Annotated in this window: 54 protein-coding genes and 3 pseudogenes (1 of these 57 only partly in view); 34 read left to right on the forward strand and 23 right to left on the reverse strand. The window is 62.9% G+C overall.

Going from position 1 to position 56,232, the window contains the following annotated elements; all coding sequences use genetic code 11:
• Positions 1-459 precede the first annotated feature (459 nt).
• The 4 genes from mrdA to DM373_RS16485 all read left to right on the forward strand — a co-directional run bounded on the left by mrdA (position 460) and on the right by DM373_RS16485 (position 4,842).
• On the forward strand, positions 460-2,352 hold the full coding sequence (gene mrdA, locus DM373_RS16470) for a penicillin-binding protein 2 (protein ID WP_110994595.1): 1,893 nt from the start codon (positions 460-462) through the stop codon (positions 2,350-2,352).
• A 102-nt stretch (positions 2,353-2,454) separates the two neighbouring features.
• Positions 2,455-3,408, forward strand: coding sequence for an endonuclease (locus DM373_RS16475; protein WP_110994596.1), 954 nt, complete (start codon positions 2,455-2,457; stop codon positions 3,406-3,408).
• A gap of 112 nt (positions 3,409-3,520) precedes the next feature.
• Positions 3,521-3,922 (forward strand): MerR family transcriptional regulator, encoded by a 402-nt coding sequence (locus DM373_RS16480; RefSeq protein WP_110994597.1) that lies wholly within the window; start codon positions 3,521-3,523, stop codon positions 3,920-3,922.
• A 20-nt stretch (positions 3,923-3,942) separates the two neighbouring features.
• Positions 3,943-4,842 (forward strand): hydroxymethylglutaryl-CoA lyase, encoded by a 900-nt coding sequence (locus DM373_RS16485; protein ID WP_110994598.1) that lies wholly within the window; start codon positions 3,943-3,945, stop codon positions 4,840-4,842.
• Between the two features lie 551 nt (positions 4,843-5,393).
• Here the strand turns inward: DM373_RS16485 and DM373_RS16490 are convergent.
• Positions 5,394-5,909, reverse strand: a complete 516-nt coding sequence (locus DM373_RS16490; protein WP_110994599.1) for an MgtC/SapB family protein — start codon at positions 5,907-5,909, stop codon at positions 5,394-5,396.
• Between the two features lie 190 nt (positions 5,910-6,099).
• Here DM373_RS16490 and DM373_RS16495 point away from each other — a divergent pair, with 190 nt between their 5' ends.
• The 4 genes from DM373_RS16495 (at position 6,100) to DM373_RS16510 (ending at position 11,436) form a co-directional block, all read left to right on the forward strand.
• Entirely contained in the window at positions 6,100-6,339 is a 240-nt protein-coding gene (locus DM373_RS16495) for a DUF3203 family protein (protein WP_110994600.1), read from the forward strand.
• A 120-nt stretch (positions 6,340-6,459) separates the two neighbouring features.
• Positions 6,460-7,869 (forward strand): cytochrome c oxidase accessory protein CcoG, encoded by a 1,410-nt coding sequence (gene ccoG, locus DM373_RS16500; RefSeq protein WP_110994601.1) that lies wholly within the window; start codon positions 6,460-6,462, stop codon positions 7,867-7,869.
• A 39-nt stretch (positions 7,870-7,908) separates the two neighbouring features.
• Positions 7,909-9,318 (forward strand): GntR family transcriptional regulator MpaR, encoded by a 1,410-nt coding sequence (gene mapR, locus DM373_RS16505; protein ID WP_110994650.1) that lies wholly within the window; start codon positions 7,909-7,911, stop codon positions 9,316-9,318.
• A gap of 54 nt (positions 9,319-9,372) precedes the next feature.
• Entirely contained in the window at positions 9,373-11,436 is a 2,064-nt protein-coding gene (locus tag DM373_RS16510) for a PAS domain-containing protein (RefSeq protein ID WP_110994602.1), read from the forward strand.
• A 1-nt stretch (position 11,437) separates the two neighbouring features.
• On the opposite strand, the gene DM373_RS16515 is transcribed toward DM373_RS16510, so the two are convergent.
• Positions 11,438-12,184 carry an SDR family oxidoreductase gene (locus DM373_RS16515; RefSeq protein ID WP_110994603.1) on the reverse strand — a complete coding sequence of 249 codons (747 nt, stop codon included), beginning with the start codon at positions 12,182-12,184 and terminating at the stop codon, positions 11,438-11,440.
• Between the two features lie 229 nt (positions 12,185-12,413).
• Between DM373_RS16515 and ppnN the strand changes: the two genes are divergently transcribed.
• The 3 genes from ppnN to DM373_RS16530 all read left to right on the forward strand — a co-directional run bounded on the left by ppnN (position 12,414) and on the right by DM373_RS16530 (position 15,970).
• Positions 12,414-13,787: a nucleotide 5'-monophosphate nucleosidase PpnN gene (ppnN, locus tag DM373_RS16520; RefSeq protein ID WP_110994604.1), complete on the forward strand. Its 1,374-nt coding sequence runs from the start codon at positions 12,414-12,416 to the stop codon at positions 13,785-13,787.
• A 133-nt stretch (positions 13,788-13,920) separates the two neighbouring features.
• Positions 13,921-14,601, forward strand: coding sequence for a response regulator transcription factor (locus DM373_RS16525; RefSeq protein ID WP_110994605.1), 681 nt, complete (start codon positions 13,921-13,923; stop codon positions 14,599-14,601).
• Complete coding sequence (locus tag DM373_RS16530; RefSeq protein WP_110994606.1) at positions 14,579-15,970, forward strand: sensor histidine kinase; 1,392 nt, start codon at positions 14,579-14,581, stop codon at positions 15,968-15,970. Before DM373_RS16525 ends, DM373_RS16530 begins: the two co-directional genes overlap by 23 nt.
• An 81-nt stretch (positions 15,971-16,051) precedes the next feature.
• On the opposite strand, the gene arfB is transcribed toward DM373_RS16530, so the two are convergent.
• The 5 genes and pseudogenes from arfB to DM373_RS16550 all read right to left on the reverse strand — a co-directional run bounded on the left by arfB (position 16,052) and on the right by DM373_RS16550 (position 24,459).
• Positions 16,052-16,465 carry an alternative ribosome rescue aminoacyl-tRNA hydrolase ArfB gene (arfB, locus tag DM373_RS16535; RefSeq protein WP_110994651.1) on the reverse strand — a complete coding sequence of 138 codons (414 nt, stop codon included), beginning with the start codon at positions 16,463-16,465 and terminating at the stop codon, positions 16,052-16,054.
• 174 nt (positions 16,466-16,639) lie between these two features.
• A complete protein-coding gene (locus DM373_RS16540; RefSeq protein ID WP_279630475.1) occupies positions 16,640-17,812 on the reverse strand; it encodes an MFS transporter in 1,173 nt (390 codons plus the stop codon).
• Positions 17,813-17,930: 118 nt separating this feature from the next.
• A pseudogene (locus tag DM373_RS29720) lies at positions 17,931-18,318 on the reverse strand (hypothetical protein); the annotation flags it as partial.
• Positions 18,319-19,334: 1,016 nt separating this feature from the next.
• On the reverse strand, positions 19,335-19,808 hold the full coding sequence (locus DM373_RS16545; RefSeq protein ID WP_110994608.1) for a hypothetical protein: 474 nt from the start codon (positions 19,806-19,808) through the stop codon (positions 19,335-19,337).
• Positions 19,801-24,459, reverse strand: a complete 4,659-nt coding sequence (locus DM373_RS16550) for an RHS repeat-associated core domain-containing protein (RefSeq protein WP_110994609.1) — start codon at positions 24,457-24,459, stop codon at positions 19,801-19,803. The genes DM373_RS16545 and DM373_RS16550 overlap by 8 nt, the downstream gene beginning before the upstream one ends.
• A gap of 356 nt (positions 24,460-24,815) precedes the next feature.
• Between DM373_RS16550 and mexE the strand changes: the two genes are divergently transcribed.
• From mexE to DM373_RS16565, 3 genes are read left to right on the forward strand one after another with little or no spacing between them, the layout of a single operon-like run.
• Positions 24,816-26,057 carry a multidrug efflux RND transporter periplasmic adaptor subunit MexE gene (mexE, locus tag DM373_RS16555; protein WP_110994610.1) on the forward strand — a complete coding sequence of 414 codons (1,242 nt, stop codon included), beginning with the start codon at positions 24,816-24,818 and terminating at the stop codon, positions 26,055-26,057.
• Between the two features lie 12 nt (positions 26,058-26,069).
• On the forward strand, positions 26,070-29,249 hold the full coding sequence (locus DM373_RS16560) for an efflux RND transporter permease subunit (protein ID WP_110994611.1): 3,180 nt from the start codon (positions 26,070-26,072) through the stop codon (positions 29,247-29,249).
• Positions 29,246-30,661, forward strand: coding sequence for an efflux transporter outer membrane subunit (locus DM373_RS16565; RefSeq protein ID WP_110994612.1), 1,416 nt, complete (start codon positions 29,246-29,248; stop codon positions 30,659-30,661). The genes DM373_RS16560 and DM373_RS16565 overlap by 4 nt, the downstream gene beginning before the upstream one ends.
• Positions 30,662-30,826: 165 nt before the next feature.
• Here the strand turns inward: DM373_RS16565 and DM373_RS16570 are convergent, their stop codons facing one another.
• The 5 genes from DM373_RS16570 to DM373_RS16590 are packed head-to-tail and all read right to left on the reverse strand — an operon-like array spanning position 30,827 to position 37,335.
• Positions 30,827-31,204 carry a response regulator gene (locus DM373_RS16570; protein ID WP_110994613.1) on the reverse strand — a complete coding sequence of 126 codons (378 nt, stop codon included), beginning with the start codon at positions 31,202-31,204 and terminating at the stop codon, positions 30,827-30,829.
• A gap of 45 nt (positions 31,205-31,249) precedes the next feature.
• Entirely contained in the window at positions 31,250-32,476 is a 1,227-nt protein-coding gene (locus DM373_RS16575) for a hybrid sensor histidine kinase/response regulator (protein WP_110994614.1), read from the reverse strand.
• On the reverse strand, positions 32,470-33,045 hold the full coding sequence (locus DM373_RS16580; RefSeq protein WP_110994615.1) for a chemotaxis protein CheB: 576 nt from the start codon (positions 33,043-33,045) through the stop codon (positions 32,470-32,472). The genes DM373_RS16575 and DM373_RS16580 overlap by 7 nt, the downstream gene beginning before the upstream one ends.
• Positions 33,042-33,863: a CheR family methyltransferase gene (locus DM373_RS16585; RefSeq protein WP_110994616.1), complete on the reverse strand. Its 822-nt coding sequence runs from the start codon at positions 33,861-33,863 to the stop codon at positions 33,042-33,044. Before DM373_RS16585 ends, DM373_RS16580 begins: the two co-directional genes overlap by 4 nt.
• Before the next feature lie 4 nt (positions 33,864-33,867).
• Positions 33,868-37,335 carry a response regulator gene (locus tag DM373_RS16590; RefSeq protein WP_110994617.1) on the reverse strand — a complete coding sequence of 1,156 codons (3,468 nt, stop codon included), beginning with the start codon at positions 37,333-37,335 and terminating at the stop codon, positions 33,868-33,870.
• A 257-nt stretch (positions 37,336-37,592) separates the two neighbouring features.
• Between DM373_RS16590 and DM373_RS16595 the strand changes: the two genes are divergently transcribed.
• Positions 37,593-37,943, forward strand: a complete 351-nt coding sequence (locus DM373_RS16595) for a response regulator (RefSeq protein WP_110994618.1) — start codon at positions 37,593-37,595, stop codon at positions 37,941-37,943.
• Between the two features lie 94 nt (positions 37,944-38,037).
• On the forward strand, positions 38,038-39,252 hold the full coding sequence (locus tag DM373_RS16600) for a glycosyltransferase (RefSeq protein WP_110994619.1): 1,215 nt from the start codon (positions 38,038-38,040) through the stop codon (positions 39,250-39,252).
• 30 nt (positions 39,253-39,282) lie between these two features.
• On the opposite strand, the gene cobF is transcribed toward DM373_RS16600, so the two are convergent.
• Both cobF and DM373_RS16610 read right to left on the reverse strand, forming a co-directional pair.
• Complete coding sequence (gene cobF, locus DM373_RS16605) at positions 39,283-40,032, reverse strand: precorrin-6A synthase (deacetylating) (protein WP_110994652.1); 750 nt, start codon at positions 40,030-40,032, stop codon at positions 39,283-39,285.
• Between the two features lie 71 nt (positions 40,033-40,103).
• The gene (locus tag DM373_RS16610) at positions 40,104-41,393 is read right to left on the reverse strand and encodes an OprD family porin (protein ID WP_110994620.1); all 1,290 of its coding nucleotides are present in this window, start codon (positions 41,391-41,393) and stop codon (positions 40,104-40,106) included.
• Here DM373_RS16610 and DM373_RS29430 point away from each other — a divergent pair.
• From DM373_RS29430 to DM373_RS16625, 4 genes are all read left to right on the forward strand, one after another.
• On the forward strand, positions 41,392-41,514 hold the full coding sequence (locus DM373_RS29430) for a hypothetical protein (protein WP_267285395.1): 123 nt from the start codon (positions 41,392-41,394) through the stop codon (positions 41,512-41,514). The genes DM373_RS16610 and DM373_RS29430 overlap by 2 nt on opposite strands.
• Before the next feature lie 235 nt (positions 41,515-41,749).
• Complete coding sequence (locus DM373_RS16615; RefSeq protein WP_110994653.1) at positions 41,750-42,109, forward strand: histone-like nucleoid-structuring protein, MvaT/MvaU family; 360 nt, start codon at positions 41,750-41,752, stop codon at positions 42,107-42,109.
• Positions 42,110-42,314: 205 nt separating this feature from the next.
• Positions 42,315-42,842, forward strand: coding sequence for a lactoylglutathione lyase (gene gloA, locus DM373_RS16620; protein ID WP_110994621.1), 528 nt, complete (start codon positions 42,315-42,317; stop codon positions 42,840-42,842).
• A gap of 94 nt (positions 42,843-42,936) precedes the next feature.
• Positions 42,937-43,179, forward strand: coding sequence for a hypothetical protein (locus DM373_RS16625; RefSeq protein ID WP_110994622.1), 243 nt, complete (start codon positions 42,937-42,939; stop codon positions 43,177-43,179).
• A gap of 134 nt (positions 43,180-43,313) precedes the next feature.
• Here DM373_RS16625 and DM373_RS16630 read toward each other — a convergent pair whose 3' ends face one another.
• Positions 43,314-44,135, reverse strand: coding sequence for a shikimate 5-dehydrogenase (locus DM373_RS16630; RefSeq protein WP_110994623.1), 822 nt, complete (start codon positions 44,133-44,135; stop codon positions 43,314-43,316).
• 162 nt (positions 44,136-44,297) lie between these two features.
• Here DM373_RS16630 and DM373_RS16635 point away from each other — a divergent pair, with 162 nt between their 5' ends.
• From DM373_RS16635 to DM373_RS16645, 3 genes are all read left to right on the forward strand, one after another.
• Positions 44,298-44,642: a hypothetical protein gene (locus DM373_RS16635; protein ID WP_110994624.1), complete on the forward strand. Its 345-nt coding sequence runs from the start codon at positions 44,298-44,300 to the stop codon at positions 44,640-44,642.
• A 101-nt stretch (positions 44,643-44,743) separates the two neighbouring features.
• Entirely contained in the window at positions 44,744-44,926 is a 183-nt protein-coding gene (locus tag DM373_RS16640; RefSeq protein WP_110994625.1) for a hypothetical protein, read from the forward strand.
• Between the two features lie 201 nt (positions 44,927-45,127).
• A complete protein-coding gene (locus tag DM373_RS16645) occupies positions 45,128-45,397 on the forward strand; it encodes a DUF2388 domain-containing protein (protein WP_244215085.1) in 270 nt (89 codons plus the stop codon).
• Positions 45,398-45,892: 495 nt separating this feature from the next.
• On the opposite strand, the gene DM373_RS16655 is transcribed toward DM373_RS16645, so the two are convergent.
• The 5 genes from DM373_RS16655 to DM373_RS16675 all read right to left on the reverse strand — a co-directional run bounded on the left by DM373_RS16655 (position 45,893) and on the right by DM373_RS16675 (position 47,919).
• The gene (locus DM373_RS16655; protein WP_244215086.1) at positions 45,893-46,207 is read right to left on the reverse strand and encodes a hypothetical protein; all 315 of its coding nucleotides are present in this window, start codon (positions 46,205-46,207) and stop codon (positions 45,893-45,895) included.
• Entirely contained in the window at positions 46,200-46,493 is a 294-nt protein-coding gene (locus tag DM373_RS16660; RefSeq protein WP_110994627.1) for a hypothetical protein, read from the reverse strand. Before DM373_RS16660 ends, DM373_RS16655 begins: the two co-directional genes overlap by 8 nt.
• 79 nt (positions 46,494-46,572) lie before the next feature.
• Positions 46,573-46,782 (reverse strand): hypothetical protein, encoded by a 210-nt coding sequence (locus DM373_RS16665; RefSeq protein WP_244215087.1) that lies wholly within the window; start codon positions 46,780-46,782, stop codon positions 46,573-46,575.
• A gap of 13 nt (positions 46,783-46,795) precedes the next feature.
• Positions 46,796-47,293, reverse strand: a complete 498-nt coding sequence (locus tag DM373_RS16670) for a DUF2514 domain-containing protein (protein WP_110994628.1) — start codon at positions 47,291-47,293, stop codon at positions 46,796-46,798.
• Positions 47,290-47,919 carry a glycoside hydrolase family 19 protein gene (locus DM373_RS16675; RefSeq protein WP_110994629.1) on the reverse strand — a complete coding sequence of 210 codons (630 nt, stop codon included), beginning with the start codon at positions 47,917-47,919 and terminating at the stop codon, positions 47,290-47,292. The genes DM373_RS16670 and DM373_RS16675 overlap by 4 nt, the downstream gene beginning before the upstream one ends.
• A gap of 164 nt (positions 47,920-48,083) precedes the next feature.
• Here DM373_RS16675 and DM373_RS16680 point away from each other — a divergent pair, with 164 nt between their 5' ends.
• The gene (locus DM373_RS16680; RefSeq protein ID WP_110994630.1) at positions 48,084-50,471 is read left to right on the forward strand and encodes a spermine/spermidine synthase domain-containing protein; all 2,388 of its coding nucleotides are present in this window, start codon (positions 48,084-48,086) and stop codon (positions 50,469-50,471) included.
• A gap of 126 nt (positions 50,472-50,597) precedes the next feature.
• Here DM373_RS16680 and DM373_RS28750 read toward each other — a convergent pair whose 3' ends face one another.
• The 3 genes from DM373_RS28750 to DM373_RS28760 all read right to left on the reverse strand — a co-directional run bounded on the left by DM373_RS28750 (position 50,598) and on the right by DM373_RS28760 (position 52,028).
• The gene (locus tag DM373_RS28750; protein WP_157966847.1) at positions 50,598-50,762 is read right to left on the reverse strand and encodes a hypothetical protein; all 165 of its coding nucleotides are present in this window, start codon (positions 50,760-50,762) and stop codon (positions 50,598-50,600) included.
• Between the two features lie 76 nt (positions 50,763-50,838).
• Entirely contained in the window at positions 50,839-51,180 is a 342-nt protein-coding gene (locus DM373_RS28755; protein WP_157966848.1) for a hypothetical protein, read from the reverse strand.
• Complete coding sequence (locus DM373_RS28760; RefSeq protein WP_157966849.1) at positions 51,177-52,028, reverse strand: hypothetical protein; 852 nt, start codon at positions 52,026-52,028, stop codon at positions 51,177-51,179. The genes DM373_RS28755 and DM373_RS28760 overlap by 4 nt, the downstream gene beginning before the upstream one ends.
• A gap of 43 nt (positions 52,029-52,071) precedes the next feature.
• Between DM373_RS28760 and DM373_RS16690 the strand changes: the two genes are divergently transcribed.
• From DM373_RS16690 to DM373_RS16730, 10 genes and pseudogenes are all read left to right on the forward strand, one after another.
• Entirely contained in the window at positions 52,072-52,707 is a 636-nt protein-coding gene (locus DM373_RS16690; protein ID WP_157966850.1) for a Lar family restriction alleviation protein, read from the forward strand.
• Positions 52,704-52,928, forward strand: coding sequence for a hypothetical protein (locus DM373_RS16695; protein ID WP_110994633.1), 225 nt, complete (start codon positions 52,704-52,706; stop codon positions 52,926-52,928). Before DM373_RS16690 ends, DM373_RS16695 begins: the two co-directional genes overlap by 4 nt.
• 87 nt (positions 52,929-53,015) lie before the next feature.
• Positions 53,016-53,484, forward strand: a pseudogene (locus tag DM373_RS29725) (hypothetical protein); the annotation flags it as partial.
• Between the two features lie 358 nt (positions 53,485-53,842).
• Complete coding sequence (locus DM373_RS16705; RefSeq protein WP_110994635.1) at positions 53,843-54,106, forward strand: hypothetical protein; 264 nt, start codon at positions 53,843-53,845, stop codon at positions 54,104-54,106.
• The gene (locus DM373_RS16710) at positions 54,103-54,426 is read left to right on the forward strand and encodes a hypothetical protein (protein WP_110994636.1); all 324 of its coding nucleotides are present in this window, start codon (positions 54,103-54,105) and stop codon (positions 54,424-54,426) included. The genes DM373_RS16705 and DM373_RS16710 overlap by 4 nt, the downstream gene beginning before the upstream one ends.
• Positions 54,423-54,815, forward strand: a complete 393-nt coding sequence (locus DM373_RS16715) for a phage protein NinX family protein (protein WP_110994637.1) — start codon at positions 54,423-54,425, stop codon at positions 54,813-54,815. Before DM373_RS16710 ends, DM373_RS16715 begins: the two co-directional genes overlap by 4 nt.
• Before the next feature lie 52 nt (positions 54,816-54,867).
• Entirely contained in the window at positions 54,868-55,059 is a 192-nt protein-coding gene (locus DM373_RS16720) for a hypothetical protein (RefSeq protein WP_110994638.1), read from the forward strand.
• Positions 55,060-55,107: 48 nt separating this feature from the next.
• Positions 55,108-55,464: a hypothetical protein gene (locus tag DM373_RS16725; protein ID WP_110994639.1), complete on the forward strand. Its 357-nt coding sequence runs from the start codon at positions 55,108-55,110 to the stop codon at positions 55,462-55,464.
• Between the two features lie 222 nt (positions 55,465-55,686).
• Positions 55,687-55,851 (forward strand): annotated as a pseudogene (locus tag DM373_RS29500) (Arm DNA-binding domain-containing protein); the annotation flags it as partial.
• 84 nt (positions 55,852-55,935) lie between these two features.
• Positions 55,936-56,232: the start of a tyrosine-type recombinase/integrase gene (locus DM373_RS16730; protein ID WP_425272594.1), read on the forward strand. The gene runs 648 nt beyond the window's last position; only the first 297 of its 945 coding nucleotides appear in the window; it begins with the start codon at positions 55,936-55,938; its stop codon lies beyond the right edge, outside the window.

The raw sequence follows: 56,232 nt of genomic DNA on the forward strand, positions 1-56,232 counted from the left end.
GTTACTTTGGCCAAGACCAAAGTAACCCGCCGTAAGGGCGGAAAGGTGACTACGCGTCGACATCGCAAATGAATGCACATACAACTACATATACCCACTCACCCCAAACAACTAGCAACTAGCAACAACATTACGCAATCGCAACTTAAGCCCATTGCCCCACACGCCCCACAATGCGAAGCCCAACAACCCGTGGCGAAGTGCTTGAAGCCCCACGGCCGCAGCAACCGAACAGCATGCACCGCGCCCCCAAGCATCCCCGATTGTGCGAGCGCAGTCCCAACGGCTTAACCCCCAGCCCAAGACATGAACGAATCTTCATCTTCGCTGTGCGCCCCTGCCAGCAGGGCTCCACGCCCCTCCCCGGCGCTGCGCGCCAGCCCCCGCCTTGAGCCCCGCCGCACGCCCGCGTAGCATCGCCGCCCCGCACGTATCGCCCTGACCGACCCGCCACTGCCCATGCCACAACCCATCCCCCTCAAGGACCACGAAACCGAAAAGCACCTGGTCAACCGCCGGTTGCTGGCCTGTGCCCTGCTGGTGTTCAGCCTGGTGGCGGTGCTGGTGGGCCGGCTCTACGTGCTGCAGGTGGTGCAGCATGACCAGCAGACCGCGGTGTCGGAAAACAACCGCGTGCACGTGCTGCCGATCCCGCCCGAGCGCGGGCTTATCTATGACCGCAATGGCGTGGTACTGGCCGACAACAAACCCAGCTTCAACCTGACCATGACCCGCGAGCGGGCCGGTGATTCGGCCAAGGTGCTCGACGCCCTGGCACAGGTTCTGAGCCTCGGCGAAGACGACCGCCACCAGTTCGACAAGGACCTGCGCCGTGGCCGCAAGCCTTTCGAGCCGGTCACGCTGATGGTCGGCCTGAGCGAGGAACAGATTGCCCTGATCGCCGTCAACCAGTTCCGCCTGCCAGGGCTGGAGGTAGAACCGCAGTTCATCCGTGAATACCCGCTGGCCGAGCACTTCGCCCATTCGGTGGGCTATGTCGGGCGGATCAACGAGAAAGAAGCCAAGGCCCTCGATAGCAGCGAATACCGGGGCACCCAGTCGATCGGCAAGACCGGCGTCGAGCGCTTCTACGAACACGAACTGCACGGCCAGGTGGGTTACGAAGAGGTCGAGACCAACGCCCAGGGCCGGGTGATGCGCGTGCTGCGCCACCACGACCCGGTGCCGGGCAAGTCCATCGTGCTGAGCTTGGACGCCCACCTGCAGCAGGCCGCGGAAAAGGCCCTGGGCGACCGACGTGGCGCGGTGGTGGTGCTGGACCCGGCCAACGGCGACGTGCTGGCGATGGTCAGCAACCCCAGCTTCGACCCCAACCTGTTCGTCAAGGGCATCAGCTCCAAGCAGTATTCGGCACTGCGCGACTCGATCGATCGGCCGTTGTTCAACCGCGTGCTGCGTGGCCTGTATGCCCCCGGCTCGACGGTCAAGCCGGAAGTGGCCATCGCCGGCCTCGACAGCGGCGTGATCACCCCCGGTAGCCGCGTGTTCGACCCCGGTTACTACGAGCTGCCCAACTACGACCACAAGTACCGCAACTGGAACCACAGCGGCGATGGCTGGGTAGACATGTACACCGCGATCATGCGCTCCAACGACACCTACTTCTACGACCTGGCGCACAAGCTGGGCATCGACCGGCTGCATGACTACATGGCCGAATTCGGCCTGGGCCAGAAGGTCTCGCTGGACATGTTCGAGGAAGCCCCCGGGCTGATGCCGTCGCAAGCCTGGAAGCGCGCCACCCGCCGCCAGGCCTGGTTCCCCGGCGAAACGCTGATCCTTGGCATCGGCCAAGGTTACATGCAGGTCACCCCGCTGCAACTGGCCCAGGCCACCAGCCTGCTGGCCAGCAAGGGCGCCTGGCACCGCCCGCACCTGGCGATGACCGTCGGCGGCCAGGCCCCCATCGACCCCAACCCGATGCCGGACATCGTGCTGCACGACAAGCGTGCCTGGGACCAGGTCAACCAGGGCATGCAAATGGTCATGCACGATGCCCGCGGCATCGCCCGCGCCGCCGCCGCCGGGGCCCAGTACCGCATCGCCGGCAAGAGCGGCACCGCGCAGGTGGTGGCGATCAAGCAGGGCGAACGCTACAACCGCAACAAGACCCTGGAACGCCACCGTGACAACGCTCTGTTCGTCGGCTTCGCCCCGGCCGACCACCCGGCCGTGGTGGTGGCGGTGATGATCGAGAACGGCGAGGCCGGTGGACGAGTGGCGGGCCCGGTGGTGCGCGAGGTGATGGATGCCTACCTGCTGGATGAGCAGGGGCATCTGAAGGCGCAGTACGCGGGCAGTACCGGGCAAGCGGTTGTGCCTCATACCTAGGCCTTCAGGCTTACCCCGTGTAGGAGCGCCCCGGCAAGGCCGCTCCTACAGGGATACCTTCCTGCGTATAATCGGCGCTTTTTCCGACATCGATCTACCTCCATGAAAAGACTGTTGTACGCAGCATCCCTGTGCCTCGCCCTCATTCCCCCCGTCTTCGCCACCCCACCGGCAACCTTCACCGAAGCCAAGGTCATCGCCAAGCAGAAGATCTACCTCGACCAGGCCAACAGCGCCCAGGGCGACCTGTACTGTGGCTGCAAATGGACCTGGGTCGGCAAGTCCGGCGGGCGCGTCGACCCGGCCTCCTGCGGTTATGAAACCCGCAAGCAGCAGAGCCGCGCCGAGCGCACCGAGTGGGAACACATCGTGCCGGCCTGGACCTTCGGCCACCAGCGCCAGTGCTGGCAGAACGGCGGCCGCGAAGCCTGCGTCGACAAGGACCCGGTGTTCCGCGCCATGGAGGCCGACCTGTTCAACCTCTACCCGGCCGTGGGCGAAGTGAACGGTGACCGCAGCAATTTCAACTACGGCATGGCCACAGGCGTTGCCCCGCAGTACGGCCAGTGCACGACGAAAATCGACTTCCAGCAGAAAGCCGCCGAACCGCGTAACGAAGTCAAAGGCCTGGTGGCGCGCACCACCTTCTACATGTTCGATCGCTACCAACTGAGCATGTCGCGCCAACAACAGCAGTTGCTGATGGCGTGGGACAAGCAGTACCCGGTGACCCCGTGGGAGAAGGAACGCGACCGCCGCATCGCCGCGGTAATGGGGCATTCCAATCCGTTCGTGACCGGTGAGCGCAGCTGGACGCCGGGTTACAAGCCAGCGGGCGCCGCCCCGGTGGTGACCGCCGCCGCGCAACCTGCCAAGCCCGGCCCGGCCAGCACGGCGGCGCACGGTGCCGTGCTGGGCAACCGCAACAGCCAGGTCTACCACCTGGCCAGCGGCTGCCCGGGTTATGCGCAGGTGGCAGCGAAGAACCAGGTGGCATTCGACTCCGAAGCCGCGGCGCAGGCGGCCGGCTACCGCAAAGCCGGTAACTGCAAGTAGCACCTGCACGGGCTCCCGGCACATCGACTGCCGGGAGCCCGCAGCGGTTTCAGCTTGACGTTTACGTCAAGCTCACTTTAGGTTAACGCTGATCCCACCCCCGAGCATCAGCATGACCAGCCAGACCTACAGCATCTCCGACCTGTCCCGCGAGCTGGACATCACCACCCGCGCCATCCGCTTCTACGAGGAGCAGGGCCTGCTCAGCCCCGAGCGCCGCGGCCTGGAGCGCATCTATTCGGCCCGCGACAAAGTCACCCTCAAGCTGATCCTGCGCGGCAAACGCATCGGCTTCTCGCTGGCCGAGTGCCGCGAGCTGATCGAGCTGTACGACCCCACGGGCGGCAACCTCAAGCAGCTCAACAGCATGCTCGGCAAGATCGCCGAACGCCGTGCCCAGCTGGAGCAGCAGATGCTCGACATCCAGCAGATGCACCTGGAGCTGGACACCGCCCAGGAACGCTGCGAGCAGGCCCTGGCCGCCACCTTGAACCAGCAGCCCCACAACCGTTGACCTGCCACAGGAAGCCCGCCATGTCATTGCCCAAGAACGTCCGCCTGGTCGAAGTCGGCCCCCGCGACGGCCTGCAGAACGAAGCCCAGCCCATCAGTGTCGCCGACAAGGTGCGGTTGGTGGACGACCTTACCGACGCTGGCCTCGCCTACATCGAGGTGGGCAGCTTCGTCTCGCCCAAGTGGGTACCGCAGATGGCCGGCTCCGCCGAGGTGTTCGCCGGTATCCGGCAACGTGACGGCGTGACCTACGCCGCGCTGGCGCCCAACCTGCGTGGTTTCGAGGACGCGGTAGCGGCGGGGGTCAAGGAGGTGGCGGTGTTCGCCGCGGCGTCCGAGGCGTTCTCCCAGCGCAACATCAACTGCTCGATCAGCGACAGCCTCAAGCGCTTCGAGCCGATCATGGACGCAGCGCGCAGCCATGGCGTGCGGGTGCGCGGCTATGTCTCGTGCGTGCTGGGCTGCCCGTACGAAGGTTTCGTGCAGGCCGAGCAGGTTGCCCCAGTGGCCCGCGCCTTGCACCAGATGGGCTGCTATGAAGTGTCGCTGGGCGACACCATCGGCACCGGTACGGCGGGCGACACCCGCAGGTTGTTCGAGGTAGTGGGCAAGGATGTGCCGCGCGCGCAACTGGCCGGGCACTTCCACGACACCTACGGCCAGGCGCTGGCCAACGTCTATGCCAGCCTGCTCGAAGGCATCGCGGTGTTCGACAGCTCGGTCGCAGGCCTGGGTGGCTGCCCCTACGCAAAGGGCGCCACGGGCAACGTCGCCAGCGAAGACGTGCTGTACCTGCTGCAGGGCCTGGGCATTGAAACCGGCATAGACCTCGATCGCCTGATCGCCGCTGGCCTGCGTATCAGTGAGGTACTGGGCCGCGCTACCGGTTCGCGGGTGGCACGGGCACGTAGCGCAGGCTGAGTCACACCGGTGTCACATAAGTGTGGGTGGAGTGTTACCGCCCACACCGCAGGCAGCAAAAAATCGGGTAACAGGGAAACAAATCGACAAAATTTCAGGTGTCAGGTTTTTCTGAAAATCGCCAAGTCATTGATTTTAAAGGGTTTTAAAAAGTTGGCACGGCACCTGCTATATCTCAGGCACAACAAGAACAAAAAAAAGCGACATCTAATAAAAACAACATGAAACGGTTCTGACATAACAAGAACAACACGGCAGAAGCGTAGCAAGCAGATTTTTTTGGAGTCGACGTGCTTTCCAGGGAAGCTTTCGCAGAAAAGCCCCGCAGCCTGACACAGAACAATAAAACTACCTGAAGGTAGCGACAGTCACGGTTGGATCACACACGTTGCATGAACGCAGGTCAGCGCTCAAAAAAATAAGTTTGCTCTTGGCCCCGGGTAGGGGCCCCGCAGTACCGAGACAAAAGCCGACAAAAACAACAACAGGCCAGTCTCCAATAATAAAAAAAGAGCAGGCAACAACGCTTATGAGGGGAGCTTCGGCTCCCCTCAGTGCTTCCTGCCCTCCTCCTCGCTTTTCTCCTCGCTCCCGCCCTCCACCTTGTCCACCAGCAACGGCATCGTGCCCAGCACCAACAGCGCCAGCACCGTGCTGAGCAGCGCCGTGGCCTCGCGCCCCATGCCGGCGGCCGTGCCGATGGCAGCGGTCATCCACAGCCCGGCGGCGGTGGTCAGGCCCTTCACATGGCTGGTGTCCTGGCCATGGCCCTTGAGGATGGTGCCGGCACCGAGAAAGCCGATACCCGCGACAATGCCCTGGATCACCCGGCTCAACGCCTGTTGGTCGGCCCCGGCCATGCTCGGGGCCAGCACGAACAGCGCCGCGCCCAGGGATACCAGCATGTGCGTGCGCACCCCGGCCGCCTTGCCTTTGCTTTCGCGTTCGAAGCCCAGCACCGCGCCCAGCAGCGCCGCCATCAGCAGGCGTACGAGGATGCGGGTGATCTCCTGTTCGTCTGTGATGTCGGCGAATTCAGACTGGATGGTCGAGAGGATCGTTTCCATCGGAGGTTCTCCTGCACTTGCCTCATCGCGGGGCAAGCCCGCTCCCACGTGTATTGCGCGACCTGCCCCGCAATGAGGCCCTTACTGAAGCTGACCGCACCCTCCCCCAGGAGTGCCACCGGGCAGAAAGGTGCAGCATCCACGCCCGGCCTGTGGTCACACCCTGTAACCGCCCCAGGAGGACCCCACCATGCCCATCGAAGTCGACGAAACCACCCGCCACTGCACCCTGATCGGCGACCACATCCGCCTGGAAGGCACCGGCCCCGAGATCGAGATCGTCACCGACGAACAGCTGCGCATGTCGGTGGCCATCCTGGCCGGCGAACGCGTGCCCATCACCGAAGCCGAGGCCGACGCACTCACCGTCGCAGGTGCGGTGGATAGCCGCAGGCATTTGAAGGCCAGCGTCCCAGGCTCGGTAATCTAGGGCCTCGGGGCTTCACAGGGGAATCTGATACGGTTTTTATCGCCATAGCTGAGTCTGTGCTGCAAACAGATCGGGGGCCATAGTGCCCGGGCCTGATCGAGGCCTGATGAGCGATGAACCATGAGTGACAGAATCCCCTTCCGAGTCATCGAGATTGCCCCCGCCGCCGTCAAAAAGAGCAAAAGCCAGCCGGACGGCGGCATTCACACCCGCAGCTTCAGCGGCTTCTACCGCAACCTGCGGATTACCTTTGCCGGCGCGCTGTTCCTGCTGTTCTTCGGCACCGCCTGGCTGCAGTGGGACGACCGCCAAGCGGTGTTGTGGGACCTGGCCGACAGCAAGTTCCACATCTTTGGCGCGACGTTCTGGCCGCAGGATTTCATCCTGCTCTCGGCGCTGCTGATCATCTGCGCCTTCGGCCTGTTCGCCATCACCGTGTTCGCCGGCCGCGTGTGGTGTGGCTACAGTTGCCCGCAGAGCACCTGGACCTGGCTGTACATGTGGTGCGAAAAGGTCTGTGAAGGCGACCGCAACCAGCGCATCAAGCTGGCCGCCGCGCCCTGGGGGGTCAACAAGCTCGCCCGGCGTAGCCTCAAGCACAGCTTGTGGCTGGCCATCGGCCTGCTCACCGGGCTGACCTTCGTCGGCTACTTCACCCCGATCCGCCCGCTGGCCGCCGAGCTGTTCAGCCTGGAGCTGGGCGGCGTGGCGCTGTTCTGGGTGCTGTTCTTCACCGCCGCCACCTACATCAACGCCGGCTGGCTGCGCGAGGCGGTGTGCATGCACATGTGCCCCTATGCGCGCTTCCAGGGTGTGATGTTCGACAAGGACACCCTGGCGGTGGCCTACGACCCCAGCCGTGGTGAAGCCCGTGGCCCGCGCAAGAAAGGCAGCATCCCCGGCGAGCAGGGCCTGGGCGACTGCATCGACTGCACCCTGTGCGTGCAGGTCTGCCCCACCGGCATCGATATCCGCGACGGCCTGCAGATGGGCTGCATCGGCTGTGCGGCGTGTATCGACGCTTGTGACGAGGTCATGGACAAGATGGGCTATGCCCGCGGCCTGATCGGCTATAAATCCGAGCACACCCTGCAAGGCGGCACCACCCAATGGCTGCGCCCGCGCCTGCTGGGCTACGCCGCAGCGCTGGTGGTGATGATCGGCGCGCTGGTCGTGGCCCTGCAACTGCGCCCCATGGTGTCGATGGACGTGATCAAGGACCGCGGCCTGTTCCGCGAGAACGCCCTGGGCCAGATCGAGAACATCTACCTGCTCAAGATCATCAACAAGACCAGCGAGCCGCAGCACTATCGCCTGCGCCTGGTCGACGCCGACGGTTTCGAGCTGCACGGGCGCACCGAGTTCAGCATCGCCGCCGGCGAGATGAGCGAGCTGCCCGTGTCGGTGGCACTGCTGGCCGACCGCCCGAGCAGCAGCTCGCAGGAGCTGACTTTCGAGCTGCAGGACAGCGACCAGCCTGGGGTGCGCAGCATCGCCCAGAGCCGCTTCGTCGCGCCGATGAACCGCTGATCCCTTACACTGCCCATGACCTTGCCCGTGCAGAACACCATGAAACGCTATGAACGCTTCGCCGACGACATTGCCGAACTGATCCGCACCGGGGTGCTTGGCCCCGGCCAGCGGGTGCCCTCGGTACGCTATGCCAGCCAGACCCACGGGGTCAGCCCGTCCACGGTGTTCCAGGCCTACTACCTGCTGGAACGCCGCGGCCTGATCCGCGCCCGGCCGCGTTCGGGCTACTTCGTCAATGCCCATGCCCCGCGCCCGTTCAACGAACCACAGGTGCAGACGCAGGCCACCGAGTCCACCGATGTGGACGTCAGCGGCCTGGTGTTCTCGATCCTCGACTCGATCAAGGACCCGCACACCGTGCCGTTCGGCTCGGCCTTCCCCAGCCCGGCGCTGTTCCCCCTGCAACGCCTGTCCCGCTCCCTGGCCAGCGCCAGCCGGGCCATGGACCCGCGCATGGTGGTCACCGACCTGTCGCCGGGCAACCCGCAACTGCGCCGGCAGATCGCCCTGCGCTACATGGTCGGCGGGCTGATGCTGCCGATGGAGGAACTGCTGATCACCAACGGCGCGCTGGAGGCACTCAACCTGTGCCTGCAGGCCGTGACCCAGCCGGGCGACCTGGTGGCCATCGAGGCACCGGCCTTCTATGCCTGCCTGCAGGTGCTCGAACGCCTCAAGCTCAAGGCCGTGGAAATCCCGGTACACCCGCGCGAAGGCATGGACCTGGCGGTGCTGGCACAAACCCTGGACAAGCATCCGGTCAAAGCCGTGTGGTGCATGACCAACTTCCAGAACCCGGTGGGCGCGAGCATGCCCGAGGCGAAGAAGCAGGAGCTGGTCGAACTGCTGCGCCGCCACCAGGTGCCGCTGATCGAAGACGACGTCTACGCCGAGCTGTACTACGCGCAACAGGCGCCCAAGCCGGCCAAGGCCTTCGACACCGAAGGCCTGGTGATGCACTGCGGCTCGTTCGCCAAGAGCCTGGCCCCGGGCTACCGCATCGGCTGGGTAGCCGCCGGGCGCTTCGCGCAGAAGATCGAGCGGCTCAAGCTGATGACCTCGCTGTGCGCCTCGATGCCGGCCCAGGCGGCGATCGCCGATTACCTGCAGCACGGCGGCTACGACCGCCACCTGCGCAAGTTGCGTTACGCCCTGGAGGGCCAGCAGGTCAACATGCTGGCAGCCATCGCTCGCCACTTCCCGGCCCAGACCCAGGTCAGCCACCCCTCCGGCGGCTACTTCCTGTGGCTGGAACTGCCCGAGCAGATGGACGCGCTCAAGCTGTTCCACATGGCGCTGGCGCAAGGCATCAGCATCGCACCGGGGCCGATCTTCTCGCCGACCCGGCGCTTTGGCAACTGCATCCGCCTGAACTACGGCAGCCCCTGGGGCGACGGCGCCGAACAGGCCATGGAGACCCTCGGGCGCATCGTGCGCTCGTTCTAGCGGCGCGCGGGCCGGCAGGCTACAGTGGCGCCAAGCCCGACGCTGGACACCTGCATGCCCGACCGCAATCTGCCCGCCCTGCAGCGAGAGCTGCAGGCGCTACGCCAACGCAACGCCGAACTGGAGGCGCGCCTCGAGCAGCAGGCGCACGCCGATGACGATCTGTACCGCTTCCTGTTCGACACCATGGACGAAGGCTTCTGCGTCATCGAGTTCTTCGATGGCCCGCACGGCCCGCTCAGCGACTACGTGCATATCCTCGCCAACGCTGCCTACGCCCGCCATGCCGGCATCCCCAACGTGGTCGGGCAGAAGCTGCGCGAGATGGTGCCGGACGAAGCCGATGACTGGGTCGCCCGCTACGGCGAGGTGCTGCGCACCGGCCAACCCTTGCAGTTCGAGCAGGAACTGGTCGCCACCGGGCATGTGCTGTCGGTGACCACCTTCCGCATCGAACCTGCCGAGAAACGCCAGGTGGCAGTGCTGTTCAAGGACGTGACCGAGCGCCGCCGCGCCGAGGATGCCCTGCAGCAGCTCAATGAACATCTCGAACAACGGGTCAGCGCGGCCCTGGCCGAACGCGGGCTGTTCGCCGGGCTGGTCGAGCGCAGCGTGGCCAACGTGCATGTGCTTGATACCGACCTGCGCTGGCTGGCCATCAACCAGCAGGCCCAGCGGGATTTTCAACGCCTGTTCGGCAGTACGCCGCAGGTGGGTGACAGCCTGCCGGAGTTGATGCGCGAGCACCCCGATAGCCTGGCCGAAAACCTGCGCCTGTGGCAGCGTGCCCTGGCCGGGGAAACCTACGTGCAGACCGCCGCCTTCCCTGACGGCACGAAGACGAATTACTTCGAGCTGCGCTTCAGTCCAATGTGCACCCCCTCGGGCAACATCATCGGTGCCAACCTGTTTGCCTACAACGTCACTGAGCGGGTATCCGAACAGCAGAAACTGCTCAGGGCCGAGGAGGCCCTGCGCCAGGCACAGAAAATGGAAGCGGTGGGCCAGCTCACCGGCGGTATCGCCCACGACTTCAACAACCTCCTGGGTGGCATCCTCGGCGCTCAGGAACTGGTGCGCCAGCGCCTGGAACAATCACGCCCGGAAGACATCCCCGGCCTGCTCGACACCGCCAGCAATTCGGCCCGCAGCGCGGCGGCGCTGGTCCATCGCCTGCTGGCGTTCTCCCGGCGCCAGACCCTGTTGCCCCAGGCGACTGCGGTGGGTGCCCTGGTGCAGACGATGGAAGAACTGATCCGTCGCAGCGTCGGCCCGGCCATCCGGCTCAGTGTCCACTGTGCCGATGACTTGTGGCCCTCTTTCATCGACCCGCCGCAGTTGGAGAGCGCCCTGCTCAACCTGTGCATCAACGCCCGCGACGCCCTGCCCGCCGGCGGCCTGATCGACATTCACTGCACCAACCAGCTACTCGACGAGGAGCGTGCCGCCCTGCTCGACCTGCCCGCTGGCGAGTACCTGTGCCTGAGCGTGCGCGACAACGGCCGCGGCATGCCCCTGGAGGTGGCGGAGCGCGCCATCGACCCGTTCTTCACCACCAAACCGCTGGGCCAGGGTACCGGGCTCGGGCTGTCCATGGCTTACGGTTTCGTGCGCCAGTCTGGTGGTCAACTGCTGATCCACTCGAAACCCGGGGCGGGCACACGGGTCGAGCTCTACCTGCCACGGCATCTCGAAGCCCCCATGGCGAGGCAGCCGTCAGCGAGGCCTGACGACAGGGCTCACCACCACGCTGCGCAGATCCTGCTGGTCGAGGACCAGGCCGCCTTGCGCCTGGTGATCGGCGAAGTGCTCGAAGAGTTCGGCCATCAGGTGCACAGCGTGGAAAATGGTGCGCAAGCCCTCGAGGCCATGGCGCACGGGCTCTTGCCGGACTTGCTGATCAGCGACATCGGCCTGCCCGGAGGCCTCAACGGCCGCCAGGTAGCCGAGGCGTGCCGTGCCCGGCATGCGGGCCTGCCGGTACTGTTCATCACCGGTTACGACGAAAGCGCGGCGCACAGCGACGGCGTGCTGCCGCCACGTACGGCGGTGCTGCTCAAGCCGTTCGAACTCGGCGACATCGCCGACAAAGTGGCCGAACTGCTCGCACTCGGCTGACTCAGCGCCCACCGCCCAGGTCGATGAAGCTGCCGGTTGAGTAGGACGCTTTGTCCGACAGCAACCACAGGATCGCCTCGGCGACTTCCTCTGGGCGACCACCACGCCCCATCGGCAGGCCGGGCTCGAGCTTGGCGACCCGGTCCGGATCACCGCTCAGGGCGTGGAAACCGGTATGGATGTAGCCGGGGCGCACACCATTGACCCGCACCCCCTCGCCGGCCACTTCCTTGGCCAGGCCGACCGTGAAGGTGTCCAGCGCGCCCTTGGACGCGGCGTAGTCGACGTATTCGTTGGGCGACCCCAGGCGCGCGGCCACCGACGACACATTGACGATCGCCCCGCCCTGCCCGCCGTGGCGACGCGACATGCGCAGCAGCGCGTGCTTGGCGCACAGCATCGGCCCGACCACGTTGGTTTTCATCATCTTGAGCAGGCGGAACTCGGACATGGCCTCGACCCGGCTCTGCTGACCGATGGTGCCGGCGTTGTTGACCAGTGCGGTGACCGGGCCGAGTTCATGGTCGACACGCAGGAACAGTTGCGCCACTTCGTCCTCGACACTGGCATCGGCGCGCACAGCAATGGCGCTGGCGCCCAGTTCGCGAACCTGCGCCAGCACCGTTTCGGCGGCCTGGTCGTCGGCGTGGTAGTTGATGCAGATACGGTAACCCTGGTGCGCCGCCAGCAACGCGGTGGCGGCGCCAATGCCCCGGCTGGCGCCGGTGATGACGATGACCTTGTCCATGAATCTGTCCGGATGATTGGAAAAGGCCTACGAGATTAGGGGAAAAGCGTTGAGCGGAGCAATGGTGATGGCGTGGGGGCGGACAGGTGCAGGGCGCTGCAAATTCATCGCCATGCACCCAATGCCCATTCACCAGACCAGCTTTTTCAAAGCCCCCCTCGTTACCCCGCACATTTGCTTGTATGGTGTTGTCCAAGAAGGATGTTTTACCCGCACAGGAACGACTTAGATGCCCCAACGCAATGTCATCAACGCCTCCGTCAGCCCCAAAGGCAGCCTGGAGACCCTGTCGCAACGTGAAGTCCAGCAACTGAGCGAAGTCGGTACCGGCAGCCTCTACACCCTGTTCCGCCAGTGCGCCCTGGCAATCCTCAATACCGGCGCCCATGTCGACAATGCCAAGACCATCCTCGAGGCCTACAAGGACTTCGAGGTGCGCATTCATCAGCAGGACCGCGGCGTGCGCCTCGAGCTGCTCAACGCCCCGGCCGATGCCTTCGTCGATGGCGAGATGATCGCCAGCACCCGCGAAATGCTGTTCAGCGCCCTGCGCGACATCGTCTACACCGAAAGCGAACTGGCCAGCCAGCGCATCGACCTGGAGAGCTCCCAAGGCCTCACCGACTACGTCTTCCACCTGCTGCGCAACGCGCGCACCCTGCGCCCGGGCGTCGAGCCGAAAATGGTCGTGTGCTGGGGCGGCCACTCGATCAGCAGCGAGGAATACCAGTACACCAAGAAGGTCGGCCACGAGCTGGGCCTGCGCAAGCTGGACATCTGCACCGGCTGCGGCCCGGGCGTGATGAAAGGCCCGATGAAAGGCGCCACCATCGCCCACGCCAAGCAACGCATGCACGGCAGCCGTTACCTGGGCCTGACCGAACCGGGCATCATCGCCGCCGAGGCACCCAACCCGATCGTCAACGAGCTGGTGATCCTGCCGGACATCGAGAAACGTCTTGAAGCCTTCGTCCGCGTCGGCCACGGCATCATCATCTTCCCCGGCGGCGCCGGCACCGCCGAGGAGTTCCTCTACCTGCTCGGCATCCTCATGCACCCGGACAACCACGAGCTGCCCTTCCCGGTCATCCTCACCGGGCCGCGCAGCGCCGAGGCGTTCCTGCTGCAACTGCACGCCTTCGTCGGCGCCACCCTCGGCGAAGCCGCGCAACGCCACTACCAGATCATCATCGACGACCCGGCCGAGGTGGCCCGGCAGATGGTCGAAGGGCTCAAGGCGGTCAAGCAGTTCCGCCGCGAGCGCAACGATGCGTTCCACTTCAACTGGCTGCTGAAGATCGCCGAAGGCTTCCAGCACCCGTTCGACCCCACCCATGAAAACATGGCCAACCTGGCCCTGCGCCGCGACCTGCCGCCCCATGAACTGGCCGCCAACCTGCGCCGGGCCTTCTCCGGCATCGTCGCCGGCAACGTCAAGGACAAAGGCATCCGCCTGATCGAAGAACACGGGCCGTACCAGATCCGCGGCGACGCGGCGATCCTCGACCCGCTGGGCCGCCTGCTGCAGGCGTTCGTCGATCAGCACCGGATGAAACTGCCGGGCGGCGCGGCCTATGTGCCGTGCTACCAGGTGGTGAGCTGAACAACCCCGGGGCCGCGCAAGCGGCCCCGACTGCATTCGGGCCAGGTTCCCTGGCGCAGATGAATTTTTCTTAAATCGCCGTTTGTCTATTCTTTGGCACAATCAGTCATCCCCTTTGCGCCCAGGAACCCGCATGCCACGCGTACTGACCATTGAAGACGACGCCGTCACCGGCCAGGAAATCGTCGCCGAACTCTCCAGCCATGGCCTTGACGTGGACTGGGCCGACAATGGCCGCGAGGGCCTGGCCAAAGCCATTGCCGGCGGCTACGACCTGATCACCCTGGACCGCATGCTGCCGGAGGTGGACGGCCTGACCATCGTCACAACCCTGCGCAACCTGAAGATCGCCACCCCCATCCTGATGATCAGCGCCCTGTCCGATGTCGACGAACGGGTGCGCGGCCTGCGTGCCGGCGGCGACGACTACCTGACCAAGCCCTTCGCCTCCGACGAGATGGCCGCCCGGGTCGAAGTGCTGCTGCGCCGCAACAGCACGCCCATGACCCAGACCCGCCTGACGGTGGCCGACCTGGAGCTGGACCTGATCAGCCACGAAGCGCGCCGCGGCGAGCAGGCGCTGAACCTGCTGCCCACCGAATACAAGCTGCTGGAATACCTGATGCGCCACGCCGGCCAGGTGATCACCCGGATGATGATCTTCGAGGAGGTCTGGGGTTACCACTTCGACCCGGGGACCAACCTGATCGACGTGCACATCGGCCGCCTGCGCAAGAAGATCGACTCCCCCGGCCAGACCCCGCTGATCCGTACCGTGCGGGGCTCCGGCTATGCCATTGCCGAACCCGTCTAAGGGCTGGAGCTCGTCGACCAGCCGCCTGCTGGCGCTGTACAGCTTCCTCTTCGTGGCCTGGAGCAGCATCCTCATGGGGGTGCTGTACTTCGAGGTCTCCAGCTACCTGAACAAACTCACCCGCCACTCGATGATGCAGCGCCAGCACCTGTTCGCCCACATGAGCGGCAAGCAGCTGGACGACGCGCTGATCGCAAGCCAGGCCTTCGAGGAACGCAGCTTCGACGCCTACGGCCTGTTCGACCCGCAACTCAACCCGATCGGCGGGCGCATCCGCAGCATCCCGCCGGAGCTGGGCCTGGACGGCAAGATCCATGAGCTCAAGCGCTGCCTCGACGCCGATGACCCACACCTGCCGCGCGACAGCTGCGACGCCGTGGCGATCCGCGTGCAGGACGGCCGCTGGCTGGTGCTGGTGCGCGACAACGGCTCGCTGTTCGTGGTCACCCGGATCATCCTGCATGCGCTGCTGTGGGGCATCTCGCTGACCCTGATCCCGGGCTTTGCCGGCTGGTACCTGCTGCGCCGCCGCCCGCTCAAGCGCATCCGCGCGATCCAGGCCCAGGCCGATCTGATCGTGGCCGGCGACCTGACCCACCGCCTGCCCCTGTCAGCCCGCCGCGACGAACTGGACATGCTGGCCGCCATCGTCAACGCCATGCTCGACCGCATCGAGCGCTTGATGCATGAAGTGAAAGGCGTGTGCGACAACATCGCCCACGACCTGCGCACCCCGCTGACACGTCTGCGCGCCCAGCTCTATCGCATCCGCCAGCAGAGCGGCGCCGGCTCGCCCGAGGGGGAAGCGCTGGACCAGGCGATCGGTGAGACCGACACCCTGATGGCGCGTTTTCGCGGCTTGCTGCGCATCAGCGAACTGGAAGACCGCCAGCGCCGCGCCGGCTTCGTCCAGCTCGACCCGCACGCGCTGCTGGTGGAGCTGCACGATTTCTACCTGCCACTGGCCGAAGACGGCGGCATTCGCCTGAGCCTTGAGCAACCCGCGCAGCTGGCTGCGCTGCATGGCGACCGCGAATTGCTGTTCGAGGCCCTGGCCAACCTGGTGGGCAACGCCATCAAGTTCACCCCTGAAGGCGGCGCGGTGCGCATTGCTGCGAGCCAGGATGAACAGGGTGTGCATATCGCCGTCGAGGACAGTGGCCCCGGCATCCCTGCGGATGAACGCGAGGCTGTGCTCAAACGCTTCTACCGCAGCGAGGAAGGCCACCGCCACGCGGGCTTCGGCCTGGGGCTGTCAATCGTCGCAGCGATCGTCGATCTGCATGGGTTTGGCTTGCAAGTGGATGCCAGCCCCTTGGGCGGTGCCAGGTTGGTGCTGCATTGCCCGTTGGCGGGGCCTGCGAAATAGCGCCGCTGCTCAGTGTGAGCTGACTTTTGACTTAAGACCGGATCGGGATCGGGTTCAGGCTCTCGGGATTTCCTGGAGAGCCTAGAACTCCACCTTGCCCCGACCTGCCTTGACAGTACTGCGCCTGGCTTTACCTTCGAGGCGGCGGGTCTTCGAGCCGAGGGTCGGCTTGGTGGGGCGGCGCTTCTTCTCGGTCTTGCCGGCAGCGATGATCAACTCGGCAAGGCGCGTCAGTGCGTCAGCGCGGTTCTGCTCCTGGGTGCGGTACTGTTGGGCCTTGATGATCAGCACGCCGTCGCCGGTGATGCGACTGTCACGCAGCGCCAGCAGCCGCTCCTTGTAAAACTCGGGCAGCGACGAGGCGGAAATGTCGAAGCGCAGGTGCACGGCGCTGGACACCTTGTTGACATTCTGCCCACCTGCGCCTTGCGCGCGGATGTATGTCAGTTCGATCTCGGCATCTGGCAGATGCACGTTATTGGAGATGGTCAGCATGGCATGGCCCTTGTGATTGCCCCCCATTATCACAGCCTTCGCCGCTCGCCCACAGGACAAAACTCGCTTGACCTCGACCACACTGATCGAAACGCCCTGCTGCGCCATTGCCAATTCTGCAACCTGGAGCGTGATCGACAGACTCGTCAGGCACCGGTAAAGACACCTTGCCCATCAAGCAGCCCGCCGCACCCACCGAAACACCTGTTCCACCAGCAACAGGTTCACCAGCGCCAGGGCGATCAGACTGTACAGCACCCCATACGCCCCCAGGTGCTCGAACAGATACCCACCCACCAACGGCGTCAACGCCTGGCCAATCAGCGCCGGCCGCGACATGCGCCCCATCAGCAGCACGTATTGCGTCGGCGGCAGCATGGCCAACGGCAACAACCCCCGCACGATGGCGCGCAGGCCATTGCCACAACCAAAGATCAACAGGCCAATCGCCGTCGCCGCCGGGGCCAGCGTCACCAGCAGCAACCCCACCAGTACCAGGCCGGTCCACGCCAGCGCGGTCCACACCGGGTGCCGCCGGCCCACCAGGATCTGCAGCAGCCGTGACGCCACCTGGCTCGGCCCGAGCATCGCCGCCAGGCCAATGGCCGCTGCCAGCGAATGCCCCATGCCCTGGAGCACCGAAACCAGCTGCACGGCAATCGCCGTCATGATGATCGCGCCGATGGCGAATATCGTCGTCAGCAGCAGGTACAAGCGCCGGTCGATGCCCTCGCCCGCCTCGCCGGCCTGTGCCTTGCGCTCGGCAAGCTGACCACCGGGCGGCAGCACCTTCCAGTACAGCGGCGCCACCACCAGCAACAGCACCACTGCATACAGCACACAGGCCTGGCGCCAGCCCAGCTGTTCGATCATAAGCGCCACGGTGGGCCAGGACAGCGTCGAGGCAAAACCTGCGATCAGCGTCACCCCGGTGATCGCACGGCCCGCGCCCTCGGCGTACAGCGCACCGAGCGTGGCGAACAGCGCTTCGTACAAGCCCATGGCCATGCCCACGCCGATCACCGCCCAGGCCAGCAAAAACACCCCCAGGTTGGGGCTGGCGGCCATCAGCAACAACCCAAGCGCCACCACCGCGCCGCTGGCAGCCAACTGCGGGCGCCCGCCGTAACGGGCGATCAGGCGGCTGGACAGCGGCGCCAACAGTGCCGAGACCAGCAGGCTCAGCGACAGCGCGCCATACACCCACTGGCTGGGCCAGCCGGTATCGCGGCTGATCGGTGCGGCCATCACCGCCATCAGGAAGAACGAGCCGCCCCAGACCAGGATTTGCAGGACACCGAGCCAGACGATGGCGAGGTTGGAGGGAGATTTGACGGTGGAATTCACGGTGTAGCCTGTGTTGAAACAGAGATGTTTGGCGCCCATCGCGGGCTATGGGGGTGGTATCGCACCGCGGTGGGGCTGGCGCTGGGAACGCATTCTAAATGTATTTGCCTCGCAGTCGGGCAATCGCTTCGAACGGCTTAGGCTTCACTTCGGTGTGCCATAGCGGATCCTGGTCGAAGTCGTACTCGCGCTGGTTCCAGTCCGGCACCTTATGCAGCCGGATCGGGCTTTTGCGTTGGGCCTGAGTCACGACCACAAAGCTGCCGGCTCATACAGATAATGCACCGTGTGCCCGGTGTCGCCTTCATCGAGAGGCGGTGAGCTTTCCCAGGCCAGGGTTTCGCCGTCCCAGCCGAACTGGGGGAGACGCAGCCGAGTTCAAGCTGACGCCTGGCCCGTTGGAGGTGGTTCCAACCGGCGCCCGCCTCGGGGCGCTCCCAGAAATGCGCTACCGAATGTTTGTGCAGGCGCTGGCCCAAAGCGTCGAAATTGTAGTCAGTCTTGAGCACGCCAGGAAACACTCTGCCTAGTTGTCACTCTGAGCTACCGTTCTCGAAATGGAAGTGTTATTGAGCCGCAGACAAAAAACCCTGATTAAAAGCAGGGGGGCTTTTTATCATCTCTTATACGAAACTGCCCGTTTTTTACCGCCCAATCGTATACGAAAAATCCACCGGAATACTGGGCGAGCACTCCAGCCAATTAATTATTCTTATGCACAGCCCTGCATCGGAAAACGCGATAAATACGCCTGATGGAAATTTACTTTCCGGCCCCATGGAAATCCAAACAACCTTCACGCCAAACCTTTGAAACCTTATTGAATAAGTGAACATCGAATACTCCAAACCTCATAGCCCGCACCGCAAAATAGCGCATATTCGAATTAACTCTTCATTACAGGACTTATCAAAGAACCCACTCTCAATAAATATAAAAATCTCAGCAAGACCACAAGACGCAAAAATTGTTTTTACCCTATTCATTTCGTTAGAGCCCTCGCTAGACTGATCGTCTACCAGACACTGACGAAGTGCATTACCGGCCTCGCTCGGGCATATGAAAATCTTGAGCACCAATGTCGAGCCATGGCGATCATCAAACTGCGTAAATGCAATAGCGGTAAGCTCGATTTTCTTCTGATTATTCCTAGAGAGCGCATGCAGGGCATTAAGTAGAAAGAAGGCAAACACCAGAAGTAAGTCTGATATATTTTCTTCCTTCAGGATTTTATTTAGCTTTTTATCCTGCTGTCGCGTGAAATCAGTGGAAGCTCTTCGAAGTCATCGAATTCCCAAAGCAGTTCACCAAGGTCAGCACTTGACTTCTTCTTTATGATTTTCTTGTATATTTTAGTAGATTCATTTGCTTATTTTTTAGTCTTCCCTATTTAGCCATTCAATTGTTTTTCTGCTGAAAGCGACGTCGCCTTACCTGATGCGAATCTGGGTGTCTTGCAGCCATTCGCGCTGGATTACTCATGCAGCGCGATACTTCTCGGGACCGCCGCTGACACCCCTATTCATTGCACGCATGCTGAGTCCCGATCAAGATTCAATCCGAGCGCCTTACATTGCTCAGCCAAGGTTTTTCTAAGGTCACGCATGAACTTTATATAGTCTGACCTGCTTATGTCCAATAGAAATAAATCCTCCCCTCCCCAGAGTCTAACTACCACACTCTCGTGGCCATCAATTTTCACAAGCCCTACAAAATCACCATCAAAACCCTCCACTCCAATAGGTAGATAGGAATTTCTTATATCCGCCTCGGCTTCTTGCACCTTGGCTTTCAGCTGATCGACAGTCATCTGTATGGGCTCGCTAACTTTTGCTCGTTCAAACAAGTCATTGAGGGCGCCATATAGAGCTCCGGCCAGCATTAGCTGACCATAGTCACCGACTGTCACATCGCCGAAAATTAAACAGCATTGCGTGAAGCAAACACTTCCATCATCGGATTTGAATGTGTCAATTTTGGCCTTGAGTTCAACCATTTTTCTTAATTCCGCATATGCAGTCTTTTTTCATACCTGCAAATCTCCGATCAACCTCTGGAGGTGGTTTGACTCCTCGGTTTTGAACCGAATCTCCGTTCCAGTGAACCTTTCCATCATTGCTGTTGCCGAATCGATGGATAACGCCTTTTTCATCCATGGCGTACCAATGAAGCCCATCCTTGTCAGGGATCGCTTTTTTATAAAGGTCTTCCGCATTTTTTGGAATTATGGAGGTCTTGCCCCCGCCACCTCGGAACTTACCGGACGCTGGATTATGATGCCCGGGATCTTCATATGTCGGTTTCGGTCCATGGTAGCGTCCTGCTTTCGGCTGGCGAGCCAATCCCAGAGGATCAATCCACTCTATAGCATTAGGTGCATAGACGAATAGGTTCAATCCACCGGTATAGCTGATTGGATCTTTGCTAATGAACCTTCCCGCGACTGCGTCGTAATAGCGATGCCGGTTGTAGTGCAGCCCCGTCTCATGATCATGGTACTGCCCCTGGAAACGCAGCGGGTTGCCCAGGCCATGCTGTTTGGCCCACGCCGAGCGCTCCTCACGCACTTCGCCCCAGGCCTTGTACTGTCCCGTCCAAGCGACATTGCCCTGCTCGTCGGTGAGTTCCATCGGTGTGCCGAGGTGATCGCACTGGTACCAGGCAATAGCGTCAAACGCCTGTGGTTTCACCTCGGTGTGCCACAACGGATCCTGATCGAAGTCATACTCGCGCTGACTCCAGTCCGGCACCTTGTGCAGCCGGATCGGGCTCTTGCGTAGCGCCTGAGCCACCGGCACGAAGCTGTCCGGCTCATACAGGTAATGCACGGTGCGGCCCGTGTCGCCTTCATCACGCGGCGGTGAGCTCTCCCATGCCAGGGTGTCGCCATCCCAACCGAACAAGGTAAAGCCACAGTCGAGTTCGCGCTGACGCTTGGCCCGCTGCAGCTGGTTCCAACCGGTGCCCGCCTCGGGGCGATCCCAGAAATGCGCCACCGAATGCTTGTGCAGGCGACGGCCCAGGGCGTCGTAGCTGTAGTCGACCTTGAGCTTGTCGTCGTTGTAGCTGGCCAGCCGGTCGAACAGGTCCCAGGTGAAGTGGGCATGGGCACCGTTGTGCAGGCGGTGGATCAGGTTGCCGCGTTCGTCGTATTTGTAGTGGGTCCCGGCGTACTCGCGCAACAGGTTGTCCATCAGCTTGTTGCGACGCGGGTCCGCTTCCAGAGGCCGGTTCAGCTCCTGGGTTTTCTGATCCAGCAGGTTACCCGCCGGGTCGAAGGCGAAAGTCTCCACGCCAAGACGGCTAGTGGCCTGCAACAGGCGGCCGACCGGGTCGTACTGGTACTCCAACGGACCACGACGGCTGTCGTGGATATTGGTCAACTGGCCGGCGCCGTCGTAGCGGTACTGACGCTTGAGCAACGTGGACTGGCCGTCATGGCTGCCCAGCAGTTGCTCTTGCAAACGACCGGCCGGGTCCCAAGCCTGGGTTTGCATCAGCTTGTTGCCCTGATGCCGCACCACCTCGCGGTGCAGGTCATCGCGCTCGTAGGCCAGCATTTCGTGCTGGTCGAGGGTCATGCCGAGCAGGTGGCCGCTGCCGTAGGTCAGCCAGCTGACCTTGTGACCATCCGGGCGGATGGTGGCGGTGCGCTGGTTGAGCGCGTCGTACTCGTGCTGCCACACCGCAACCATCGGCGTGCCGGTGGCCAAGTAGTGTTGGTGCTCGCGGGTCAGGTTGCCCGCCTCGTCGAAGAACCATTGCAGCTTGCTGGCAGCGTTCACCGCTTGAACCAGTTGCCCATTGCCGTCGTAGGCAAAGGTTTCGCTCTGGCTTTGATCGCCCAGGCGGGCCGTACGCTCACTCAATCGGCCCATGGGGTCGAAGGTCAGTTCGATACGGCGCTGGCCAACCTGAGTCGAGGCGAGGCGGCCGCCGTGCGGGTCGTACTGGTAACGGGTGACCAGGCCTTCGAAGCCGGTCTCTTGCAGCAGCCGGCCCACCGGGTCGTAGAGGAAAGTGGCCTTGCTCGCGTTCTCGTTTTCCAACCCGATCAAGCGGCCGAGCTTGTCCCAGCGATAACGCAAGGTGTGCTCGTTGGCATCGACACGTTCACTCAGCAGGCCGACAGCGTTGTAAGTCCAGGTGGTGCAGCGATCAAGCGCATCGACATGGGCCAACAGGCGGCCTTCGGCATCGTAGTGGAAGCGCTCTTCAGTCTTGTCGGGATGAGTGACCTTGGCCAGTTGCCCGGTTTGGTACTCGTAGGCGGTCGTGTGGCCCGCCGCATCGGTGAAGTCGATCAGTTGGCCGAAGGCGTTGTAGGTCCACTGGCTGCGCTTACCCGAGCAGTCGGTGTACTCAAGCAACTGCCCGGCGTCGTTGTAGGCGAGTGTCTTTTCGTTGCCCAGCGCATCCTTGATCGCCTTGACCAACCCGGCCGGGGTGTAGGCGAACTCAGTCTTGTTGCCCAGCGGGTCGACGCTTTCGACCAGGTTGCCGCGCTCGTCATAGTCGCGTAGCCACAAGCCACCCTCGGCATCGCGCAGTTTGATCGGCTGGTCGTGATCGTCGTAGGCGTAGTGCACCGTGCTGTGGTCGGCGCGGATGTGCTGCAGCAGGTTGCTGCGCTCATCGTAGGTGTAGCGGTCCTGGCTGCCGTCGGGGTGGACGTGGCGGATGACGTTCTTGCGCGGGTCGCGGAACAGCCATTCCTCGCGGCCGTCCGGGTGGATCAGGCGGTAGGTGTAGCCCAGGGCGTCGTAGTAGTGCCAGGTCTGCTGGCCGTGGGCGTCGGTGACACAGGTCAGGCGGATGTTCGGGTCCCAGGCCAGGCGGGTCTCGAAGCTGCCGTCGTCGGCCCATTCATGGATGGCCTTGGCGTGCGGGCCGATGCCGTCCCATTCGAGGTTGATGCCGCGCCCGGTGCGGTCGGTGTAGCGGGTCAGCAGATGGTGCTGGTATTGATACTGCCAAGCAGCGCCGTGCTCGTCCTGGGCGGCGATCAGGTCGCCGTGGGTGTCGTAGTGGTAGGCGCACAGCTGGCGCAGCGGCGTGCCATCGAGCACCTGCCACAGGCCCTGGATATGCCCATGGTCGTCGAGCAGGGTGCCCAATTGCAGATGGACTTTTTCGGGATCGTTGTCGGAGTAGGTGTTGATATCCGACAGCACCGGCCGGCCATTGAACCGGTGCTCGTAGTGCAGCATTGCCCCGGCGCCGCTGCGCAGCTGGATATGCGTCAGGTAGAAGCGGTCACCCTCGCGGGCATAGGTTTCGCGGCGGTCCAGGCCTCGCAGCAACATCAATTGCTGCTCGGCGGTGCGCACCAGGCTGAAGTACTCGATCGGGTCATGGTGCGGGTTGCCGACCTTGGGCAGCGGGTAGTCGTGGCTGCGGCCGTCGCTATCGTGGAACACCACACCCTTTTCCACGACATCGATGCAGGTGGTGAACTCGGTGATCCAGCGGGCGCCGAGGCTGCCGTCATCCAGCTTGGCCAGCCGCGAGTTGTACACCCGTGTCCAATTGACCGGGAACGGCCCAGGCAGACTGAAATCCTGGTGGGCCAGCGTCTCGTCGCCAAGCACGTGGCCAATGCTGAACCCGGTGCAGGCGCAGGGGCCGTTCTTCTCGGGCTTGGGCTGCTTGTTGGCGCGGCCCTGGCGGCGGGCAACTTCGGTCGGCCCTTCGCTGCGGATCAGCCTGGCTTGCGCAGTGGCGTTGGGTTTGAGGTTGATCGCCACTCGGCGGCTTGGCGGATGGGCCTGCACAGTCTGCAGCAGCTGGGTCAACAGCCAGGCGATGCTGTGCGGCCGTTCGGCCTGACCGAGGGCAGCCAGCTGCTTGGGCACGGCTTCGGCCAAGCGTTCAAGGGTGGCGATCAGTGGCTTGAACAAGGCCTCGAGCTCGCCGCTGAAATGCCCGGCGACGCTGTTGTAGGCCTGTTTGAAGGTGCCTTCGGCGGCGTTGCCCAACGCCGCCAGGGCCAGCAACCAGGCATCCGCTTCCAGCGCCGAGTCGTACAGGGCCACCTGGGCCAGTTGCTGGCGGGCCGTGCGCCGGCTGGCCTGGACGTCCAGCCGACCCTTGGCGAGGTCGTCGAGGGCGCGGGCCAACTGGCGAAGCAGCGCCTGGGCGAGGTCACTGGCCTGGGCGAGCATTTCTGGCAAGTGCTGCAGCGCCCCGCTGACGAAGTTATCCAGCTCGCCGCGGATGCTGGCGTGCAGGTGGCCTTCGAGGATTTCCAGCAGCACTGCGTCGAGGCGCGCGCCAGGGCGGCGGCGCAGGGTCTGGCGGGTCAGTTGCAGCACCGGGCGCAACACCCGGCGGGGGATGGCCATGCCCGGCGGGAAGGGCACCACGCCAATCAGGTTGATACCCAGGCTGGCCCACAGCAGCGGGTCGCTGCCAGGGTGCTCGACCAACTCGATGAGGTCAGCCAGCACATCCACCGCGGCCAGGGCGTTGGCAACGATAGGGGTGTTTTCACCGAGGTTGCGCAGGGTCTGCAAGTCGAGGAGGCCGCCGCTGATGCCGTGCAGCCAGTCGTTGACAGCAGCGGCGGCGAGGCCGAGGTCCTCGCTGAGCAAGGTTTCGAGAGGGGCAATGGCGAGCTCGACGTCGTGCTCGGTGAGGGTGGTCATGGGGCTAGCCTTCCTGGCCATGGCTTGGGAAGGCGAAATGATGGTGAGGAGATAGCCCCCCTGTATGTCGGGGCGCACCGCGGCATCGACAGGAAAGGGATGAGCTAGCGGTACGGTAAATCTTGCGAAATGACCCGTTGATCAAACAGGGTGTTCATTGCCGCAAGGACTAACGGTTGTCCGACACTTCGGCATGACCCGAATCGATGGCTCGATGCGCCTGACCATGCGCCATCATCGATACCACCACCGCTCATATCATTGCCCGTGATAATAACCTTCGCTGCGTTCGATTCGTGCGTCGTACGCAACACACTCACACTCCGCCCACTACTAATACATTGGCGGAGTTCTCCATGGATCACTCACTCAAACCCTTGCGCTTCCCCCTCGCTGCCCTGGCAGTGGTGGTGCTCAGCGCCTGTGGCCGCACACCAGACGCCATGCAGGCTCCCGCCGCACCCAAGGTCAGCGTCGCCAAGGTGATCGAGCAGCCGATCAACGAATGGGACGAGTTCACCGGCCGCCTGGAAGCGCCGGAAACCGTCGAGGTGCGCCCGCGGGTCTCTGGCCAGATCGACCTGGTGGCCTTCACCGAAGGCGCCCAGGTGAAAAAAGGCGACCTGCTGTTCCAGATCGACCCACGCCCGTTCCAGGCTGAGGTACGCCGCCTCGAAGCCCAGGTGCAGCAGGCCAAGGCCACCGCCATCCGCAGCGCCAACGAGGCCCGCCGTGGCGAGCGCCTGCGCGACAGCAACGCGATCTCCGCCGAGCTTGCCGAGTCGCGCAGCAGCGCCGCTGCCGAAGCCCGTGCCGGGGTCGATGCCATCCAGGCACAACTGGACCTGGCCCGCCTGAACCTGAGCTTCACCCGGGTCACCGCGCCGATCAGCGGCCGCGTCAGCCGCGCCCAGTTCACCGCCGGCAACATCGTCAGCGCCGACGTCACGCCGCTGACCAGCGTGGTCTCCACCGACAAGGTGTACGCCTACTTCGACGCCGACGAGCGCGTGTACCTCAAGTACACCCAGCTGGCGCGTGAAGGCCAGCGCGGCCAGAGCACCCCGGTGTACCTGGGCCTGACCAACGAAACCGGCAACCCGCACCTGGGCCAGATGAACTTCGTCGACAACCAGGTCAACCCGCGCACCGGCACCATCCGTGGCCGCGCCGTGTTCGACAACCGCGACGGCCAGTTCACCCCCGGCCTGTACGCACGCCTGAAGCTGGTCGGCAGCGCCCAGTACGACGCCGTGCTGATCAACGACGAAGCCGTCGGCACCGACCTTGGCAAGAAGTTCGTGCTGGTCATGGACAAGGACAACAAGGCCGCCTACCGCGCCGTGGAACTCGGGCCGAAGCTCGAAGGCCTGCGCATCGTGCGCAGCGGCCTGGGCAAGGACGACCGCATCGTGGTCAAGGGCTTGCAGCGTGTGCGCCCAGGCTCGCCAGTCACTCCGGAGGAAACCCAGATGGCCAGCGAACAGACCCTCGCCGCCCTCGCCCAGCAGCGCCAGGCCCTCGAAGCCAGCAACCCGGCGCCCAAAGTCGCGGGTGCCAACGTCAAAGTCGCCAGCGCCCAAGCGCCACGCGGTTAAGGGACAACACCGATGAACTTCTCGAAATTCTTCATTACCCGGCCGATCTTCGCCGCGGTGCTGTCGCTGGTGCTGCTGATCGCGGGCTCGATCTCGCTGTTCCAGCTGCCGATCAGCGAATACCCCGAAGTGGTACCGCCCACTGTGGTGGTGCGCGCCAACTTCCCCGGCGCCAACCCCAAGGTCATCGGCGAAACCGTCGCCGCACCGCTGGAGCAGGCCATCACCGGTGTCGAGAACATGCTGTACATGTCCTCGCAGTCCACCGCCGACGGCAAGCTCACCCTGACCATCACCTTCGCCCTGGGCACCGACCTGGACAACGCCCAGGTACAGGTGCAGAACCGCGTGACCCGTACCCAGCCCAAGCTGCCGGAAGAAGTGACGCGTATCGGTATCACCGTCGACAAGGCCTCGCCCGACCTGACCATGGTCGTGCACCTGACCTCGCCGGATAACCGCTACGACATGCTCTACCTGTCCAACTACGCCATCCTCAACATCAAGGACGAGCTCGCTCGCCTGGGTGGCGTGGGCGACGTGCAACTGTTCGGCATGGGCGACTACTCGCTGCGGGTATGGCTCGACCCGAACAAGACCGCTTCGCGCAACCTGACCGCCAGCGATGTGGTGGCCGCGATTCGCGAACAGAACCGCCAGGTCGCCGCCGGTCAACTGGGCGCCCCGCCCGCCCCCGGCTCCACCAGCTTCCAGCTGTCGATCAACACCCAGGGGCGCCTGGTCAACGAGGAAGAGTTCGAGAACATCATCATCCGTGCGGGTGCCGATGGCGAAATCACCCGCCTGAAGGACATCGCCCGGGTCGAACTCGGCTCCAGCCAGTACGCCCTGCGCTCGCTGCTGAACAACCAGCCGGCCGTGGCCATCCCGATCTTCCAGCGCCCAGGCTCCAACGCCATCGATATCTCCGACGAAGTGCGGGCGAAGATGGCCGAGCTGAAGAAAGACTTCCCCGAAGGCATGGACTACAGCATCGTCTATGACCCGACCGTGTTCGTCCGCGGCTCCATCGAGGCCGTGGTGCACACCCTGTTCGAAGCGCTGATCCTGGTGGTACTGGTCGTCATCCTGTTCCTGCAGACCTGGCGCGCCTCGATCATCCCGTTGCTGGCCGTGCCGGTATCGCTGATCGGTACCTTCGCGGTGATGCACCTGTTCGGCTTCTCGCTCAACGCCCTGTCGCTGTTCGGCCTGGTGCTGGCCATCGGTATCGTGGTGGACGACGCCATCGTGGTGGTGGAGAACGTCGAGCGCAACATCGGGCTGGGTCTGAAACCGCTGCAAGCCACGCAAAAGGCCATGAGCGAAGTGACTGGGCCGATCATCGCCACGGCGCTGGTGCTGTGCGCCGTGTTCGTGCCGGCGGCGTTCATCTCTGGCCTTACCGGGCAGTTCTACAAGCAGTTCGCCCTGACCATCGCCATCTCCACCGTGATCTCGGCGTTCAACTCGCTGACCCTGTCGCCGGCCCTGGCCGCCGTGCTGCTCAAGGACCACCATGCACCCAAGGACCGTTTCTCGCGGTTCCTGGAAAAACTGCTGGGCAGCTGGCTGTTCGCCCCGTTCAACCGCTTCTTCGACCGCGCCAGCCATGGCTACGTCGGTGGCGTGCGCCGGGTCATCCGCTCCAGCGGCATCGCCCTGTTCGTCTACGCAGGCCTCATGGGCCTGACCTACCTGGGCTTCTCGAGCACCCCGACCGGCTTCGTCCCGGCCCAGGACAAGCAGTACCTGGTGGCCTTCGCCCAGTTGCCGGACGCGGCCAGCCTGGACCGCACCGAGGCGGTGATCAAGCGCATGAGCGAGATCGCCCTCAAGCAACCGGGCGTGGCCGATTCGGTGGCCTTCCCGGGCCTGTCGATCAACGGTTTCACCAACAGCCCCAACAGCGGCATCGTGTTCACCCCGCTCAAGCCGTTTGACGAGCGCAAGGACCCGAGCCAGTCGGCGGCGGCCATCGCGGCAGCCTTGAACGCCCAGTTCGCCGATATCCAGGACGCCTACATCGCGATCTTCCCGCCACCGCCGGTACAAGGCCTTGGCACCATCGGCGGCTTCCGCCTGCAGATCGAGGACCGTGGCAACCTGGGCTACGAAGCGCTGTACAAAGAGACCCAGAACATCATCGCCAAGAGCCACAACGTGCCGGAACTGGCGGGCCTGTTCACCAGCTACCAGGTCAACGTGCCCCAGGTCGATGCCGCCATCGACCGGGAAAAGGCCAAGACCCACGGCGTGGCGATCACCGACATCTTCGACACCCTGCAGGTCTACCTGGGTTCGCTGTACACCAACGACTTCAACCGCTTTGGCCGCACCTACCAGGTCAACGTCCAGGCCGAACAGCAGTTCCGCCTCGACGCCGAGCAGATCGGCCAGCTGAAGGTGCGCAACAACCAGGGCGAGATGATCCCGCTGGCGACCTTCCTCAAGGTCAGCGATACCTCGGGGCCTGACCGCGTCATGCACTACAACGGCTTCATCACCGCCGAGATCAATGGCGCCGCAGCCCCTGGCTACAGCTCCGGCCAGGCCGAGGCGGCGATCGAGAAACTGCTCAAGGAAGAGCTGCCCAACGGCATGACCTTCGAGTGGACCGACCTGACCTACCAGCAGATCCTCTCGGGCAACACCGCGCTGTTCGTGTTCCCGCTGTGCGTGCTGCTGGCGTTCCTGGTGCTGGCGGCCCAGTACGAAAGCTGGAGCCTGCCGCTGGCGGTGATCCTGATCGTGCCGATGACCCTGCTGTCGGCCATCACCGGCGTGATCGTCTCGGGTGGCGACAACAACATCTTCACCCAGATCGGTTTGATCGTACTGGTGGGCCTGGCATGCAAGAACGCGATCCTGATCGTCGAGTTCGCCAAGGATGAACAGGCCAAGGGCCTCGACCCGCTGGCTGCGGTACTGGAAGCCTGCCGCCTGCGCCTGCGGCCGATCCTGATGACCTCGATCGCCTTCATCATGGGTGTGGTGCCGCTGGTGTTCAGCTCCGGTGCCGGCTCGGAAATGCGTCACGCCATGGGTGTGGCGGTGTTCTCGGGGATGATCGGGGTGACCGTGTTCGGCCTGTTCCTGACCCCGGTGTTCTTCTTCCTGATCCGCCGCTTCGTCGAGCGTCGCCAGGCCCGCAAGGCCGAGCGCGCACTGCCGCTGGAGAACCACGCATGAACCTGCTCAAACCCCTGACCCCGAGCCTGTTGGCGCTGGCCCTGGCGGCCTGCGCCGTGGGCCCGGACTACAAGGCTCCGGCCACGGAGCCGGCCAGGCTCGACAGCAGCCTTGAAGCCAAGGCCTTCGACCGCAGCCGCTTCGAGAGCGTGTGGTGGAAGCAGTTCGACGACCCGGTGCTGAACCAGCTGGTGCAAGCCTCGCTGGACGGCAACCGCGACCTGCGCATCGCCTTCGCCCGCCTGAAAGCGGCGCGGGCGATCCGCGACGACGCCGCCAACGACCAGTTGCCGGTGGTCACCAGCCGCGCCAGCAGCGACCTGGGCAAGGGCCAGATCCCCGGCCAGACCGAGCGCCGGGTCAATAGCGAGCGTTACGACCTGGGGCTGGACATGGCCTGGGAGCTCGACCTGTTCGGCCGTATCCAGCGCCAGATCGAAGCCAGCGAAGCCCAGGAAGCGGCCGCCGAGGCCGACCTGCAGCAGCTGCAGGTGAGCCTGATCGCCGAGCTGGTGGATGCCTACGGCCAATTGCGCGGCGCCCAACTGCGCGAGCAGATCGCCGTGGCCAACCTCAAGACCCAGCAGCAATCGCGCGACATTACCGTCACCCTGCGTGACACCGGGGTCGGCAACGAGCTCGATGTGGTGCGCGCCGACGCCCGCCTGGCCGGTGTCGAAGCCACCGTGCCGCAGTTGCAGGCGGTGCAGGTGCGGGCAAAGAACCGCATCGCCACCCTGCTCGGCCAGCGCCCGGACGCCCTGACCGTGGACCTGTCGCCCAAGGCCCTGCCGGCCATCGCCAAGGCCCTGCCGGTGGGCGACCCCGGCGAGCTGCTGCGCCGCCGCCCGGACATCCGCAGCGCCGAACGCCAGTTGGCCGCGGCTACCGCCAATGTGGGCGTGGCCACCGCCGACCTGTTCCCACGGGTGAGTCTCAGCGGTTTCCTCGGTTTCACCGCCGCGCGCGGCTCGCAGATCGGCTCGGCCGCCTCCAACGCCTGGGCGCTGGGCCCGAGCATCACTTGGGCGGCATTCGACCTGGGCAGCGTGCGCGCCCGCCTGCGTGGCGCCAAGGCCGATGCCGACGGCGCGCTGGCCAACTATGAGCAGCAAGTGCTGCTGGCCCTGGAAGAGTCGGCCAACGCCTTCAGCGACTACGGCAAGCGCCAGCAGCGCTTGCTGGCGCTGATGCGCCAGAGCGATGCCAGCCGCAAGGCCGCCGAGCTGGCCTCGGTGCGCTACCGCGAAGGGACGGTGGATTACCTGGTGCTGCTCGATGCCGAGCGCGAACGCCTGAGCGCCGAAGACGCCCAGGCCCAGGGCGAGGTCGAGCTGTACAGCGGCATCGTGGCGATCTACAAGGCCCTGGGCGGTGGCTGGCAGCCGGAGGTGGTGGCCAGTACACGCTGAGTGACCTGTTGAATTGAAAGCTCCTTTGGTTGGATCCTCCCCCAACCGTTTGCCCCGATGGCCTTGGCTGTCGGGGCTTTTTTATGGCGGATTACAAATGCCACCGAATCAACGCGATCGTTTGTAGGAGCGGCCTTGTGTCGCGAAAGGGCCGCAAAGCGGCCGTTAACGCAACAACGCCTGAATCTGCTCATGCAGCGTATCCAGGTCGAACGGCTTGGCCAGGATCGGCGCCTTGCGCGCGATCGGGCTGCCCGACTCGAGGATCTCCGCCGGGTAGCCACTGATGAAGATAACCTTCAGCTCAGGCCGCAACTTCACCGCAGGCTCGGCAATTTCCACCCCGGTGATGCCGCCCGGCAGGCGAAAGTCGGTGACCATCAGGTCCAGGTGCGGTTTGCTGGCCAGGATCGCGAACGCCTGCTCGCCGTCTTCGGCCACCAGCACGTGGTAGCCCTCGCCCGCCAGGTAATCGCGCAGGATCATGCGGATCGCCGGTTCGTCCTCGACGATCAATACGACATCTTGTGCATCTTCGCTCATGACAACGCCTTCACATTCAACTCAGATGGCAATCAGACCCCGGCACTACGCCGAGGTTGCCTGTGTGTGGTCGCTTTGCTGCTGCACCCGTGGCAACGGCAGGTAGACGCTGAAGGTGGCACCGCTGCCCTCGGCGCTGTCGACCTGGATCCGCCCACCGTGGGCCAGCACGATCTGCTCGGAAATATACAGCCCCAGCCCTAGCCCGCCACTGGCTTGCTGGGCGGCGACGCGCTCGAACTGCTGGAAGATCCGCTGCTGGTTCTGCGCACTGATGCCGATGCCTGAATCCTGTACCTGGACGCAGGCCATGGCGCCCTCCTCGAACAAACGCACCTGCACCGGCTTGCGCTCGCCGTAGCGCAAGGCATTGGACAGCAAGTTGGCCAGCACTTGCTCAATACGGAATTCGTCCCACTCGCCGTGCAGGGTCTGGCAACGCTGCAGTTCGATGTGGGTCTCAAGGGCACTGGCCTGAGCACTGAAGTTCTGCACCAGACCTTGCACCAGCTGGCCGAGGTCGAAGGCCTTGGGCCGGATCGACAGCTTGCCGGTGCGGATGCGCGACACATCGAGCATGTCCTCGACCAGGCGGATCAGGCTGTTGATCTGCCGTTCGTCACGCTCGACCATGGCCTTGAGCTTGTCTTCGCTGAACGCCGCCAGGTTGCCGCGCGACAGGTGCATGCGGCGCAGCTGGGTTTCCAGGATCAGGCCGTTGAGCGGGGTACGCACTTCGTGGGAGACGATCGACATGAAGTCGTCGCGCATGCGCACCGCCCGCTCCAGCTCGCCGCGCGCCAGCTGCAACTGCGCCAGCAGTTGCTCCTGTTCGGCGCGGCTGTGTTCCAGCGCCTGCAACTGGCGGTCGAGGGCCTTGCGCTGGCGGAACAGGTCGATGAACACCGACACCTTGCTCTTCACCGCGACGGTATCCAGCGGCTTGTGCAGGAAGTCCACCGCGCCGCTTTCATACCCCTTGAACGCGTAGTTCATTTCGCGCCCGGCAGCGGTGACGAAGACGATGGGCACGTTGCGGGTCTTCTCCATGCCGCGCATCAGCTCGGCCAGTTCGAAGCCGTTCATGCCGGGCATCTGCACGTCGAGGATGGCCAGGGCGAACTCGTGGTCGAGCAGCAGCGACAACGCCTGTTCCGCCGACTGGGCCTGGTGGACCTCGCGGTCCTCGCCCTGGATCAGGGCACCGAGGGCCAGCAGGTTCTCCGGCAGGTCGTCGACGATCAGCAGTTTGGCGGTGATGTTGCTTAGCATGCGTGGGGTTCCAAGGTGGCGAGCAACTGCCCGATACCGCTCAGGGAAAGGATATGGTCGGGGTTGTGCAGGGCCAGGGCGGCCTCCGGCATCAGCGCGACCTGCGCATCGCGAGGGTCCTGGACCACGGTCCGGCCGCCGCTTCGTTTGATCTGCAACAGCCCACGGGCGCCGTCTTCGTTGGCACCGGTCAGCAGTATACCGAGCAGACCCGGGCCGTAGGCATCCGCCGCCGAGGCGAACAGGTAGTCGATGGCCGGCCGGGAAAAATGCACCGGCTCTTCCTGGCTGAGGGACAGCGTCAGGTCCTGCTCCACCGACAGGTGGTAGCGGGGCCCGGCGACGTAGATCAGCCCTGCTTCGATAGGTGCCTTGTCGCAGGCTTCGCGCACCGGACGGTGCAGGCGGCGCTGCAGCACTTCGGCCAGTTGGCTGTGGCGGTTGTCCGGCAGGTGCAGCACGCACAGCACCGGGATGGCGAAACCTTGCGGCAACGCGCCGAGCACGCTGAACAGCGCGCTGACGCCGCCCGCCGAGGCGCCGATGACCACCGCACGCACGCCGTTCATGACTTGCGGTAGATCCGTTCAGGCCGCACCAACGGCTCGAAACCGTCGCTGTAGGCCGAGAAATCCACCGACTCCTTGCTGCCCAGCACCAGGAAGCCACGGTGGCACAGCGACTCGTGGAACAACCCCAGGGCGCGGTCCTGCAGGGTCTTGTTGAAATAGATCAGCACGTTGCGGCACGACACCAGTTGGGTCTCGGAAAACACGCTGTCGGTGGCCAGGCTGTGGTCGGCGAAGGTCACGTTGTCGCGCAGGCTGCTGTCCATGATGGCGTTGCCGTAGGCGGCGGTGTAGTACTCGGCGAAGTCGCGCCGGCCACCGGCCTTGCGGTAGTTCTCTTCGTACTCGCGCATGCTCTGCAGCGAATAGATGCCCTGCTTGGCGCGCTCCAGCGAGTGCGGGTTGATGTCGGTGGCATACAGGATGGTGCGCTCCAGCAAGCCCTCCTCGCGCAGCAGGATGGCCATGGAATAGACCTCCTCGCCCGTGCTGCAACCGGCGATCCAGATCTTGATCGAGGGCCAGGTGCGCAGCAGCGGCACCACTTCGTTGCGCAGCGCCAGGAAGTGGCCGGGGTCGCGGAACATCTCGCTGACCGGGATCGTCAGGTACTGCAGCAGCTCCATGAACATGCCCGGGTCGTGCAGCACGCGCTCCTGCAGCGCGGTCACCGTGCGGCAGTCGAACTGGCGCAGGGCGTGCAGGATCCGGCGCTTGATCGACGCGCCGGAGTAGTCGCGAAAGTCGTAGCTGTACTTGAGGTAGATCGCCTCGATCAGCAACCGGATTTCAATGTCGGTGTTGCGTTCACTGGTCAAGATGTCAGATTCGCTCCAATTGCGGCAGCCACACGCGGATCAGCGAGAACAGGCGGTCCAGGTCGATCGGTTTGGCCAGGTAATCGTTGGCGCCGGCCTGCAGGCAGCGCTGCTGGTCGTCCTTCATCGCCTTGGCGGTCACGGCGATGATCGGCAGCTTGCGCCAGCGCGGCTGCTGGCGGATCAGGCGGGTGGCTTCGTAGCCGTCCATCTCCGGCATCATCACGTCCATCAGCACCAGGTCGATGTCGTCGTTGGCCTCGAGCGCCTCGATGGCTTCACGCCCGTTGCGGCCGATCTCGACGATGGCGCCCTTGTGCTCCAGGGCGCTGGTGAGGGCGAAGATGTTGCGCACATCGTCGTCCACCAGCAGGATCTTGCGCCCCTCGAACACCTTGTCGCGGCTGCGCGCGGTCTTGAGCATGCGCTGGCGCTCGTTGGACAGCTGCGACTCGACCTTGTGCAGGAACAGCGTGACTTCGTCGAGCAGGCGCTCCGGCGAACGTGCGCCCTTGATGATGATCGAGCGCGAGTATTTGAGCAGGTCGGCCTCTTCCTCGCGGGTGAGGTTGCGCCCGGTGTAGACGATCACCGGCGGGAAGCTGCGGATGTCCTCGGCGGTCATGCGCTTGAGCAGCTCGTTGCCGAGCATGTCGGGCAGCTTGAGGTCGATGATCATGCAGTCGTAGATGTTCTCGCGCAGCAGCGCCAGGGCGTCCTGGGCCAGGGCCACGGCGGTGATCTGGATGTCGTCGTCGCCGATCAGGCGGGCGATGCTCTCGCGCTGCAGGTCGTCGTCTTCCACCAGCAGGATGTGCTTGAGCTTCTGGGTAAGCTTGGCCTCCAGGCGGGCGAACACCGCCTTGAGCTCGTCGCGGCTGGTGGGTTTAACCGCGTAGCCCACCGCGCCCATGTGCATGGCCGCCTCGACGCGGTCTTCCACCGAGATGATGTGCACCGGGATATGCCGGGTGCCGGCCTGCTCCTTGAGGCGCTGCAGCACGGTAAGCCCGGAATGGTCGGGCAGGCGCATGTCCAGCAGGATGGCGTCGGGCAGGTACTGGGCGGCCAGTTCGAAGCCTTCGTCGGCGCTCTGCGCCACCAGGCAGCTGTAGCCCAGTTCGTGGGCCAGGTCGTAGAGGATGCGGGCGAAGTTCGGTTCGTCCTCGACCACCAGGATGCAGCGGTTGCTGAATGGCGCCAGTTCGCGGTCGTCGGTGAACGCAGGTTTCGGCCGTTCGGCACGCGCCGGTACCACCGCCTGCGGCGCCGGGGGCAGCTCATCGACCGCCGGGCGCAGGCTGTGCACCGCTTTCTGCTCGGCCGAGGGCTCGTAGCGCTCGGGCAGGATCAGGTTGAACACGCTGCCCTGCCCTGGGCTGCTGTCGACGCTGATCTGCCCGCCGAGCAGGTGGGCCAGGTCGCGCGAGATCGACAGGCCCAGCCCGGTACCACCGTAGCGGCGGTTGCTGGTGCCATCGACCTGGTGGAAGGCGCCGAAGATCGCCTGCTGCTGGTCGGCGGCAATGCCGATGCCGGTGTCACGCACGGCGAACACGATGCCCATGCCCACCTGGTGGCTGATGCGCAGGCTCACCTGGCCGCGCTCGGTGAACTTGACGGCGTTGGACAGCAAATTCTTGAGGATCTGCTCCAGGCGCTGGCGGTCGGTGAACAGCGTCGCCGGCAGGGGTTGTTCGAGCTGCACCTCGAAATCCAGGCCCTTGTCCTGGGCCAGCGGCCGGAACATGCTCTGCAGGCCTTCGACCAGACGCTCCAGCGGGGTGGTTTCGGCGCGCACTTCAAGCTTGCCGGCCTCGACCTTGGCGATGTCGAGAATGTCGTTGATCAGGTTGAGCAGGTCGTTGCCGGCCGAGTAGATCGACTCGGCGAACTTGACCTGCTCCTGGCTGAGGTTGCCCTCGCCGTTCTCGGCCAGCAGCTTGGCCAGGATCAGCGAACTGTTGAGCGGCGTGCGCAGCTCGTGGGACATGTTGGCGAGGAATTCCGACTTGTACTTGCTCGATCGCTGCAGGTCGTCGGCGCGCGCCTGCAGCTCCACCTGAGCCTGATTCAGCTCGCTGTTCTTGCGGTCCAGGGCGTCGGTGCGCTCGGCCAGTTGTTCGTTGGTCTGCTCCAGTTCCGCCTGCTGCGTCTCCAGGTAGGCCTGGGACTCCTTCAGTACCCGCGACTGTTCTTCCAGCTCTTCGTTGGCCGACTTGAGCTCCTCCTGCTGGACCTGCAGTTCCTCGTTGAGCTGCTGGGTCTCGGCCAGCACTTCCTGCAGGCGCTGGCGGTAGCGGGCGCTTTCGATGGAGATGCCGATGTTCTCGGCCACACGTTCCAGCAGCTCGACATCCCGGTCGTGCAATGGGCGCAGGAAGCCGATTTCCACGACGCCATTGATGCGGCCGTCATCCCGGGCAGGCATCAGCAGGCCGCTGCGCGGCAAGCCACGGCCAAGGCCGGAGCTGAGCTGGTAGTAGTCCTCGGGCAAGTCATCCAGGCGGATCAGCCGCCCCTGCATCACGGCCTGGGCCAGCAGGCCGCCATGTTCCCCCAGCACCTGTTCTTTGCCTTGCTGCTCGGCATCCAGGCCGTAGCTGGCCACCCGCACCAGGTGCCCGTGCTCGTCACGCACATAAAGGGCACCGACCACGCTCCCCAGGTAGCCGGCGAAACAGCGCAGGATGTTGTCACCGAGCATGGGCAGCGTCAGTTGCCCCATCATCTGTTCGCCCAGCTGAGTCTGCCCGGCGCGCAGCCAGGCCTGATGCTCCAGGCCATCGGCAGAGCGCTGCTGCGCCTGCAGGTTGTCGGCGTAGCTTGCCGAGAGCGCCAGCAGGTCGCGCCGCCCAAGGAAGGCGAGCAGCCCGCTCAGGGCGACGATGAACAGCACGAAAGCCGAGATGGCGGTGACCGTGACCGCACTGACCTTCTCGTTGCGTGCCATGCGCAGCTGCTGTTCGGCGCTGATGAAGCTGTCGAATTCCTTGCGGATCTCGTCGGTGATGCGCTTGCCACGGCCGGTGCCGATCGGCAGCTGATAGTCACCTTTGTTACGGCGCAGGTTGATCATCTCGCCGCCAAAGCTGTTCCACTCCCGTTGCAGCGCGATCAGCCGCTCGATCCGCTCGACCTGCTGCGGGTTGTCCGCCACCAACCCCTTGAGGCTGTCCAGGCTGCTGAAAATGCGCGGCTTGGCCACCTCGTAAGGGTCGAGAAAACGCTCTTCGCCGGTCAGCAGGTAACCGCGCATGCCGGTTTCCATGTCGATCGACAGCTTGACCGTTTCGTTGGCATTGCCGATCACCCGATCGGTGTGTTCGACCCATTGCATGGCCGAGAGCAGGTAGTTGATCACCGCCACAAACGCCACGGCGCCCAGCAGCCCGACGCCCAGCGGCAGGCCGACGTTGCGGGCGAGTAGCTTGCGAAAGCTGCGTTGATCCATCGAGGCTGTTTGAATCATGTGATAAGGCCCGAGCGAATAAAGTCCATTGAACAGTGCTGGCGGCTACATCCTGCAAGTGTATGACCCTGCGCCACACCGACCGGGAATACAGCGAGTCTAACCAGCTTTGGCGGTTCTGGCAGGGCATTTAGCCAGTATTTGAAGGCGCTGTGCGCCAATCGTTCCATCTGATTGCACACGCCGTTAAGCTGGGGAACTTCTAACCTGTCACGGGCACAGAGTAGATACCCCTTACGCGAAACAGGATCCGCACCATGCATCTTCTGGTAGTCGAGGACGACGACATCGTTCGTATGTTGATAGTCGATGTGCTCGACGAACTGGGCTACAAAACCATCGAGGCGGAAAACGCCGCGGCTGCATTGAAGGTTCTCGAAGATGCCGGGCAGTCGCTGGCGTTGATGATGACCGATGTCGGTTTGCCGGACATGCGCGGTGAAGAGCTGGCGGGCAAGGCCCGTGAGTTGCGGCCCCTGCTGCCTGTGCTGTTTGCCAGTGGGTTTGCCGAGAATGTGAATGTGCCGGAAGGCATGTACATGATTGCCAAGCCGTTCAGCATTGATCGGTTGAGGGACAAGGTGCGGGAGATTCTTGGGGCGGGGTGAGGTGGATGCTTTCTTCAAGGTCTGTTGGAGCACCTCGCAGCCCACCCCATCCCCATATGCTTAAATAGCGCCCTTTGCCCCAAGGCCCTCCCCCATGCCCCATCTCCTGGTCCTCAGCCACCGCTGGCCCGAACAACAGGCCTGCAGCGCCGGCCAGCACCTGCAGCAGATTCTCCAAGCCTTCCTGGCCGGCGGCTGGCAAGTCACCTTCGCCAGCTCGGCCCAACCCTGCGAGCGCAAGGCCGACCTGGCGGCACTTGGCGTGATCGAGCAGCACATCCGCGCTGATGATCAGGCCTTCTTGACCAGCCAGGCCGCAGACGTAGTGCTGTTCGGCAGTTTCACCAGCGAAGAGCACTACGCCAGCCAGGTCACCCAGCACATCCCCCAAGCCCTGCGCGTGCTGCTCACCGGCGGCCTGCAAAGCCTGCGCGAGACGCGTCAGCAACTGCTGCGCCGCCGCCTGATCGAAGGCCTCGACCCGAACGACTTCCGCGCCCTGTTCGCCACCAGCGGCCCGGACCTCTATCGACACATGGCGCCCGCCGAGCTGACCCAGCGCGAACTGGCGGCCGTGTGGCGCTGCGACCTGACGCTACTCACCTCGCAAGCCGAGCTCGACCTGGTGGTCAACGGCTTTGGCATTCCGGAATACCTGCTGCATTACTGCCCGCCACTGATCGAGCAGGCGACGCCGCTGCGCCCGTTCGCCGAGCGCCAGCACTTCGTGTGCCTGGGCGACTTCGCCTCGCCTGCCCAGCATGATGCGCTGCTGTGGCTCAGGCACAACCTCTGGCCGGTGCTGCGCCGCCAACTGCCCGAAGCGCAGCTGTTCCTCCACGGCGCCAACCCGTCAGCCAGGAGCATGGCCTTGCATGCGCCGGAGCAGGGTTTGCATGTGATGGGCGAGGCGGCATGCGTCGAGACGCTGCTGGGCAGCGCCCGCGTGTATCTGGCGCCACTGCGTTCCGGCGCGGGCATCGACGGCCCGCTGCTCGAGGCCCTGCGCCAGGGCACGCCCTGCGTGACCACGCCGGTGGGTGCCGAAGGCATACAAGGGCAGCAACCCTGGCCGGGCAGCATTGCCGACACCGCCGAAGGGCTGGCCAAGGCGGCCGCGCAGCTGTACAGCGACGCGGCGCAGTGGCAGCGGGCGCAGGACGCCTGCGGGCCGCTGCTCAAGGCACGCTTCGACCGCCAGCGGCATGCCAGCGTGCTGCTCGGGCGTATTGAACACAGCCTCGTGCATATGCACGAACAGCGGCTGTACAACTTCGTCGGGGCTATGTTGCGGCGCGAACGCCGGTAACCCGCTGCTTGACGACCAGGCAGCACGGCCTCAGGGTTCGCGGCGCAACAGGTAGGTGTCCATGATCCAGCCCTTGCGCCGCCGGGCCTGCTCACGCGCGTCGAGAATCTGTGCCTTGACCTGTTGCAACGGCCCGGCAATCAGCAGCTCATCGGCCGTGCCCAGGTAGGCGCCCCAGTAGATCGTCAGTTGCGGGTCCTCCAGTGCGGCAAACGCGCACTGGCCATCGAGCATCACCAGCGCATTGTCGATCCGCGCCTGCCCAGCCAGGCGACGGCCCGGCAGCACGGTCAACGGCTCGCCGATGCGATTGAGAGGAACCTGATGCCTGGCCGCCAGGGCCTGGATACTGCTGATGCCGGGAATCACCTCAAGCCCCAGCGCAAGGCCACGCTGACGCACGAGCTCGAGGATGCGCAAGGTGCTGTCATACAACCCCGGCTCACCCCAAAGCAGGAAAGCGCCGACATCATCGGCCCCGAGTTCGTCCTCGATCAGCCGGGCATACAACGCGGCGCGCTGCACGTGCCAATCGTGCACGGCGGCAACGTAGTCCGCTGCCTGGGCATCGCGCTGTGGGTCGGCGACCTGTACCAGCCGGTAGCCACCATCAGGCAGGTAGCGTTCGAGGATGGTTTTGCGCAGGCCCACCAGCTCGTCCTTCTCCTGCCCCTTGTCGAGCACGAAGAACACCGTGGTGCGGCGCATGGCTTCGACGGCCTCGTAGGTGACCTGGCGCGGGTCGCCCGGGCCGATACCAATCAACAGAAGTTGCTTCATCACCTGCCCTGCCTGGTTACCGGCGGTCATTCTCGGATGACCACCGGTATTTGGCAAAGGGGGGGGGGGGCTTAGAACACCGAGAAGTTGTAGCTGACGATCACCCGCGTTTCGTCCATGTCCCGCGCCCACTTCTCGTAGTTGCTGCGGTAGGTGGAGTTGCGCAGGCGCACGCTGACGTCCTTGAACGTGCCGCTTTGCACCTGGTACTTGAGCTCGGTGTCGCGCTCCCACTCTTTGCCTTCGGCAGTGCTGCCCGGCACCTTGATGTTGTCGCCGTTGATGTAGCGGGTAAAGAACGTCAGGCCGGGAACGCCCATGGCCTTGAAGTCGTAGTCGTAACGCAGCTGCCAGGAGCGCTCCTGGGCGGCGGCGAAGTCGTTGACCTGGGCGTAGTTGACCAGGTACGGGTTGGTGCCGTCGAGGTACGGCATGGCGCTTTCGCCATACATGCGCTGCCAGCCGGCGCTGAGCTTGTGGCCGCCCAGGCTGTAGCCGAGCATGCCGCTGAAGGCGCGGTGGTCGATGTTGCCGGCGCGGGCGTTGCCGATGTCATCGCTCTTGATCAGGCGCAGGTCGGCCGACAGCGTACCCACCTGCAGCGGCTGGCTGGCAACCAGGCCGAGGAAGTGCTGGCGGTAGATATTCTCGAGCTTGGACACCTGGTACTGGACGCTGACACGTTCGTTGAAGCGGTAATCGATACCGCCCAAGTCGAAGTGGTCGGCCTCGATATCGCAGGCATAGCGCTTGTTCTTGCAATGCACGCGGATGTCCTGGCGGTCGGTGGAGTCCCGCGCGGTGTACTGGTTAAGGCGCGCCAGGGTGAACTTGAGGTCACGCACTTCTTCGGAGGTAAGCCAGGCACCGTGGAACATGGTCGGCAACAAACGGCCATCGTTGTACTTGAGCAGAGGTACGTCCGGCATCATCGAACCGTACTTGAGTACGGTATCGGAGACTTTCACCTTGCCGGCAATGCCCATCTTGGCGTACTGGTCGGCGGAGTGGCGCGGGTCATGCCCGGACGACGGCAGCAGCCCGCTGCTACTGTCGGCCGGGCTGGAATCCAGTTTGAAACCGACCATCCCCAAGGCATCCACCCCGAACCCAACCGGGCCTTGGGTATAACCGGACTGGACATTGAGGATGAACCCTTGCGCCCATTCTTCGCGCTTCGACGCGCCCTGGCTGGAACTGCTGTGACCATCACGGAAGTCGCGGTTGAAATAGACATTGCGGGCTTCGATCTTGGCACTGCTGTCTTCAACAAAACCGGCAGCCTGGGCACTGATACCGGCGCACAGCAAGAACAAGCCGGCAACACTGCGCCCGGGGGCGAGAGGAAAAGGGGCAAACATGCGAGGGAACATCCAGAGAAAGGCAAAAAACAATCCGGGCAGCCACCTGCACCGGCACTACGCGATGAACGAACAGATTTCGACCATCATCGCCAATTTTGCCCCGAAGGCTCTGGAATGAGCCATTGGACCATGGTCTAGCGCAGCCAAGAGCAGCCGGTGAAGCAGTTTCAAAGCGGTTGCGAAAAACCGGCAAAGTTCCCGGATAATGAATTGAAAGTTTACTGTTTACCCCCCTGCCCGCGACTACTACACTCACTAACAGCGAACAGCAATACCCACCCGCGTGGCCGGCGTCTAGTGTGACTTCCATGTTCGTTACGCCATGCCACGGCAGACTTACAGGAGTGATGACAGTGTCCAGACTTGCAGAGTTTCGTGCTGCCGAAAAAGCGCTACAGGAACAGATGGCACAACTGGAAGCGCTGAAAAAGGATGCCGGCCTCAAACGCGAAATCGAATTCGAGCAGAAACTAGTCGGCCTGATGAAAAGCTATGACAAGAGCCTGCGCGACATCATCGCCATTCTCGACCCCAAGGCGACCGCGCGGGGCCCGGCAGTTGCCGCCAAACAGCAACGCCGCCCCCGCGTGGTGAAGGTGTACGAGAACCCCCACACCGGCGAGCTGATCGAGACCAAAGGCGGCAACCACCGTGGGCTGAAAGCATGGAAAGAACAGTACGGGGCGCAGACCGTGGAAAGCTGGGTTCGCTGATGAAATGCCGACACCGGCTTCACACATTTTTCACAAGCGCTGTAACAGTATCGAACCAGCTAAAGGACTAGCGACCCCATCACGCGCCCGCACATGCGGGCCTCTAATTCCGGCGCCCTGCACTCGTGCAGGGCGCTTTCGTTTGCGCTCGAGGCTGACTGCCGTATCATGCCCGTCTGTTTTTAGGCCTGATTCTGGAGCCCCCATGAGCCTGCATGATCTGAACACCCTGCCCGGCGTCACCGCCCAGCCAGACACCGCCACTGCCCAGTTCGTCTTCAACCACACCATGCTGCGGGTCAAGGACATCGAGAAATCGCTGGACTTCTACACCCGTGTGCTGGGCTTTCGCCTAGTGGACAAGCGCGACTTCCCGGAAGCGGCCTTCAGCCTGTATTTCCTGGCCCTGGTCGACCCGGCGCAGATCCCTGCCGACGACGCCGAGCGCCACCAGTGGATGAAATCGATCCCTGGCGTGCTCGAACTGACCCACAACCACGGCACCGAGAACGACCCTGAGTTCGCCTACCACAACGGCAACACCGACCCGCGTGGATTTGGCCACATCTGCATTTCGGTGCCGGACGTACGCGAAGCCTGCGCGCGTTTCGAAGCGCTGGACGTGCCCTTCCAGAAACGCCTGGCCGATGGCCGCATGAACCACCTGGCCTTCGTCAAGGACCCGGACGGTTACTGGGTCGAAGTCATCCAGCCGACCGCGCTGAAAGACTGACAGACGGCGCTCGCGCTCGTCGGGCCGGGAACTCTCGGCCCCTTGCCGTGGTATATGGAAGTAACCCTTCCATAGCCACAGCGAGGTAAGGACGATGCAAACCCTTCACTGTGAATACCGCGACCACACCATCACCGCCAGTGTGATGCCCCACCCCGATTCCCCCCTGCCCTATGCCGCCGGCTGCCTGATTACCGACCCAGGCGGGCATACCAGCAAGCGCCTGTCGATGCCGATGAAATTCTTCGCCGACCTGGAGAACGCCCAGCATGTGTCGCTAGCCCATGGCCGGGCACTGGTGGACCATCAGCTGGATGACGGGCACAAAGTATTTTGAGCCCACCGTATGCACGCCCACTGTAGGAGCGGCTCTTTCGCGACACGAGGCCGCTCCTGCGCCGACCGCGCTACTTCAAACCATGCGCAATCCTGTGGGAGCCGGCTTGCCGGCGATCGGCCGCCCCGCTGAGTTCAGCCACCCTGGGCGAACGCAACCGCCGCCGCCACCTGCTCGTCCGTCGGCCGCACCCCGGTGTACAGCACGAACTGCTCCAGCGCCTGCAGGGCAATCACCTCAAGCCCGGTGATCACCGGCTTGCCCAGCGCTTGCGCCCGTTGGATCAGCGGTGTGCGCGCAGGCATCGCCACCACGTCGAACACCCGCTCGGCCGCGGCTATCGCATGTTCCGCAAACGCCAGCTGATCGGCCTCTGGCCCGCCAGCCATGCCGATCGGCGTGACATTGACCAGCATCGGCGGGCACAGATCGCCCAGCTCGGGCAACCAACGATAGCCACAGACATCCGCCAGGTGCCGCCCGGCCTGTTCGTTGCGGGCGACGATGGTGCCGTCGGCAAAGCCCGCATCACGTAGCGCACTGGCCACCGCCTTGGCCATGCCGCCGCTGCCGCGCAAGGCAAAGCCGGTGCCTGGGTCGACCTGGTGGCCCTGCAGCAGCTGGCGTACCGCCAGATAGTCGGTGTTGTAGGCCTTCAGGTGACCGTCGGTGTTGACCAGCGTGTTGACCGACTCGATCGCCAGCGCAGACGGATCAACCTCATCCACCAGCGCCATGCATGCCTCCTTGTACGGCATCGACACACCGCAGCCGCGAATGCCCAGGGCGCGGATGCCGGCCACCGCGGCAGGCAGGTCCTGGGTGGTCATGGCCTTGTAGTAGTAGTCCAGCCCGAGCTGCTGGTAGAGGTGATTGTGGAAACGCACGCCGAAGGTACCGGGGCGTCCGGCCAGGGAAATGCACAATACGGTGGCGCTGCTGGGGGATAGGATCATTGCCGCTCCTGTCTAGGCTGCTGAAACGATTGACTGAGCGTAACAGAGGCAGCCGCCTGTCGCCCCTTACACAACCTTTACCCTTCCCCTGCGCTCACTTGACCCTGACTGCGGTCATAGTAATCAGGCCCCAAGCGTGGGGTTGTCTTGCGAGGATTGACCATGAAGCGTTTCATCCCCGGTATCGCCCTGCTGGTCGGCGCGCTGGCCGTCAGCGGGCAGGCGTCCGCCCACGGTGGCGGCTGGTATGGCCCGGGGCCGGTGATCGGCGCTGCCGTGGTGGGCGCGGTGGTCGGGGCAGCCGTCAGCGGTGGGCATGACCGTACCGTCTACGTCGAGCGCCAGCCCGCCTATTACCCACCGCCACCGGTGTATGTGCAGGCACCGCCACCCCCCGTGTACTACCAACCCTACGTGGTCGAACAGTATGTACCGGCACCGCCGCCACCGGTGTATCGCCGCTATTACGGCCCGCCGCCGGTCTACTACGGCCCGCCTCGCTGGTAGCCGGCACAGTTGATGAAATCAATGACCACTATCGAAGCCATTGATTTCAAACCTTCGCGGCGTCTGCGTAATGTGGGGCCATGTTTCACAGGAGATCCCCCATGGCCCCGATCCAGATCATGTCCGTCATCGGCAGCGCCGTACCGGCCAGCCTGCGTGCACAAGGCCAGCTGGCGTGCTGGTACCTGGTGCGCAACGGCGAAGCCATCAGCGGCCCGTTGACCACCCGCTCCTCGGCCGAGACCCTGGCCGGGCAGTTGCTCGACAGCTGCCTTATTGCCTGAACCGAATCTGTTGTTGTGCGTTGCTCCCCCAAGCGTCCCCTCGCCCGCCTTCATGGCGGGCTTTTTTTGCCTGCGCAAAACAGCGGCGGCTTCTGCGCGGCAACCAGGCCTGCTAGGGTGGCAACCTTTCAACCAGACAGCAGGGAAGCGGTAGGGCATGGATGCGCGATCGCGCTCCTTGCATCGTCAAGCAGCGGCGCATTGGCAGAACCCCGTGACAACCCGTTCGACCAGGCACTGTTCATTACCACGATAGCGCCGTCGATCCTTGTTGCGGGAACCACCGGGCTGACGACGCTGATCCCCGAGATCTTCAAGTCCGCCAAGTCGGATGCTCTGGCCTTCATCGGTTCGGGCGGGAAAATTCGCGGCGCACAGTTCGAACAGGCAGTGCGCCATTACCATGAAAACGCCCCCGCACCGCTGATGAATGACCAGCAGTTGGCCTTGGCGATCGTAACGACATACTGACGTGCAGGATCAAACAACCACGCGTTGCGCACTTTGGATACAAGCCACTCGACAGCGACACAGCAGTACGCCAGCAGTGTTTTCCGGTTTTCGCTGAGCTTCAGTGCATGACCAAATCCAATGAACCCGCGCTCATCGCCGGCCAGCTCGGTCACGCGGTTCAGGGGCTGTTCACCCCATGCGAGGTGGTTAAACTCCGTCAGAGATTGGTCCGAATTAGCGAAGCTGGAAGAGAACGTAATGGGTACAGGATTAAATTTCGTTCACCTTGCGCCCTTTGGATATAAGGCATTCGACAGCCTTTAAGCCATACTCCACAGATGTTTTTTGAGTTTTGGCGAGTTTTGGAGAGTGAGGAAAGCCCGTGTTTACGGGCCTTCCAGCCCTCATAGCAACACTGCATCACCCTCCAAAACACAGCCATTGGTACAAAAAATGGTACGAGCCGGCTGTACGTCCATCCAGCGCTTTTGCTGACGGCTGGAAGCACCCGCCTCACCCCTCTCCCGGCGCTCCGCCGACCACGATCCGTCCTGGCTCGTCCCTCTCCCACTCAGCAGCAGATTCATACTGAAACAGCCCGATGTGAAAGGCCTCCTCATGCTCGAGCAGCGCCCACTCACGTGCGGCCTCGGCAAATTCCAGCATCTCGGAAAGCTCACCGCTGTCGATCTCGCGGCGGCGGTGGGCGGCATAGGCCATCTCGCACAGCACAGCAGCGCGCCCGTCAGGATCTGTGATCAGGGCCGACTGGTCGTTAAGCTCATCCAGCCAGGCCGCTGGGAGCTGAATGGCTGTGCGCTTACTCAACACGGCACCACCAGGACTGCGCGTACAGAACGCCGTCGATTTCCTCCACGCCGGTGATGTTCATCCCGAGCGTGGCCATGCCAGTCACTTTCGCATCGAGCAGCGGAGGGATAATGTCCGGGCCAGGCGTGTGATTGAACACCGTGGCCTGGGTGGTGACCCGGCCAAGCACTTGGCTGTGATGCTCGCCGATCTGAATGTCAGCCCTGAATGACTGGGCCTTGCGCATCTGGTCGGCCGGGATAGCAATACCGCGCTCCCGTCGACGAACGAGGTTGAAGTACATAGGGCACCAATACTGTATAAAAACACAGTATCGTATAGAGCGACCTCATCTCAGGCAACGCCCGACCGGCGGCACCCTGTCAGTGGCTGGTGTAACCAGGTCCGCCGAGCACTTGCAACTGGTAGTCGATAATGGCCTGGAACAGCGACTCGGCCAGGATCCTCAGGCGCTCAACCTCTGCAGGCGGAGCGCCAAGATCCCTCGCTTCGTGGTAAAGCCTCATGGCCTCGACTGCCTGCTGCATTTGCGGAGAGTCCGGCATGAGCACTTTTTCTAGGCTGCGCTTCACGGCTCAGTTCCAGTCATTCGACCAGGGCAGTATAGGACGCCTCGCAGGTCAGCCCCGCTATTCGGGCTCGGTCATAAGCCTTCGCCAGCTCTCGATTCGTATCGACAGCCCGCTCGAGCAGGTCGGAGAGCACCATGGCGGCGCGGGTGGCTGCCTCGCCTCTGGCGACAGCGGCGGGATCCGTGGCGGTGCAACTAACGGCGGCGGCGAAACTGGCAGCTTCGTCGCGCAACCGCTGGCCAGCAGCATCAGCGCTGGCAGCATCAGCATCAGCAATCGTTCGTTGTTCCTGCGCATGCGCCCTCACCTCTTCCTTGGCCGTCTCGCGGCGATTCTCTTCTTTCCGGGCGTCACGCTCGCCCAGCACTTCGGCCAGGCGATCGCCGCTGTCGCGCTTGGCTGATGCCTGCTCAGCCTCTGCACGCTCAACAGACCGGCCGTGCTCGTAGGCACCCAAGTAGGACGCCACCACCAGTAGCAGCGCGATGACGCGCACGCCCAGGCCGTTCACGCCAGCACCTTTAGCGCCAGGTCATACAGCGCCTTACGCTCTGCGGCCCCATGCGGCACCCGGCCAGGCTGGCCGGTGTTGATCACGCTGCCGATGTCCTGGATGCGTCCGGCATCGGCCAGCTCGTTCATGCCGTGCTTTGCCCACCACCACGCCGCCGACTGGGCGGCATGCTCGGCCTGCTCGAGCAGTTCGGGCTGCTCCACCAGCGGCAGGCCCAGGGCCAGGCCGGCGCCCCGGTGATTGTCGCGGCCAGTGAGCTGGATCAGCCCACGGCCCCGGTACCGCCAACCGTCACCCGAGGACTCGGGGCCATTGCCCATCCGGCCGGCGTAAACGCAGTTGGCGATCTTTTCCGGCTGCCGAGCGTAGGCGCCGGCGGTCTGCGCGGTGAATCGGCTTGGCCAGGTGCGCACCAGGGCCTCGGCGCTGTAGTTTAGGTTCTCGACCAGGTTGCGCAGCTGGCCAGACTCATGGCCGACCTGGGCCAGGAAAGCAGCCATGCGCACCCGGCTATCGATCTTCCAGCGCAGTGCGGCGCGGTTCAGTGCAGGCAAAAAAACGCCCGCTACCGGGCGGGCTTTGGGGAGGATCTGCAGCAGCTGCTGCTCGGTGAGAGGAGTCATGCTTTTTTCCAGATAGAAACCGCCAAATAGCGGTTGGGTTACGACTCATGGCGATGAGGCAGGGCGTGACGGGCGAAGCTGCATCTTATTGGTGACGCAACGAGCTCGTCATATATAATCCGCGCGTTTTTCCCGCACATCATGGACAAGATCGAGGTAGATATATGGCTGGCAATGTCAGCAGTCGTGCAGCTCCAGAAGGCGCCGCACACGAATTTGCCGAGCAGTCTGCTCAGTGCAAAACCAGGAATCGTTTCGCCTTAGCTCTCGGACTTTCAGGCTGTGCAGCGCTGGCTTACCAAGTGGCCTGGCAGCGAGTGATGACCCAGATCATTGGATCTGATGCGATTTCTATGGTGCTGGTAGTCACCATTTTCATGATTTGCCTCGGCATCGGATCGGAACTTGCAAAGTTCTTGGTTGCCAGGTCCCAGGCCAAAGCGCTCAGGATTTATGCAACCATAGAAATACTGGTCGCTATTTATGGCATTGTTTCTATCCCACTGTTGCGGTCCGTCAATGCTAGCGTTGGCGCAATGACTGGTGACTCTTTAACCGCAGACTTCTTGCTCAACCTCGGCCTGTTATCGATACCTATCATCGGCATGGGTCTGACTACGCCATTAATTGTTCACGTGGCAAAAGAGAGCCTTTCGAATGTCGGCCGTACTGTAGGCGTCCTTTATGGCTGGAATATCGCAGGAGCTGCAGCTGGATCGCTACTAACAGGCCTCATTCTCATTGAGCTATTCGGTCTCAGCGGAACAACATTCTTCGCAGCAGCAGCAAACGTCCTTGCAGCAGCCATAGCCATACAGGGCCTTCGCTTGCTCCCTATGGGCGGCAGCGCAGATAGCGTTGCTACGCCTTCTACCAAACCGGCAAGAGTTCCACTGACCGCTGCAGTGGCGGCTGTCCTGTTCGGATTTGGCACGTTAGCGATCCAGGTAATTTTCTTTCGGGTTCTTTCCAATTACCTGACGCTGTCAACAATTGTCTTCCCTGTATTGCTCTGCGCATACCTGTGCTTGATGTCCTTAGGGCAATGGGTCGGCGGACAACTGGCGGACCGCTACAGTACCCGTCTCCCTTTAGTCATTGCGGGTCTTTTCGCGGCAGGCTCCGTACTGCTGCTGGCTGCATTACGGCTCCCGCCAGAATGGGCCGCCCATATACACGCCCTTCGCTTCTCCAGCTTCAATGGCCAACTCGTCGCGCCGGAATTTGCGCACCTGATTGGCGACCCATCACCTATCACAGTATTCCTGTTTTCCGCTGGAATGATGGTTTCAGTCATAGCATGGTCAGGATTGTTCCCGGTCATGTTCAGACTAATCACGCAACGCATTGAGGATGCGGGCAATCGCTTTGCGCGCATCTATACCCTGTACACCACGGGTAACGTCATCGGTGCCTTCGCCTGCGGAATTTTCCTGCTACCTAACTTAGGTACAGGCCTGAGCGCGCTCTCGACAGTCATAATTGTTGGGCTAGGGGCGCTGCTTGTTATCGTCGGCAACCGCGCGAGCCGTTTAGGTTTCCACGCTTATAGCCTGTTGGTGATCGGCGTCATCGCTGCCGCTTTGATGCCTCGCGATTACTACAGTTCATTTAAGTTCGGGAATTACCAGGTTGCGGAAGTCTTTGAAGGTCGAACCGGGGTAGCAACTGTTGTCCCAACATCACGGTTCTACACCATCGTAGACGTAAACCGTACTGCTTCGGCTTCCGCTCTCAATGCCGATCCTGCGCCGACCGACTCATATGAGGCATGGCGATGGAATCATACGGACCTGATGGCTTTGGACCCATCATTCAGACCAAAAAACGTTCTGGTAATCGGAATCGGACATGCTTATTTGATCGACGCAATGCTAGATCTGCCATTCATTGAGAAGATCACCGTGGTGGACTTGTCGGCAGAAGTTGTCGAAGCAGTTAAAAAGCATACGAAAACATCATCAAGCCGAATTTTCAGTGATCCTCGAGTTGAAATTGTCATAGCAGATGGAAGGCGCTTCGTACAATCAGCCATTAAGCGCGGCGAGAAGTATGATTTAATCCAGAACAAGATCAATGAGCCGTGGCATGCTGGCGGTGGAAATTTATTCACCGAAGAGTTTTTCCTTGAAGAGAAGAAACTCCTTGCTCCAGGCGGATACCTAAGTACGCGCCCATTGACTGGCCACCTAACTGACGGACTTAAGGTTTTCCATAACGCAATGTGGACAGGTTACTACCACATGTACTTCAAAAACGGTGATATGTCGGTGCCTAAATCCGCAGTCGTCAGTGAAGACATCAAGGGTGCATGGAACACTGAATTGCCTGGAAGGCCTCCTGTAATGACTAAGCCCAGAACTGAGCTTCAGGTGGCAGCATTTACTTCCGTGCCAGACGAGCTTCGCACTGATGCGAATACCGATGACCGCCCGACATTCGAATACTACTGGCTACGCCAACTGTTTAGAGTTTGGAACTCTCCACGAGTAAACTTCTGGGACATCGACTTCAAACCATACTCCCAGGCTGTCCCCGTCCGCTCCAATTAAATGTAATGCGGCCGCTGAAATAGCGGCCGCTTTATTCCCCCTGACAATATCTCCTGCAAATATTAGGTTCCGCTCACGCTGGTGGAATTCGCCATCTCGCAGTTCACCTCGATTCCGTGGATTTAATCAGAGAAGTTCGCCAATCCCCCAATCCTCGTTGGTCAGCGCGCTCAGCGCGTCGTGAGGCACCATGGCGGCGCGGTTGTTCGAGGCACCTTCTGACCCGGCCAGCACGCTGAGGAAGGCGAGCGTGTTCTTGCTGGCCGCCATAGAGTCGGAAATACGAGCCATGCTTTTCTCCAGGCAAAAACCGTCTAATAGCCGGTTCTGGACGCTATTTTGGTTCCGCCAACAATGGTTCAGCATTTCATTCTGATTCTTCCCATGGGTACTTCGCGGAAATTTCCGCACGACGGCGCAGCCACTTTTGCTCAGCGTATTGAGCTGCCTCATCATTACCTGATAAGCGTTCAGCATCAGCCTCTATTTTGAATCTATCGCTCCCATTTATCGGGTCCGCATATGCGACCAAGCGAGCCCGCTCCACATCGGCACGGGATGGAGCCCGCTTTGGCGGATCTAGGTGAGCGCGCACTTCGTTGGCGTCCATCAGCACAAGTTCGTCGGACCCAAATAGCTCACGATGCTGCTCGCAGTCATAGCAGTAAACCTCACCAGATTTACTGTGTCGATAAAACAACTGAGTCATGGTCGTCTCTCCCACCAAGTGCGCAATGTATCAAGCCCGTCAATTTCAACCCGATACGTGGAAAACGCGGGAATTGTAATGGTGACACCAACCCTTGGTAAGGCTCCGCTGGATGCCCCGCCTAAGGGACTGAACACTGCCTGCCCGTCAATCAGCACGGAAAGCCCTGCCGAGTTTCCTGATGAATCACCAGTTACAACCGCGATTTCTATGTCGTGACTGTAAGGGTTTGTGTAGTTGGTGGCAGGCAACCGGGATGCAAGCATGTTCTTCCATGTTCCTGTGCTTGCGCGCGCATAGCACAGCACCTCTACAACATTCGCTGCCGTTGCTCGAATTACGCAGGTATCGCCAGCAGCAGTAGTGATGTTCGCTCCGCTTTGGGTGACAAGCGATGCGCTGTTCGTCAGGGTGAGGGGCCCGGCAAAACGAACAAAGTAGCAAGAGTCAGCCGGCAAAGTGAATCCTGCAATGCTAGAGCTTCCGGTAATGTTTATGTGACGCGTGTTCGGAGCAAGAGTCGAAAGATTTACATTTGATGAAGAGACGACGTCAATACGGGTAGTATTTAAGTAGTCGGTAGCACGAGACGATATGATTTGAATAAGTGCGCTGTAGTACTGCGAGGCACCTACTTTGTCTACATCGCCATTCGCAGTCAATCCTGCGCCTTCCAGCAATGACGACAGAAAGGCCAGATGATCACCCGTCGCCAAGTCACCGAAAAACATAAAACCTTCTACTTCGAAGATGGCAGCTACCTTGCCTTCGAGATCAGCTATGCCGCCGCTGATGACGGCATGGACTGGCCTATCAAAGCCTGACCCTCCGGCGATGCCCGCCAGCACCCTCCCACTTCAACCAATCACGCCACCCCGGCGAGGTATCCCCATGCCCACAGAAAACCGACCCAGCAATACCGAGATGGTCAGCGAACTGCTGCCATGCCCCTTCTGCGGCCAGCAGGACTTCCTCATCGAGCGCCTAGACAGCGACGCGTCAGTGGTGATCTGCCAAGGCCTGACCGGGCCGCATGAGGCCTGCCTGGCCCGCGGCCCGGTAGGCGTGGCTCAGGATGAAGGTGAGGAGCAGCCAGGCCGCGACAAGGCGGTCGAGCTGTGGAACGCGAGAGCTGAGCGTCGCCAGGGTGAGTCGGTGGCGTTGCCTAGCCGTAAATCTGAGCCAACCGAAGACAGTGATGTTTTCACTGATGCAGAAAATTCCGGCTTCAACGCCTGTCTGGACGAAATCGCCAAGCTTGGGCCGCTCTACGCCCATGCCCACACCTGCGAGAAATGCAGTGGCGTCCACTGCTCGAAAACGGTATGCGTGCTGGAGATCGCCGCCGAGCGCGACACACTGCGCGCCCAGCTGGCCGACCTCAAGCGACGTCACGATGGCCTACGCCGCGACATGGCCACCATCGCCGGCAGAGAGGTGCCGAAGGGGTGCACGGTCGCGGATTACGCTGCGGCAGCGATCGCTGACGCCCTATCCGCCAGCGCTGCGCCGAAGGCGAAGTCGTGAAAACGCATTTCGCAGCATTCACCGACCTGGATGACCTTGAGCAAGCGCCCTGCGGAATCTGGCTAGGCGATGCCTCTGAGCTGTCAGGTGACTGGGCCAAAGTCGATTGCCTGCTTTGCCAGAGGCGCAAGCAGAAGATCATCGCCGCTGCAGCAGCCGAAGAGCGCGCCATCATCGAGCACATGGGCGATATGGCAGATTTCATGCGCTCGGAATGCTAGGCCGCGTAAGAGCACATTTGTACTCCGCCCGGCTGTAACCCCTCTACCCTATATTCACTGCCGCGATATGGCGGCCAAGGCGAAGCTATGTCTCAAGCAAAGGAACGCCCGATCCTGTTCAGCGGGCACATGGTCCGCGCCATCCTAAACGGCCAGAAGACTGTCACGCGGCGCGAGATCAAGCCCAGCATGCGGAGCGCTGATAGCAGCTTCGAGCTTCACCAGCAGGAAGACGAGTCATGGCGCCCCATGCACACTTTTGACGAGAGCTGCATGGATGCCAAAGGCACCGAGCATCCAATTGTCTGCCCGTATGGCCAGCCAGGTGACCGCCTGTGGGTGCGCGAATCCTGGGCGCAGATCAACGTAGCCCAGGCGCCTGGCGAAAGCTGGGTGGTCTACCGCGAGTGCGACAACCGGACCGACTACGGCGGTCCCTGGAAACCGAGCATTCACATGCGTCGGCGCGATAGCCGCATCCTGCTGGAGGTCACCGCAGTGCGCGTCGAGCGGCTGCAGGGCATCAGCAAGCAGCAGGCCCTGGCAGAGGGCGTCCGCCTGTACACCGATCATGCTGAGTGCGGCGACTGGTACCACGTCGAGGGGATCGAGACCTACAGCGCTGACCCGTGCAAGTCGTTCGAACTGCTGTGGGAGTCCACCGGCGGCGACTGGGCGACCAACCCATGGGTCTGGGTCGTCGAGTTCAAAGTGATCGAGCCATCGCCAGCCGGCTGCGATTACCACGGCAGCCACTTCGGCGCGCCATACCCGGACGCGCAGTGTGTCGATGGCTTCCTGTGGGATGAGGACAGCTGTGATGTGCCGGGCGGCCCGCTGATGAGCGGCGGGGACATTCCCTGCCCGAAGTGCAACGCAGAGGCGTACGCCGACCACCAGCGTGAGATGAGCCAATGACCCGCCTAGCCCTCCTTCTCGCGATGCTGGCCACCGGAGCCAGCGCAGCACCAAAGCCGCAAGAGAACGTCATCGACGTGCAGCACGACAGCCAGCGCGGCATCACCTGCTACCTGCTGAATGGGGTCGGCATCAGCTGCATCCCCGACGGCCAGCTGCACGCCGGCAACGAGAGCCAGCTCTCCCCGCACGAACAGCAGAACGGACCAACACCTGCAGGTGCGCCTGCGCCATGGAATGAAGAGAGGTATTCGCTGTGAGCAAGAAGAAGACGAGCTTCACGATCGTCTCAACCGAAGAGCTGGCGGAGCTGCGCCGCGATCGAGACCGGCTGAGCGCGATTGAGTCGTGCTGCTGGGATGTCAGGTTCGATAGCCATTCCAACGGCATGGACGGGGACTACAGCATCAGCATTGAGATCGTCGGTCACTACGAGGGCAAGCCGCACGAGCGGGTCATGGGTGAGAACTACAACGAGAACCTGCGCGCTGCCATCGACCAGGCGCTGACCGCTGAGGCGTATCCACCAGAGCGACCAGAGTACGACATCTACGGAAACCCCGAGCGGAGGCGCGCATGACCGACCTGATCGAAGTGAAGACGGCAGACCTCGCCGGCCATGCACTCGACTGGGCCGTCGCCCAGGCGGAAGGGCTTGAGGTATTTCTCGTTGGCCCGCAATACAACGTGCCATGGCGCGTGTTCTGGAAGAAGCGCGGCGAGGTGCTTGTGCGGGATGTGCTCTACAACCCGCACGAGGATTGGGCGCTGGCCGGGCCGCTGATCGACAAGCACATGGTGAGCCTGCATTGCCCGCAGAGCACTGACGACGTTTGGGCTGGCTGGGTAATCACCGACAAAGGAGAGTTTTGCCAAGCCGGTGACAGCGCCCCGATCTCCGCCTGCCGCGCCATCGTCGCCGCCAAGCTCGGCAATACCGTCAACATGCCGAAGGAGCTGATGCAATGACCGTGATCTTCCCCCTCGCCTACATGGCCTACCTGATCTACAGGGGGCCGCGATGATCCCGAATACAGGCTGGCTACGGCGCCAGCTCGAGTCGTCGCTGATCCTGCTGGCCGCATGGATCCTTGGCGGCCGCAACGTCACCAGGTCCGGGGTCGTCTCGCGCCGTGACAACAACGAGATGTTCGAGATGGACGGCGACCTGCGCGCCATCGCCCGCCGAATCCGCAAGCAGTACAGCGAGTAACCCCTCCCCCTACAACTCAAGCCCGCCGCGCGCGGGCGAGGATGACCTATGTCCGATTTCCAGACGACATCCGAACCAGTGGCCAGGAAGCGCCACATCTGCTGCGAGTGCCGCGGGCACATCGAGCCAGGCCAGGCATACCAGCTCGTCGCGGGCTGCTGGGAAGGCGACATGAGCAGCTTCAAGACCTGCGCGAGCTGCGTCCAGGCGCGCGACTGGGCAATCGCCCAGCCCGAGTGGGGAGGCGACGGCGAGCACCTCTACTACTTCGGGATGCTTGAGGAAGATCTCTGCAACCTGGCGCCGGAGATGGACTTCGGTGACGGCCGCCGCTTCAAGGCCTATCGACTCCAGGTGCAAATGCGCCGGCGCCGAGACCAGGCCAAGCTGCAGAAAGCAGCCTGACCACCAACCTGCCGCCACCGGCGGCGTGGAGACCATCATGCAAGACGAAGAACGCCAGCCCGTGACCTACGTATCCGACAAGGTCCCGGAGGAGAAGATGGCCGAGCTGGTTGGCACGACCAAGCGGGCCTTGGAAGGGAAGCGAAGCCGTGGCGTGATCCCCGAGGGGGTCTGGAAGAAGATCGACGGCCGGATTTTTTACAGCATCAGGAGATACGAAGCGTGGCTAGAAGGAAGCTGGGGCTACCCGCTGGAGTCGAATTTATCGGCAAATCAATCCGCATCCGTTTTACTTGGAACAATGAGCGTCGATCCGAAACTCTCGCATATCCCCAAACCGCAAAGGGGATCAAGGCGGCAGCCGATCTACGCGCTCAAGTAATCAGCCTGGCCAAGCACGGCGTACTGGACGAAAAGCGGTACGCCGAACTGTTTCCCAGCTCAAGCTACGCGGCGCCGACAAGCGAGTTGATGTTTGGGGAGTATGCCCAAAGTTGGCTGAATAGCCTGGAGGTCGTGCACGATACCAGGGTCAATTACAAGGGGTTGATGAACAACTACTGGATGCCCCATCTGGCGACGCTACCGATCAAAGTGGTTACGCCAATGGTGCTGAGGGAGGTGGTCGCAAAGACCGAGTGGAAGAGCTCGACAGTCAAGCGCGCCGCAATCGCCAGGGTCAAGGCGATGTTCCGGGCGGCGGTGTATGACGAGGTAGTAGACAGGAACCCGGCAGCATCGATACAGCTGCCACAGAAAAACAAAAAA

The organism is Pseudomonas sichuanensis, assembly GCF_003231305.1.
GTDB lineage: Bacteria > Pseudomonadota > Gammaproteobacteria > Pseudomonadales > Pseudomonadaceae > Aquipseudomonas > Aquipseudomonas sichuanensis.

What these genes read in the sequence shown, in the direction of transcription:
- DM373_RS16475 (WP_110994596.1), top strand. Translation starts at nt 2,455, where the DNA reads ATGAAAAGACTGTTGTACGCAGCATCCCTGTGCCTCGCCCTCATTCCC.
- DM373_RS16530 (WP_110994606.1), top strand. Translation starts at nt 14,579, where the DNA reads ATGCCATTGCCGAACCCGTCTAAGGGCTGGAGCTCGTCGACCAGCCGC.
- DM373_RS16705 (WP_110994635.1), top strand. Translation starts at nt 53,843, where the DNA reads ATGACCCGCCTAGCCCTCCTTCTCGCGATGCTGGCCACCGGAGCCAGC.
- DM373_RS16625 (WP_110994622.1), top strand. Translation starts at nt 42,937, where the DNA reads ATGCAAACCCTTCACTGTGAATACCGCGACCACACCATCACCGCCAGT.
- DM373_RS16595 (WP_110994618.1), top strand. Translation starts at nt 37,593, where the DNA reads ATGCATCTTCTGGTAGTCGAGGACGACGACATCGTTCGTATGTTGATA.
- ppnN (WP_110994604.1), top strand. Translation starts at nt 12,414, where the DNA reads ATGCCCCAACGCAATGTCATCAACGCCTCCGTCAGCCCCAAAGGCAGC.
- DM373_RS16545 (WP_110994608.1), bottom strand. Translation starts at nt 19,808, where the DNA reads ATGGTTGAACTCAAGGCCAAAATTGACACATTCAAATCCGATGATGGA.
- arfB (WP_110994651.1), bottom strand. Translation starts at nt 16,465, where the DNA reads ATGCTGACCATCTCCAATAACGTGCATCTGCCAGATGCCGAGATCGAA.
- DM373_RS16510 (WP_110994602.1), top strand. Translation starts at nt 9,373, where the DNA reads ATGCCCGACCGCAATCTGCCCGCCCTGCAGCGAGAGCTGCAGGCGCTA.
- DM373_RS16550 (WP_110994609.1), bottom strand. Translation starts at nt 24,459, where the DNA reads ATGACCACCCTCACCGAGCACGACGTCGAGCTCGCCATTGCCCCTCTC.
- mapR (WP_110994650.1), top strand. Translation starts at nt 7,909, where the DNA reads ATGAAACGCTATGAACGCTTCGCCGACGACATTGCCGAACTGATCCGC.
- DM373_RS16570 (WP_110994613.1), bottom strand. Translation starts at nt 31,204, where the DNA reads ATGAGCGAAGATGCACAAGATGTCGTATTGATCGTCGAGGACGAACCG.
- mexE (WP_110994610.1), top strand. Translation starts at nt 24,816, where the DNA reads ATGGATCACTCACTCAAACCCTTGCGCTTCCCCCTCGCTGCCCTGGCA.
- DM373_RS16720 (WP_110994638.1), top strand. Translation starts at nt 54,868, where the DNA reads ATGATCCCGAATACAGGCTGGCTACGGCGCCAGCTCGAGTCGTCGCTG.
- DM373_RS28750 (WP_157966847.1), bottom strand. Translation starts at nt 50,762, where the DNA reads ATGGCTCGTATTTCCGACTCTATGGCGGCCAGCAAGAACACGCTCGCC.
- DM373_RS16590 (WP_110994617.1), bottom strand. Translation starts at nt 37,335, where the DNA reads ATGATTCAAACAGCCTCGATGGATCAACGCAGCTTTCGCAAGCTACTC.
- DM373_RS16630 (WP_110994623.1), bottom strand. Translation starts at nt 44,135, where the DNA reads ATGATCCTATCCCCCAGCAGCGCCACCGTATTGTGCATTTCCCTGGCC.
- DM373_RS16610 (WP_110994620.1), bottom strand. Translation starts at nt 41,393, where the DNA reads ATGTTTGCCCCTTTTCCTCTCGCCCCCGGGCGCAGTGTTGCCGGCTTG.
- DM373_RS16715 (WP_110994637.1), top strand. Translation starts at nt 54,423, where the DNA reads ATGACCGACCTGATCGAAGTGAAGACGGCAGACCTCGCCGGCCATGCA.
- DM373_RS16485 (WP_110994598.1), top strand. Translation starts at nt 3,943, where the DNA reads ATGTCATTGCCCAAGAACGTCCGCCTGGTCGAAGTCGGCCCCCGCGAC.
- ccoG (WP_110994601.1), top strand. Translation starts at nt 6,460, where the DNA reads ATGAGTGACAGAATCCCCTTCCGAGTCATCGAGATTGCCCCCGCCGCC.
- DM373_RS29430 (WP_267285395.1), top strand. Translation starts at nt 41,392, where the DNA reads ATGCGAGGGAACATCCAGAGAAAGGCAAAAAACAATCCGGGCAGCCAC.
- DM373_RS16640 (WP_110994625.1), top strand. Translation starts at nt 44,744, where the DNA reads ATGGCCCCGATCCAGATCATGTCCGTCATCGGCAGCGCCGTACCGGCC.
- DM373_RS16600 (WP_110994619.1), top strand. Translation starts at nt 38,038, where the DNA reads ATGCCCCATCTCCTGGTCCTCAGCCACCGCTGGCCCGAACAACAGGCC.
- cobF (WP_110994652.1), bottom strand. Translation starts at nt 40,032, where the DNA reads ATGAAGCAACTTCTGTTGATTGGTATCGGCCCGGGCGACCCGCGCCAG.
- DM373_RS16525 (WP_110994605.1), top strand. Translation starts at nt 13,921, where the DNA reads ATGCCACGCGTACTGACCATTGAAGACGACGCCGTCACCGGCCAGGAA.
- mrdA (WP_110994595.1), top strand. Translation starts at nt 460, where the DNA reads ATGCCACAACCCATCCCCCTCAAGGACCACGAAACCGAAAAGCACCTG.
- DM373_RS16680 (WP_110994630.1), top strand. Translation starts at nt 48,084, where the DNA reads ATGGCTGGCAATGTCAGCAGTCGTGCAGCTCCAGAAGGCGCCGCACAC.
- DM373_RS16480 (WP_110994597.1), top strand. Translation starts at nt 3,521, where the DNA reads ATGACCAGCCAGACCTACAGCATCTCCGACCTGTCCCGCGAGCTGGAC.
- DM373_RS16675 (WP_110994629.1), bottom strand. Translation starts at nt 47,919, where the DNA reads ATGACTCCTCTCACCGAGCAGCAGCTGCTGCAGATCCTCCCCAAAGCC.
- DM373_RS16660 (WP_110994627.1), bottom strand. Translation starts at nt 46,493, where the DNA reads ATGTACTTCAACCTCGTTCGTCGACGGGAGCGCGGTATTGCTATCCCG.
- DM373_RS16560 (WP_110994611.1), top strand. Translation starts at nt 26,070, where the DNA reads ATGAACTTCTCGAAATTCTTCATTACCCGGCCGATCTTCGCCGCGGTG.
- DM373_RS16725 (WP_110994639.1), top strand. Translation starts at nt 55,108, where the DNA reads ATGTCCGATTTCCAGACGACATCCGAACCAGTGGCCAGGAAGCGCCAC.
- DM373_RS16515 (WP_110994603.1), bottom strand. Translation starts at nt 12,184, where the DNA reads ATGGACAAGGTCATCGTCATCACCGGCGCCAGCCGGGGCATTGGCGCC.
- DM373_RS16495 (WP_110994600.1), top strand. Translation starts at nt 6,100, where the DNA reads ATGCCCATCGAAGTCGACGAAACCACCCGCCACTGCACCCTGATCGGC.
- DM373_RS16575 (WP_110994614.1), bottom strand. Translation starts at nt 32,476, where the DNA reads ATGCTAAGCAACATCACCGCCAAACTGCTGATCGTCGACGACCTGCCG.
- DM373_RS16690 (WP_157966850.1), top strand. Translation starts at nt 52,072, where the DNA reads ATGCCCACAGAAAACCGACCCAGCAATACCGAGATGGTCAGCGAACTG.
- DM373_RS16565 (WP_110994612.1), top strand. Translation starts at nt 29,246, where the DNA reads ATGAACCTGCTCAAACCCCTGACCCCGAGCCTGTTGGCGCTGGCCCTG.
- gloA (WP_110994621.1), top strand. Translation starts at nt 42,315, where the DNA reads ATGAGCCTGCATGATCTGAACACCCTGCCCGGCGTCACCGCCCAGCCA.
- DM373_RS16490 (WP_110994599.1), bottom strand. Translation starts at nt 5,909, where the DNA reads ATGGAAACGATCCTCTCGACCATCCAGTCTGAATTCGCCGACATCACA.
- DM373_RS16635 (WP_110994624.1), top strand. Translation starts at nt 44,298, where the DNA reads ATGAAGCGTTTCATCCCCGGTATCGCCCTGCTGGTCGGCGCGCTGGCC.
- DM373_RS28755 (WP_157966848.1), bottom strand. Translation starts at nt 51,180, where the DNA reads ATGACTCAGTTGTTTTATCGACACAGTAAATCTGGTGAGGTTTACTGC.
- DM373_RS16580 (WP_110994615.1), bottom strand. Translation starts at nt 33,045, where the DNA reads ATGAACGGCGTGCGTGCGGTGGTCATCGGCGCCTCGGCGGGCGGCGTC.